Source organism: Rhizobium sp. UGM030330-04 (assembly GCF_003208455.1).
Lineage (GTDB): Bacteria > Pseudomonadota > Alphaproteobacteria > Rhizobiales > Rhizobiaceae > Agrobacterium > Agrobacterium rhizogenes_A.
Map to the genome: position 1 here is coordinate 1 of NZ_QKML01000021.1, position 55466 is coordinate 55466.

Here is a 55466-nt window from a genome sequence, read left to right on the forward strand (position 1 = left end):
ATACTTGCCGTTCAGTGCGTCAGGCGGTGCGATGCTGTTCCATCTGCTGAGCAAGCTATACGAGCGAACCAGCGTCATCATCACGACAAACCTCAGCTTCAGCGAATGGGCCAGCGTCTTCGGCGATGCTAAGATGACCACCGCGCTGCTGGACCGGCTCACGCATCATTGCCACATCCTTGAAACCGGAAACGACAGCTTCCGCTTCAAGAACAGTTCTGCGCACGACACCAAAACGACAAAGGAGAAAACGAGGAACTTGACCACGACCGCAGACCCGAAACATACCTAACAGGCGGGTCAATTCTCGGTGGAAACGCCGGGTCAGTTCTCAGTGGCAATCAACAGCCAAGTTGGTCGCTGATGCACTCACGCGGCGGTTTGGCAGTTCGGATTCTCGCAGGATTGCTGACGAGATCGCTGCACGCCCGGAGCTCGCAAAGCAGGCTGAGCAAATCCAGACAATCGCCCGCCTGGTAAATCGAATACGCCATGCCGAGCTTAGCCATGACCACGCGTTGAAACGGCAGCTTGCCCGGTCTCGGGGGCTGGGGTTGAGTCGATAGGATCGCGACGATGATGCGCTTTATCAATCCGGTCCCTTTCGTTCGCGACATTGGTTGGTCAAGGAAATTCTACGAAAAGAGGCTTGGCTTGAAGGTGCTGAACAATGGGGCGGCGCTGGAACAGACCGTTTAGGTATGTTTTCAATGCCTTGCCTACCAAATACACTTTATTTGTAAAAATATTAAATCAATGCAACCTATATAAATTTCAAGGATAAACAGAACTGTCTAGTCGATTTACATCAAAAAATTCTAAGTATCATCAATCTCTAGACCCTACCTGTCCAAGTGTATACCCACACGCCGCTCCGGCTAAACGCTTTGAAAACCCGCATTCTCTCAATCGAACGCGCCGACAAGATTGGCCACAAAACGGACAAATGCTCGCCGGTTCGAGTTTGCCTCCCCGCCAACACGCAGGAAATTAAACTCTCTACGTGTCGCGTCCGCAAATGACCACCCGGGTCTCACCAGAAGATTACGGCACGCCCCAACCTCATTCCCGGTCCTTTTGCAGGAGGGTCCATGATACGTAAATTCTTCGCCACCATTCTCCGGTTTCTTCACCTCATTGATGACAGCATTTGCCATCAATTCGTAGCCGACGGACGAGAGATGCATGTTATCAAAGCTGAACAAGCCGCCCTGTCTCAACTTGTTGCTGAAAGAAGTGCCAGTTACGTAACCGAACTGGCCAAAGGGCAGTTGCGGACGATTATCAAACATGAGGACCGGACCAGCAGGTAACCCGAACTCGCTTCTCTTTACCTCGAATGTTCTCGTCGCCTTACAGATTTCGACAGACAAACGTCGAAGGCAACCCTTGTAGTCATACCGGGCCAGTGTAGACGCCACATCTATGAAAACAAATTTCGGACCCTGACTGCGAGAACTGTATTCCTTGCCAAGGCTGCTGGCATACCTGTTGGCTGCACGTGCCAACTTATCACCCTCTTCCACCTGCATGGCAGTGAGCGACGAATTGCCAAAGAGTGCACTCCGGTATTCTCCGCTTCTGTATTCAAGATTGGCCGGTTGTGACGGGAGACCTATCCCGTTAAAAAATACATATTCCAGACCATCAACCTTGCTCAGTTCATCAAAGAGATACTTGATGTCGGCTTGATAACGGGCTCCCAGAAATTCCCGTATGGTGCGGGCCCTGCAACGTGTCCGCCCTTCTTGCCTGTCGAGCCCGCCGCTCAGACACACCTTGGTGTCGACCGATTTTGCCATAAAGGACATCAGGTAGAGACCGTTATTGGACCCGATATTGACGATGAGCCGTTTCGGCTTACGGAGTTTCACCTGATCAAGTGCGCTGAGTTGATCGATGCATTTCGATTTCGTAGGGTTGAGAACATAATATGCGTTAGAATAGAAAAAGGCATCGGCCAGCGCTGCAAATCGACCCTTTCTGAGTTGTGCAAGGCTTATTTTCGACGCCGTTTTGTAGTCTTTGGCTTTCCACGCATAAAGATCGCTTGTGTTGAACCCGGAGACGGCAAGATTATCGACAAAAGCACGTTTGTTCGGAGGCATTTTCCGGAACGCCATGTCGTATAAATGTTCACCCTGCTCCCTGGCTGCGCCAGTAAGGTCAGACCATTGCAGCGCCTCCAGATTCAAACCATAGCTGATCGTCAAACTCGGTGAGGCGTCATGCGACGGATACTGGGGACCGTAAAACATTCTTTTTCCGGTGCGATCACCGTTTTTCTCATCGATCAGGCCCATGGCGATTGCCACGTAGCTTGGCACGGACCACTCTGAAAGCCACCAGTTGATCCGAAGTGACTGCACGCCATTATAGAGGCTGTCGCCAAGCGCCATCAACTCAGGGTTCATATATTCCTGCGGAATATCGAAATTTGAAGAAACGCAAGAAGATTTGGCTTCGAATTTTTCCGCTTTTTCGCCGTCCCAGTATTTATGAACATCGGATTTATTGTAACCGGCGTTCTTTGCGTCACGATAGACTGCCGGTTTTGTTTCATACCCACTTTCCTCGGCAAACGCCGGCGAGACTATCGCTGCGGACAGGACTATTGCGACGAACTTGTTCATTTCACTCCCTTGAGCCGAAAAGAATAAATAAAATCCAAAACTTAAAAACGAGCATAAAACAACTTATGGTTGGCACAATGTCCCAATTTTTGTCAAGTCCGTTCTTTGCGGCTGGAGAATCTCCATTTGCTTTGGGAATCAGTCGTGCACACGCACGTTGAAAGAGGAAATAACGCAACGTCCACGGCGCGGCACATGACGACTTGGCACGGTTGACATTCACGGTCCGCCAAATTTTAGAGCGGACTGCAATTTGGTTGCGGATTCTTAACAAATTCAACGATACGTAGTGACAGTCTATTAGAAGTCGTTTTCGTATAGGTGAGCTTTGCCGGACGTAATTACAATTGACTTGAACGCCATTGATAACCCGTCGATGGCTTCCTCTTTAGAGGGATTCATTCAAATTGAGGCGCGAGAACAAGTGTTTCGTTGCTTGATAAAGGATATCAGCAAGCCATCACGCACCAAAACGTCTACCGAGAGACCCTCCGAACTAGACGTCCTAAACGACCGGCGCCACGATGCCCTACTCGTCACCGCGCGGCGCGGGGAGGGAAAAACTACTTTTCTCACCCAAATCCTGTCGGCAATTGTCGACCAGAGCTACAAAACCTACGTCGAGAGCGTAGCTACACCGAAATCCACCGTTCCAGAGCTTTACAGCTTGGGAATAATCGACCCGACGTTGATAGAATCCAAACAAAACATTATCGTCGTTATCATTGAAAAAATCCGAAAAGCGGTCCTACACCGCAGAAGAAACTTCGTCGATGCAAACGATGAATACCGGCAGGTTGAGGGAGCGCTCCGAAAACTAGCTCAAGGGCTCTACCTGCTGGACGGTATAGGAGAGCAGCTTTACGCGGGAAAAGATTGGGTTGACCCGGATTTCGTCCTTGACGAGGGTTTGGAGAATGCTGCCGCCGCTCACGATTTTGAATTGCGCTTTCGTCAGTTCATCTCCAATGCGGTTTCATATGTCGGTTGCGACGCGTTTGTACTTGCCATTGATGACGTTGACACTTGGTTTGAACGTGGTTGGCCGGTGCTCGAAGCTCTACGAAAATACCTAGCAACGTCGCAGTTAAGAATTATTCTTTCAGGCGACTTAGACCTGTATACCCTACTTGTGCGGCGTCAGCAGTGGGAGCAGATGAATCCTACGTTCCTAAGAGCCGAGGAAATGCGATCAAAGATCGACGGGGATGCCGCAATAATCTCCAAAATCAGCCGGATGGTAGATTCCCTTCAGGACCAATATCTCGTAAAAATAGCCCGGCCTGAGAACCGAATAGAGCTAAGAAATTTAGAATACCATGCTGATGGGGTGGGCCTAGCTTTTCGTGGTGGCAACATCAAAGGCTCAATAAGCGAGCGGTACTTCCTTACCGATGTAATGTCCGACGTGTTTGGCATCAATGCACCGAAAGACGTGACCCTCTATAGGCAGCAGATACTGCGACTTCCGACGAGAAGTGCGCTTCAGTTGCTATCTGGAGCTAGCCGTGATCAAGGTGCGGGAGAAGGTCGCTCAATTGCTCTTGATACGTTGAGGCATATCTCCTGGACAGCTGTGACGTCACTTGGGCTGGAGGTGAGCGACACCAGAAATCCGAATCCAAACGCTCTTATTCCGTCATTGACTCATTGGTTGACAAAGTCGCGCCTGTGGCTCCAACTGGCGAGGTGCTACCCAGACGGCGCGGAGGCGGAAAAGAACCTCGCCGCGATGTACATGGGCGCTGCGCTGCTCGACGTTTTCAAACGTTCACCGGGAAAGATGATCGACTATTGGATCAAAATTTCTCTGGTAAGAGAAAAACTTGACCGCGGTGACATTCACTATCGTGGTTCAGAAGCCCAAGCCACCGGCGATCTCGAAAGTTTTATCTCCCACGTCAATGCCACTGCCCTGGAGAGCTCGGTTCAATTCGCCAGCAGAGTCGCTTCGTGGGAGGCCACCGAACGCGGCCGCGAAGGCACTAAACAGCTAGTGCGAGGTATCCGGTTAAGCGGCGCATCTGTACCACTTGCACGGATAAGAGAAACAGGAGCCGCCGCACGCGAACTTTATGGTCTGGAGTACGATGGGAGCAAGAATGGCTTTGATCGAGAAGCCTTCCGAGCCTTGGCTACGGGGAGCAGCGACGATGTTGATCGGCTCCTCTCGAGTTTGCCCCCCGCCCTTCGTGGCTTCCACAAAAAACTTCGTAGCGGGAACTGGCAGTACGGATCTCGACGTGGGACAGAGGCCGCATTCCAGGTATATTTTGCAAATGGAATAGAGGACCTCGCTCAGCGTCTCAGCGGCAGCGCAAGCAGGGCAGCGATGCTTCCCCTTAGTCGGATCGTAAGTGGGCAGCAGGCAGAGTCGGGTAACTACTCCATCCTACGGCTCTTAGGCCTGATGGCAGATGTTTTGGAGATCGGTCGCGCTTCGAACAAGAACCAACTCCAAGCGCTAAATGAGCTGGTGAACCAATGCAGCCAAGCCAGGAGCTACCCAACGCCAATTGCGTTGGACGGCGCTAACTCCGAGAGCTATTTAGAATTCGATTCTGACCAAGACGATTTCGAGGAGGTCGATCATTTAGATGATCCGACGAAAGAAGCTTACCAGCTTGAGCGCTCGCTTCTAGAGTGGATGAGCTCAAATGACGTTCGTAGTGTAGATTTTGGGCTTGCGCCAGTTACCTTGGCCCGTGTGTGGACTCGGTTTACCTACACATTTTCCAACATTCGCGACGATCTCAAACACCGCGATAGCCGCTATCTCGGAATTTATATGCATCGCGCTATCATTGGTTTTTTGCATGCTCTTGGCTATGAGCTGATGCGTTCGGCGAATATCAGAGCGCCCGCGAAAGCGGCGAGCAATCCAGTGAGATCGGGGGAGGTGTTCGTTCAGCTGCTGCGCGAAATTTACCAAGGTTCTCCAGAATTCCGCGACACAAAAGAATTTAGGTTCTTCGATTTGATTTTCTCGTGCCCGTTGTGGGGCTTCTTCGTCGCAAGGGAGGAGTATGATGAGGTCGACAAACTACGCAGGTTGGAGCCAAATGATAGTATTTTTCAGTTCTATATCGACAGGCTTTCAGCCTATCTTGGTGAAGACACCGCAGGTTCCATGTTTGCAACGCGGTTTAACTCGTCCAAGCCCGATGAGCCGCCAATTGCCTTCGATGGATTATTTTTCCTTCTGAATACCGTTCAAATGCAGGGCACGTCAGAATTTGATCGGACCGCCGGAAGAGCGCTTCGGCAAACCACCGAGGCTTGGCGGAAACGCCAGCCTCCAGCTGCTCGGGCTACTCCTTCGTCGTAGGATCGCGATTTTGAGTGCACTAATCTATAGAAAGGTATTCGGTGATTTTCCATCACTCGGCGACCTAGCGCAAGGACGAGTTCCCTTAATCGACGCGGTGCTACGTCGTATTTTTGTGTTCGAGCGGCGGTCGGATCCGTACCGCCCTGACCACTTCTATAAAGGATACTTGGATCATCGTTTGAGCGAGGCCAAGGAAATCGGCGATCTTACTCCCCTCGTTCTAAAAGCTCTTGCAGAACGGTTTATAGAGAGACGCGCGGGTCGGTTGGCCATCCGATCCTCGGAATTTCTCGAATGGCAACGGCTACTGCCAAGCATCTCGCCTCTTGCAGTTATTGTCGCTTTCCTGGTGCTTGAGGGCCGAGGTCCAGAACTAGGTATAGATCCACGTCGGTTCCTCTACGCCGAGATAGGTGACACCGCCATATTGAGCCCAATCCTACCAGAGCTCGAGCGCCTCGAAGAGATCGCGGGACTGAATGAGCTTCACATGCACCTGAACGGGTCGACCGAGCTCGACATTGTTTGGCTTGACGCGGTACGATTTCCGAAACTGTATTACGCTGAGCTCTCCGCTGCGAGACGTGGATCGGGTCTGCCAGACGAACTTTATGACCAGATGGAGTTCAACCTCCGTCCATATGAGCTGTATCGTCGGCTACGCGCTGCACGCCGTGTGAGACACGCCGTTGCGAAAATTGCTCTCGGCCACAGCGAACCGGAGATCACTCCGCATCAGTTAGTGGGGCTAATGACCGCGAGCCTCCCGGATTATGATTGCCAGCTCACCCAAGGCATCACGCTTTCGAAAAACCCCGGGGTCGTTGCTTTCGGTGAGGCTGAAAATCCGCCGCTCATCGATGAGGCGGCATTTCTCTATTCAGCTATGCTAACTTGGACGAGGGGACCAAAGCACTCGCGTGATCTGATAAACCTCGGCCTGTATTTCAATTTCCTAGTTCTTAATCAGATTGCCAAAATAACTGTCCAGCAGGCGGATGAGGTGGGATTTGATCAGTTCCAAAAATATACGGTGGTTGGAACGCGAGAAAAACTCGAGCGAGTTTATTCGGAGCGCTTCCGTCAGTTAAATCGAAAATCTCCGTATACCAGTATTGCCCACCTAGAAGGCCGTTTTTCGCCTAAGAAGACGCTGAATGACATCATGGTGCTTCTTGATCGTATAGTCGGCGGATACCTTGAGTTTCGCGGTTGTAATGAGCGAGTAAGGTGGGGTAGTACCGCACGGCTTCCGCAGTGTTTCGCGGGACAATGCGACCAGACGCAATGTAAAGGTATCAAGCGGGGCCGCCGAGACACAGAATTCGCATTGGTGGCCCATTTCATCAAGCGCATCGGCAAACAAAGGGACCGATACAGCCAGTCTCGTGATGGTCAAGCAAGGAGCGATGCTCTCCTGCAGGCGCGATTGTTAAGACACATCATCAAAAAATCCCCAGCAGCTCGCCAACTTATTCGCGGTATTGATGCCGCCGCAAATGAATTGCATGCCCCACCGGAGGCCTTCGCTCCAGCATTCAGGCTACTCCGCCGAGATGCCGTCGAACATTCCACGTACCACGTTGGCGAAGACTTTTTACATATCGTGTCGGGTATCAGGGCGACCGTAGAAGCCGTGGACTTTCTAGGGCTCCGCGTAGGGGATAGAGTTGGCCATGCCACCGCGCTCGGTATTTCGCCGCAACTCTGGCTTGATCGCACGGGCGATCGGATTGTAGTGCCGCGGTCTGAATGGCTCGACAACCTTGTTTTCGCCGGAAATTTCTTGGCTGGTAGTGGCGAGCATACTGCGCTCGTTCAGCGTATCCATAACGATGTCTCCACCGTGTCAGCGCTGATCTATGGTGGTGAACAAAGTATCGCAGTTCTCTACCAAGAGTGGTGCTTGCGCCATTTGGACATTCTCACTGTACTGCGATTAGAGCGCGAATACGGGGAGCTTCGCGCCCCTCACCTCGTCGCGGCTGCAGCAAAAGACTTTGCCCAAAAGGTCACAGATGTCACCGTTCGCGCTGAGCTTGAGCTGATAGTGAAGGCGGCGGAGGAATATCCAGCGGCTTACCGGTTGTTTCGACAAAGACATCGCAAATACGACTACGTCTGCAAGCCCATCGAGATTGAAACTAGCTATTTTCCCGCTTCTGCTTTGATTGCCCTTCAAGACATGGCGCTGGAACGATTGAACCATAGAGGAGTCGCGATCGAGACCCTGCCCACCAGCAACGTGCGAATTAGCCTGTACAATGACCACAGAGAACACCACATTTTTAGGTGGTTGGGAGTTGCGGCTGAACCCACAGGATCAAAGCCTATCGTCTGCGTTGGAAGTGACGACACCGGAATATTCGCGACTAACATTCACAACGAATATGCGCTCCTGGTGCAGGCGCTTGTTGACCAACACGGAAAGACAATAGGTGAAGCGACCGAATTGATTTGGAAATTGAATGAGAATGGGGCAGCTCGCCGTTTCAAACCTCTACAGGTATTCTAACTACCCTATCAGTTCAGGTTTACTCATGATGCTCGTCTTGTCTTAAAATTATGAAAGAAGGCGTCTAAATCTGGGAGCTATTCAATATCGACTGTCCACATGAGTAAATTCTGTGAAAGGATAAGCCGGTTGGGAGGGGCGAGGTCGAAAACGCAGAGACGCCCACGACAGCCACCTCATCCGCCCCGGCGGATGAACGGATGGTCAGAATTCATTAATTGTCTAGTGACTTTTTGGACGAAGCCCAAGAACTTCCATATTTTTTGTAGACTTTGCCATTTTTTCTACTGACTAGGCAGAAATCAACGCCACCGAGCTTTGCTTGACTTATCGCACAGAGGCTTCCAATACTCGCAAAGTCGTCGACGAACCAAAATCGTACACATCTCTGCAAGTGACTGCCATCCAAATACTGAGTAGGCCACAGCGATCTCGTTTTCGATCAATCGATTTACAACTTTAACGGTTTCAAAGGTCTCAGAGATGCGCTACATCTCGGGGTAGCAGCCGTGATTCCAAGGGCGCCTTTAGTTCGCCGTTGCAACACTTCCATTAATCGGACGCCATCATGAAGGTTTCGTTGCATAGTCACTGCGCCGGTTCGGAACGCATACCCCCGCATATCTTGGACGATGTTCTCGCCGCAGCGACGGCCGTAGATGTTCGTATCGAACGTGGGGCGGCGCCACGAATTCGCGATCATTTCGTCGCAGCACTCCGCTCGAGAGGTTGGTCGAGCGAGGTAACAGTGGCACGCGGATCAGATATGAGCATCACATCGATGCGTGAGGACATCGGCCTTTGCCTGCAGACAGGCAACATGGCACGCATGTACGCAGATTTGATGAAGCTGCAGACGCTTTATCTCAATGACGCCATCCAAGGCGCGGTCTTCGTTTTGCCGTCCCATCGCGTTGCACTGGCAATCGGCGAAAATATCGCGCAAGCTACGCGGCTAGAGCGCGAGCTCGAGATTTTCCGCAAAGCCTTTTACGTTCCGACGCTAGTTGTCGCACTGGAGTGATAATGACGAATAGCGATTTGCCCGATACGCCAAAAGGGTCCCGATTCGGTTGGCCTCGCCCTGCCCGTCAGGAAGAATTCAAGGCCCGACTGGGCGTCAAGGGTCTTGCAACAGATCGAGTGGTTTTTCAGGGCCTCAACCAGGACCTGCCGATCATCCGCATTCCGATCGAGTTGCCGAAATATCGCCTCGTCAATGGAAGAACTGCCTCCCTACAAGTCGAACATCTCGCCATCAACGCAGACCTTCGTCCCGATCTTTTTACGGGTGATCCCGAGATGTGGGACGCGCAAGAGGTTCAGCATGAGCTTCTGCTCAAGTTGGGTCGATTGTCCGACCTAGACGACTTCTTCGAAGATTCGGCCCACAAGCAGGTGAATCCGCTGCTACTCGACGAGGAAGGCTTCGTCGTCAACGGCAACCGCCGCCTGTCCGTATGGCGCCAACTGGTGCATGACGAGCCAGAAAAGTATGGTCACTTCGAACATATTGAAGTGGTGGTGCTTCCCCATGCGACAGAGAAGGACATCAACCGACTGGAGGCGCAGCTCCAGATCGATAGGGATATCCGGGCGGACTATAGCTGGGACGCCCAGGCCAACATGATGATCGCTAAGATGGAACGCGACAAAATAGATGCCGAGGAGCTTTGCACGCTCTATAAGATGAAAGACACCGAGTTCGCCCAACTTCTGGACATGCGCGCCTATGCCGACGAGTATCTGCGATCGCGGGGAAAGGCGAACCTTTGGTCAGAAGTTTCCGGCCAAGAACATACCTTCCAGAGGCTTGTTCAAAGCCGATCCAAGCTCTCTGGGGTCGGACGAAAGGAAATCTTTAAAGAAGCCGCTTTCGCCCTCATCGATGATCCCAATGCCGTTGGCCGTCTCTATATCGCCATTCCGGAACTGGCGACCAACTTGGATAAAGTTGTCGAACGTCTCACCAGCGAACTTAATCTGGATACGGATGAGCCGGATGACGGCCTAGACGACCTGTTTGGAGGCGGCCAGCGCGACAAGAAAGACCTCCAGCAACCGGCACTGATCAAGGCGCTACAAGACCCCACCCAACGTGCGCAAGCGCGCGATGCAATCGGGGAGGTCCTTGAGACGGAGCGACAGGTCAAAAAGGATGTGAAGAAGGCCGGTTATCTCCTGGACCAATGCGCTAAAGCAAACAGCTACCTGACGGCGGCGGCAAAGGAAGGTCTAAGACCTGAATCTAAACTCACCGGAGTGGCCAAACAGCTCGATGAGATAGAAACACGCGTAGCTGCCATCCGCTCCTATCTGGCAGATCATGCTTAGGATTACTTACCGGGCTAAGGGTGGGCGAGCCGTTTTCACTTGGGAGCCCGATGAAAACACCGATGCCTGGGTGGCGATGCTTACACGGGTCGCCTATGACGCGAGCCAGGACACAACACTCGAAGGCGTGGCAGGCTTCTCTCTGCCTTGGTGGGCGTTCGCCGGAACCCGCGACCAATTCCTGCAGGTTTTCCGCGCCCATGGACTGACGCTCGGGGCTGGTCTCGTCATCTCCCCCGAGGCCACTAAGCTTCTGCAGCAGTCTCACCGCGCAGAGGCGAGCTATTGGGCAGCCTCCGACACCTCATCCCTGCCCCTCGACGAACTAGAGGCCTTGCTTAAAACCTCGGGGTTCGGACGGAGCCTGTCCGAGCACCAGGCTCCCAATGTAGCGCGCCTCGCTGCCCTGCCGGCGGCGGCAACTTTTTCCGTTCCAGGCGCCGGCAAGACGACCGAAGCACTGGCCTTCTTTACTGTTCGCGCTCAGGCGGGCGATCGACTTCTGGTAATCGCGCCGAAAAACGCCTTCGCCGCGTGGGACGAACAAATCGTAGAGTGCCTACCAAACGCTTCTGGCAGCTTTGTGCGTCTGCGCGGCGGCCGCGACCGCATTCGCTCCGGGCTGGCGACCGACCCACCGCTTATGCTAATAACCTATCAACAGCTGCCAAGGGTTCAGGACCTAGTCACCCAACACCTCGCCCAACACCGAACATTCGTCTTTCTTGACGAAAGCCATCGCATCAAGTCCGGCGTGAGCGGAGCCAGTGGGCGCTCTGTCATCGAGCTGTCTCATCTGCCGGTTGGCAAGCTGATCATGAGCGGAACGCCCATGCCGCAGTCGGTCAGCGATCTCATCCCGCAGTTTCAATTCCTGTACCCTGAGGTTCACGTCGAAGAGGAGACGGTCGTCGGTCTGATGCGGCCGATCCATGTCCGAACGAACAAGAAGCAACTCAATCTCCCCGAAGTCACTCGCAATCTAGTGGCTTTGCCGATGGCTCCGGTTCAGCGAGAGCTCTACGAGATGATGCGCCTCGAAGTTGCCCGCGAGGCTTCAGCGGTGCTCGATGCCCAAGGCAAGCAGACTTTCCGCGCCTTGGGTCGCTCAGTCTCCCGCCTTCTACAGTTCGTTTCCAATCCCTCACTCTTAGCCGCCCAGATCGGCTTTGCACACCACGAACTCTTGGCCGCTGTACTCGCCGAGGGCGAAGGCCCCAAGCTCGAATACGTCATCAAGCGTGTGCGCCAGCTTGCCCGCCAAGGGCACAAAGTGCTGATCTGGTCGTCCTTTGTCCGTAACGTCGAATATATAGCCTCCAGGCTGGCGGATTTGGGCGCGGTCTATATTCATGGCGGGGTAGACGCCGGCGACGAGGATGACGCCGACACCCGCGAAGGGAAAATCAAGGCATTCCATGACGATGACAACGTCCGTGTAATGGTGGCCAATCCGGCAGCCGCTAGCGAGGGCATAAGCCTGCACCGCGTCTGCCATCATGCGATCTATCTGGACCGCACTTTCAACGCCGCCCATTATCTTCAGTCTGAAGACCGGATTCACCGTTTCGGCCTGCCCAAGGATCAGGAAACGACCATTGAAATCGTCGAGTGCATCGGCACAGTCGATGAGACGGTGCGCTCGCGGCTCGGGTTCAAGATCCGCGAAATGGCCAGAGCGCTGGCGGATTCGTCCCTCGCACCCGATCCTATTCCGATCGACCCGGTCCAGGTCGGCACCGAGGATGTCGAGGACTACGTTACCGGCCTTCAAATGGATGACATCCGGGCGATCGCTGCTGATCTAGGTGGCCCGAGGTGACGCTCCTTCTATCCCCCGGTCTGGCGCAGGCGGGCATCGCGCTGCTCGAGCTCCTCCACAGACGCCCTCTGTCTGCACAGGAACTCCTTTCGGGCCTTCCAAAGGTCGGCGGAATGTCCTCAACCTCCGCGCTATCCCTAGCAGAAGACTTGGCGTGGCTGGATATCAACGAGACAGGTCAGTTGAAGGTATCAGCGGCGGGACTGAAGGTCCACAATGCCGAGGGATATGAAGCAGCCTTGCGCTTCATCTTGCTGCACTACGTCGAAACACAGAATCCCGATTGGCTTCAGAACGCTGTCTACGGTCGGTCCCGCGTCTTAAACTTCTGCCCCGTCGGCGTCCATCAGGTCTTTGTTGAAGCCGGTTTGGCAGGCGCACCGAACGATGAGGCGGTGGACTTCTGGGATTGGCTCGCCGGTATTGCTCGGGGTCTGCAAAGGGATCATCTGCTCACCATCGGTCGGGCAGGAGAGCGGTTGACCCTAATCCATGAAGAGGCTCGTACTGGAGCCAAACCGCGCTGGGTGGCGGTCGACAGCAATCAGGACGGCTACGACGTCCTTTCGGTGAGGGCAGCCGACGACCGCGCCTTTCTCTCCATCGAGGTTAAGTCCAGCCGAGGCGGGACGAGCGGCACGCTGCATCTCACCCGGCATGAATGGGAGATCGCACTCGATCGTCCTCTACACCTGTTTCATCTTTGGGATTTGTCGTGCGCCCCGCCCAGGCTGGCGACCGTCGGGATGGATGAAATGGGCGCCCATATTCCAACAGATGCCGGCGCAGGCGGTTGGGAGAGCGTCGAGGTTCCATTCAAGGCCTTCGAAAGTCTCTTCGGCCCGGCCTTGCTCTAACTAGGCCACCGCTTTCTGGAGGCGATGCCAGGGCAGGGTATTAAACCAAGCACCCACCAGTAGCCCGCTCAGAATTGGTAGCGCATGTGTGGTCAGCTTCTTGGAGCCCGGAATGCTGTCGCCTTCCTCGCCCTCGGCCGCCGCCTCCATCACGTAGCCGATAACAGCATGATGGTCGTCGGTTGCGGCAGAGAGCAACCGCTGGTGGACTCTGCCTGCCAACTCGCCCAAAAGGTCTGCGACCTGATAAGGGCCAAGGCCGCTGTCGCGGTGCGACCACGCCGTTTGGAGAGCACCCGGGCTGCTTGTCTGCAACACCTGATCGACATTGGCGAACTCAACCCCCAGCGCCATCAACATCGCACGAATTAATGGCGACTTGCGAAGTTCGCTAAGCAAGTCACCGTCAAGGATGATCTCTCGAACATCGATCGAGGGACCGAAGAAAAAGCGAACCTGCCAATCCTGCTCCCGGCCTCTGCCGTTAGCGAGCTCAAACCTCATGCCGCTCTTGAAACGTAGGCCCGGCAAAGCTGCCCGAAAACTGCGTCCCGCCGGATAGGTGCGGCCCTCCGTCGTCGGCGGTGTCACCGGTGCAGCCTTCTCTGGCCGACACAGGCTCTGACCAGCTTCCGCGAAGGGAATCAGGTCTTCGGCTGAGACGCCCTGAGCGGCCCAAGCAACCAGATAGGTGAAGGTAGGCGGGATGGCGTTACCAACCATCTTCGCCTTTTCCGGGAAGGAGCGCGCATAGAATTGGTAGGTGATGGGAAAGCCCTGAAGGCTGGCGCGTTCGCGAATGCTTAACCGGCGGAAGCCGGCGGCGCTATCGCCGATCACAATGCTCTCGCGCGAAACTCGGGTGCAGGTAGCAGTAACGGTACGGGCCGGCAAATCCATTACATCGGGGAACGCCATGTTGTTGTAGACCGGATGATAGGTCTTGGCCTCTCTGTTCATGCGGAGTTCCTCCGCATTGAGGGCGCCTTCGTTCTCCCGTTCAGTCACCTTTGCTGCGGGCAGAACGCAACCCCAGAGTGGATCGACTATATCACCCTTGGCGTTGATCGCCTCGACAACATCGCCAAGGGTCCGCCGCGGTAGGCGCGGACGGTAGGCTTTGACTAGATCGAACGGAATATTGCCCGCGATGCACCGCCGACGCGACTGAGGCGTCCCATATTCGGAAAAATCGATGATCTCGATCTGCATGCCGAGGTCGCGGAAGCGATAGAGCGGATGTGCTTCGTCTCTCATGCCTCGCTCGAGCACTTGCGCCACCCGCGGCACATTCTCGAGCACCCAGAACTTCGGCTTCAAATGTTCTACGACCTCAAGGAAACGGACAAGGTCCTTAAGACCCTCGTCAAGGTCGCCTCCACCTCCCCGATTCGAATATGAAAACTCCGTGCATGGCGGGCTACCGACAACGAGGTCGATGTTCGAGGGCAAGTCCTCGAGCTTTAGACGACGCACATCGGTGGGGTTCAGTTCACCTCCGTGATTGCCGTTATGCGTATCGACGGCAGGTTGCCACCACTCATAAGAGTCCACTACCTCCACGCCCGCCAAACGCAGCCCGAGGCTCCATCCCCCGATACCAGCATAGAGGTCTATTGCACGCACGATCACTCCTGCGCGACTCACGCGCAAATTCGAAACAATACCTGTAATTTAGCGAACTATCAGCAAAGTGCAAGATCCCACTACCATCTATGCAATCAAACATTGAAACGCTGAAGCCCGCGTCGGCGGTCTTGCCACGCCAACAATCGACACCTGGAAAGAGACGACCGGGTTACCCTGGTTTGCCTTCTGGGCGAAAGAGCTGCTGCGCTGGGGCACGCTTGATCCCTTTGTAGCATTTGCTCTTTCGGTTGGCATTGCAAAATCTCGTCCGGAATCTGAAGCAATGCGCGCCCAGTATACCGCTTGGCTCGATGTTCAACTGATAGTCTGTGACGGCGAGGATCAAATTGATCCCAGCAATCTTCTCGCATGGTCAAAGACATTAAGGACAAACGCAACCGCGGCGCCCGGACGCATGTCAATTCCTGCAACCTTGTCTGGAACAGACGGGAGAGCAGGTCGGTACGCGGTTATTCCAATTCGTTCAGGCAACCGCGTTCGATGGCTTGACGCTTCTGGATTCCGTCTCGCTGCCTCGGAAGCCCCAGAGGGGTTCCCGCAAGTACCACCACAGTCGAGCGACTACGATCTCATCATCGATGGTCGCAATGCCTCTGTCGTCCGGCAATAAACGCCATGGGTGAAGGCATTTTTTGCCTTCGTCCTTCAAACCAATCCCCACACCCGAAACTCCCCCGCTCTGTCATCTCCCCCAAGCCCAGCTCCGTCACGATGCGTATTCCGATGAAGCCGGCCACTGATTCCGAAATCAAGCCGGCCAGTCATTCCGATTTCATTCCGGCCGCCGTTCCGATTTGAAGGCGGCCACTTTTCGGACTGATCCTGGGTCAGGTAGATGTGTGGATCTGGTTTCGTTCGGCGTCAAGCTTGCGATACTTCACTGATCATTGGGGCGCGCTGTTTTCTCATGCTTTCGCCGTTCAGCTCGATGCGGCATTGTGTACAAGGCGATCGAGGGTGGCTATAGCGCGGCGATCTGGGAGAAACTTGCGCGACTGCGGGTTTCACAAAGTCGCGGACAGTGAGGGCCCTCGCCGATTGGCACTTCGACCCCGGTAAACGGATCGGCCGATTTTCCGTGCAATTCAGTTTGGGTGAACAGTCGATCTGCCTCATGTTTTCACCCGCCTTCTCAATTGTTCCGGATCATCTTCCTGAGCCACTTGTCCCAATCGTCGTTGCTCATTATTGACAGGGTCTTCGCGGCGTCCCGGTACCGATCTCATGGCAATCGTCGCAAGTAAGCATTGGAGGTGTTGCATGGCAATCTACAAGGGCGCGCTGGCATTGCTGGGAAAGTCGGAAACCGACGCAGCGGTCATGGACTACTTGAAGTCGCTGGGTGCGACACTCCCGCTCACGCGGCCGCCACGCGGCGAGAAGGAAACGAACGTCGAGGTCCCCGGTTGTTGATTGCCACTGAGAACTGACCCGGCGGGGATGCGGATAAAAACTTGGACTGATTTAGACGCTAAGGCCAAGACTTCTGCGATACTCGATGGGACTGAGTGATCCCAATGATAATTTGATGCGCTTTTCATTGTACCATCGGATGTAGGCATCAACCTCGCGGACAAACTGCTCGATCGTGATGGTTCTCCAGTCGCCAGGATAAAACAGTTCCGTTTTCAACCGACCGAAGAAGCCTTCGCACGCGGCGTTATCCTGTGAACAGCCCTTGCGAGACATCGAACGTAATAGCTTCGCATCGCTAATCCGCGTGAGCCAGCCCGGCCAGCGATAATGCGCTCCACGATCAGAGTGGACGATCGTCCTGCCTTCGCCGTCGGTAACGGTCTCGATGGCGGCGTCCAGCATCGTGTTGACCAGCCCCGCATCCGGTTGCGTTCCAATTGACCAACTGATCACCATGCCATCGAAGCAATCTATGATGGGCGACAGGTACACCTTTCCAGCTGGAATTTGGAATTCGGTGATGTCTGTGAGCCATTTCTCGTTCGGTGTTTTCGCTCTGAAGTCCCGGTTGATCAGGTTCTCCGGCGCAGGACTGATTTCTCCCATATACGAGCCAAAACGCCGTCGCCGCGGTCTGGCGACCACCAAACTCTCCTGCTTCATCAATCGCTGCACAACCTTTTCCGAGATTGTTACGCTCTGCCTGGCCAGTGACGCCTGCAGTCTGCGGTAGCCGTAGCAGCGATGGTTGCTTTCGAAGATTTCCGTCAGGCTGCGGCGGATGGCGACATACTTGTCTTCCAGATTCACTCGGGTGCGGTGGTAGAAGTACGAGCTCCGCGCAATCCCCACCTGCAAAAGCAGTTCTGGCAATCGATAGGTATCTTTGAGGGCGTCAATCAGCTGTGTCTTTTCCCGATTACTCAGGAGTTGCAGATCGACGCCCAGGCCTTTTTTTAGCAATTCATTGGCCTTCTTCAGCAGATCATGTTCAAGCTGCAATTGTCGGACATCGCGCTGGAGGGCTTCAAGCTGTCGCTCGAGTTCTTCGCGCTCCGACGCTGGCGCAGAAGTGTTGCGGCGTTTCATGGATGAGGCAGCCTCTTGACCGAGTAACTCATTCCTCCAAGCGTACAACGTCGGCCGGCATACACCTAGCCGCTCGGCTATTTGCTGGGCACTTTCCTCTCCACTGCAAAGATCAAGAACTGCGACTTGTTTCAAAGCGTCGGGATAGGCCGGGCGCCAGGATCGACCAACCATCGAAGTTCTCGCCTCCGGAAACGCCTCTCGAACCCATGCGGTCAAAGTTCCACGACCCGGATAGCCCAACGCTCTCATCGTCGCAGAGATACAGCGATCATGGGTGCGGTAGTGCTCAAGCGCCGTCTGCTTCTGGGCCTCAGTAAACTTCGGCGCGCGAGCCACACAACGAACGCGTAGGTCTTGATGCTGCTGGTACTCGCGATACCAGTTCCGCAGCGCATTCTTGGTCGGATAACCCAACTGGCGGATCGTCGCCTTAACCCGCTTGCCGAGCTTGATATACAGCTCGACCGCGCGAATTCTGTCAGCATGAGAATACATGAACTACCTCCTGGTGGTCCAAGTTTTAGTCCGCATCCCCTATCACGCCACGCCGGGTCAGTTCTCAGTGGCAATCAACAGGCCATCCTTCAAAACGTTCGTGAATGTCAATTTTCGGCCCAAAGCAGACATCACAAAGCTGGGTGGTTTGGCGGAAAGGCCCTGTCTTTTGCAAAAAAAGCGATGCCATAAGCCAGCAACAACAATGCCAGAACCGACCAAGAGAGCCAGCCGGTGCCGGCGTGTTGGAGCAACAGGCCACCGACGATGCCTCCACCCGCAATCGCCAAATTCCAGGCTGTGACGATCATGGACTGCGCTACATCAGAAGCCTGCCCCGAGGTATTGGCGGCTGCCGTCTGAAACAGGGTGGCGGCACCTCCGAACGCCAATCCCCACACGCCCGTTGCCAGCCAGAACAGCGCGGGGACCTCGCCGCCGATGCCAAGCATGAATGCGGACGCCGCGAACAGCATGATGCTTGCAAGTACCAGCGCTCGCAGCCATCGGCCGACCAGATAACCGACAATACCGATCCCTGCGATTGCCGTTAGCCCAAACATCAGAAGAACAACGTCAAGTTTCCTGTCTAACCCCGCGGGAACCACAAGTGGGGCGATATAGGTATAAAGAATATTGTGGGCGAGGACGAACAGCAGGGTAACCATCAGCACCGATTTGATTCCACCGATTGCCAAAGTGCCCCTGATGGAAGACCGCTCATTGATCGTCGTGCCCGGATAGCCGGGCACCTTTGCCCGGACCCACCCTATCAGAACCGCGGTGAGCGCGGTCATCAGCAAAAATGTACTTCGCCATCCGATGACAGTTCCTATCATGGTTCCTGCCGGAATACCCAGAGACAAGGCCAGTGGCGTACCCACCATCGCAACCGCGATGGCACGCCCTTTTTGCTGGTCTGAAACCATGCGCGCTGCGTATCCGGCGATCATCGCCCACAGCAGCCCCGCGCAAACCCCTGCAAAGAAACGTGCCAGGAGCATGATAGCGAAGCTTCCGGTGATCGCCGTCATGGTGTTGACCACCGCGAAACCCGCGATGGCGCAAAGGAGAAGCGGCTTGCGCGGGAAATGCTGGGTAGCCGCGGTCAGCGGAATGGCCGCCACCAGCGAACCGATGGCGTATACCGTAATGAGTTGGCCAGCAACGGAGGGGCTGACGCCCAGCTCCGCGCTCATTTGCGGGAGAAGCCCCGCTGGCAGGGCCTCTGTCAGGATGGTGATGAAACCAGCCATGGCAAGGGCAAGCAGGGCCGACATCGGCAAGCGAGCATCGTCCGCCCTTTCGCTGCATTGCGGCCGTCCGGGGTCGAATGGGCCATGGTGCTCAACCCGTCTGTCCGAGTTTGGGCAAAACCAGATCGCCGACGCTATATGTATGGAATTCGCTGGTTGAGACGGTGTCCAACTTACGGAATTTTTCAACGAAAACCGGATCGGAAAAGAACTCGTCTACGTTGCCTGCACCCTGAATGGCTTCAATGTTGACCACGGTCAGCCCGTCAGTGCTCTTGGCGAGATTGCTCCAGAGAAACCCCGGCTTTCTCTCCGCCACGTAATGGACCACGTCCTGAATGATTTGAAACGCGTCATCCTGCTTGCCCGGATGGGCATGAATGACGTTGACGATAAAAGTGGTTGGCTCCGGAGAGGCGGCAAATCCGGCGGCGAACTTCGTATCCATGTGTCTTCCTCTGATGAAAATCGGCATTGGCTGCCGTGACAGGCTGGATATCGGCTGCGCGATACGCGATAAATGGTCTGGTATTCCGATGAGAGCGGAAAATTATTCCTTAATAGGGATGGACATGGACAAGCTTGGTACGCTGGGTATTTTCGTTCAGGCGGCAGAAGGCGGCAGCTTTGTCGCGGCCTCTCAGCGACTGGGTCTCTCCAGTTCTGCGGTTGGCAAGGCAATCGCGCGTCTTGAGCAGGAGATGGGGGTGCGTCTTTTCCATCGCTCGACGCGCAGCATGACGCTGACGGAGGAAGGCAGCTTTTTTCTCGATACCTGCCGACGTATTCTGTCTGAACTGGATGTGGCACAGGCGCAGCTTTCACGGTCCCGCAGCAAGCCTCATGGCCTCTTGCGCGTGAGTTTTCCGCTGACAGGAATGCTGCTGATGCCGGCGATATCGGCGTTCATGAAGGCTTACCCCGAAATCACCCTGGACCTCGATTTCACCGACCGCCTGGTTGACGTGATCGAAGAAGGTTTCGATGCCGTTGTCCGCACCGGTGACGTACGTGACACACGACTGATGAGCCGCAAACTTGGCTCCTTCAGGCATCGGATAGTCGCCTCGCCCGGATATCTGGAAAAAGAAGGCGTGCCGCTGGCGCCGGAAGACCTGCGACATCACCGCTGCATGCATCACCGCTATGCCAATTCGGGCAAACTGGAGCCATGGCCGCTGGCCAGAGACGGCAAGGACCTGCGTATCACGCTGCCAACAACGACGGTGGCCAGCACACTTGAACCGCTCATCCACCTTGCCGAGAACGGTTTTGGCATAACCTGCTTGCCCCATTTCGCGGTGGCTCAACAGATACAAGAGGGCAAGCTGGTATCGATACTCGACGGCTTCACGGCAGAGGCGGGTATCTTCCGTGTTCTTTGGCCGACGAGCCGATATCTGTCACCGAAGATTCGTGTCTTCGTGGACTTCATGGCTGATAATTTGTTCACGGTGGAGGGGGGAATTTGATTCATAGAGAATGGAGTTTTTTGCGTCAGTCGCAATCTCGACAATTGGTACAATCCGGCCCTCGACCCAAATCGCCGAGCAGTAAGGGAAACAGTTCCCTTGGGGCCATGGCTCTCCTCGACGACTGCCTTTCGCATTCTGTTGTCTGGCGTCGCGCGCCCTCTCCGCCCGGATTCCGGCTTGAACAGTTTGCCCCACAGCCGACTTTCGCATTGCGTTGCGCACGCCAAGCTCAGCACACAAAGGCGGCTTTGTCCTCGGTTGCCACTACGATGTGCGGCGGGAGGCACAACCGCCTTGATTCATCAGGACGGGTCTGGCAGGAATCGATGAGCAGAACGGGGCCTGAGGTAGACATGCGAAGCACACCGATCGAGCGCTGCAAAAGTGAAACCGCAGGCAGGAAGTCTTTCTCCCATCCTTCGTGCTCTTCCCGATCCTTCGCGCTCTTCCCCATCTTTCGTGCTCTTCAATGAGGAATAACACCATGCCACGTCTGTCGTTTGCCGGTTTTGCGATGCTGGCGCTCATGGTTGCCATTTCGATGCCGTCGTCTAGATGGGCGCAAGCCACGGCGACGGCGATTGAAAATCCTTCGCCGACCTCATTGCCGGCAATCGCCGCCAGCCGCGAAGGTTTCGATAAGAAAATGCTCGACCCCATCAACGGCCTGGATTTCCGGACCTATGGCCATATCGTTTACGCCATGTTTCTCGATCCCGATGGAGATCACGGGGCGATCTTCAGCAAATTCGGGACGGACAAAGGCAGTTTCGAAGCCGCGGGCACAGCCTTTGGCGAGCGGATGAAGCAGGACCCCACCTTCACGATGATAGAGATGTACGGCGCCTACTTCGCCGAGACAGCACAGGGCACCTATGCGGCATTCGGCCGGGATGTCGCAGCGTCCGTGCTCAATCAGGCGGCGCTCCGGGAAACCGAACCGATGCCGGAGGAAAAATTCAGGGAAATCCAGGTCTATTACGGCCGCAAAGCTTCCGTCGCGGGCACGGCCTTGGCGCAGCAGGATGAGGTGCTCAAGCCCTATCACCTCACACTCAACGACTTCAACATATTGGGGGCGTGGTTCTCCCGCCGGTTGGCGCTGGAGACGGCGGATCTTTCCTCACCGCGAAACGATGGCGGCTCGCGTGCCGAGGCGGCGCCGGTGGAGCGGCCGGAATGGGGCGGTCTCTGGCGCTTCACCTGGAAAACGCTGCAACGCACCGATACCGAGATGAAGGTCGTGGAAACCTCGCGCGACATCTGCGTCACGGGCGAGATGACCGCCGAAACGCTGCCGCTCATGCCCAAGCCTTCGGGTGTCAAATGCGTCTTGATCGACAAAGTTCGCTTTTACGAGAGCGGTGTGCAGATGAACGCGCAATGCGACCACGGCGGCATCGGGACATCCTGGGGCCTGTATCTTCAGCCGGAGAACGGCGGCGAAAGCTTCAGCGGTCAGATCTCCTACAACGAAGTCTACGAGGGCGACAACGACATGCCGCAACCGACGACGGATGTCGTCGTCAAGCGGATTGGAGAATGCCAATGAGACGAGCCACAATCATGATGCGATCCTGCCTCGCGACCGCAATCCTCCTGATCTCGGCACCCGCTTTCGCCGAGGATGGCGGCCTTCCCCCCGGCCTGTGGCAGGTCAGGATATTCACCCCGGTGCCGACACCGGAACTGAAGAACGATGAGCAGGTGTTTCAGGTCTGTTACGACGCGGCTGCCGTAAAGAGCCACATGAACCCGGTTTTACCGAAAGCGCAGGCTGCCCAATGCGATCTGGATTTCACCGACATGGGCGACCTTGCCTATGACGCCACATGCAAGGACGGCGATCATCGCCTGCGGATCTCGCAAGTGGCGGAGGGCCTGTGGCGCGGCAGCTACCGCTTCCTCGGCAAGGAGGACGGTACGATGCTGGAGCCCGCGGTCGAACTCAAGCAGATCGCCAAAACCTGCGGCTAGCTTTGCCGCGAAACGGCGGCATATCCTCGTCCCATGACTGATATCGGGCTCGTGGCAACGGGCAAGGCATCTTCAACATTGCATCGCAGGTTTTGGGAATTTCAATGAATGACTATATGATCCTGACTGCCGGTTTAGTGGGCGGTGTCGCTGGAGGCGGGCCTGGCGCGCACCTGTCAAAAACGCCGTTCCGGAAGGGCGCGCTCCTTGCGGCAGCTGCCTCGATCATACAGTTCGTTATCGGAGAGTTGACAAACCTCCGGCAGCCTCTTGTCTACTCCCTGATCTATCTGGTCGCCATAGGTCTCATCGGCGGTCGCTGGGGTATGCGGTTGACAGCCCGTCAATTGTCGCTGATCGTCATCGGCAGTTTCCTTCTGGTCTTGGTGGCAGCAGCAGCCGTTAGCTATTTCGTTTCGTCAGTCGGCAACTTGTAAGGTGGAGCGCGGGCGTCCGTTAAACAGGATCGTCGAGACGCGCGCCGCCCCAGCAGATCGCCTGCCTCCAATCCGGGTGTGCGAAGGATTTTGGAACGGTTTCATAAGCTGGCACAACGATCAGGTTTCGCCGTGCCGCTGTTCCTGGATATTGTACCCGGCGACAGAATGGATCATCGCACACTTCGCCAGGAACGTCTGGATTCGCCTGATATTTCCGGGGCCGCGGCAGATATCGTTACGTCATACCCCTTGATCAGCCAAGCCCTGTAAGCGGCATTGAGATCGCCAATGACCGGAGGGAATGTCGGGCGCCTCGAGAGCCTCCGTCAATCTCCTCGTAGCGGTTTCCGGAAGCCGCTAGTAGCGAGTTGCTGCCATTTGCAATTACGCCTCCACGGGTACCCGGGAGCCTCGGCAGACACAGCCTCGGATACGATCTGGCTCCTCCCATCTTAACCCGTGCCGTGAATCAGACTTTCTTTGGTCCCTTCATGGTCTCAAACACGAAACGTTGTCTTACAATGTGGATTTCTGCCTGAGCGGTCACTTCACCGTATCCATAATCCAGGACATGAAGGATGGCATGGTGATGGTGTGTATCTGGCACGGATAAATCCCTGCCGGTACCGGATTCCGGCCCCCAGCACGCGGTTTCAGGCGGCTGGCCGATCCGTCACGCTGCTGGCCCGCCCTCATCGGACGGGCCAGCAGTTTCACCGTTACAGCGCACCGGATTGCCAGAACCGATACAGCTCAGGGACATTGCTGCCGGTCATGAGCGGCATTGCGGCCTTGAGCCTTTCCGCCGGCCATTCCCACCATTTCATCTCCAGCAGGCGTGCGATGTCATCGTCATCAAACCGCTTGCGGATGGTTCTGGCGGGGTTGCCGCCGACGATGGCGTAGGGTTCGACATCCTTCGTCACCAGCGCCCGGGTCCCGATGACGGCGCCATCGCCGATCTTGATGCCGGGCATGATGATCGCTTCCGAACCTATCCAGACATCATTGCCGATGACGGTGTCGCCCGCCGGCAGATAGCCATTCTCCGCTTTCTCGAATTCCGGCACTTCCGGCATGAAGAAGAACGGAAAGGTGCTGATCCACTCGTTCCGATGGCCCTGATTGCCCGCCATGATGAAGGCGGCGCCCGAGCCAATGGAGCAGAAGCTTCCGATCACCAGCTTGTCCGCGCCTTCATCCGGCAGCAGGTAACGGGCGCAATCTTCAAAGCTGTGGCCGTGATAATAGCCGGAATAATAGCTGTATTTACCGACGACGAGGTTCGGGTTCTTTACCTGCCTGTCGAGCGTGATGCCCCGAAAGGGGCTTTCGAAATAATTTTCCATTGAGATAGTCTCACTGCATGTGTTCGCATTCGCCTGCCTTCAGGCAAGCCGACTCCAAGCGTGAAGCCGGCCGGCTTCTCGCTCGATGCTCCTCGCGCTGCGGCGGGAGCTAGATGCAGGTGATACTCGAGGCTTTTATCATCAGGTCTGATTACCGCAAAAAGCTTCGAAGGCCAAGCCGCTGCCGCTTCAAATCATAAACGCGGGTACGCCAGAGGATGCCTCAAAAGACAAATATGTTTGGCGGCCGGTAAAAAACAGCGACGGATTTTCGCATATGCCTGCGTTAAAATAGAAAGAAACCGGACACGACCGTTGAACCGTTTGTCACGTTACCTCAAGATCGCCCCTGCCAGACAGGATGTTACGAAGGCAAAGCCTGATAAATGGTAGACGATCCGGACGCAGATTTGCTTATGGAGGTCGCGGCGGGTGGCAGCCGCGCGATGCAGGCGCTGGTAACGGCCAAACTGCCACGGATTATGGCACTTGCAACCCGTATGCTGGGCGACCAGGCGGAAGCGGAAGATATCGCGCAGGAGACATTCCTGCGAATATGGAAGCAGGCCGGGAGCTGGCAGAGGGACCGCGCGAAGTTCGATACGTGGATCCACCGCGTCGCACTCAATCTTTGCTATGACAGGCTGCGAAAACGCAGGGAAATACCGGTTTCGGAACCGCCCGAACAGATCGATACGGGTCCATTGCCGGATGGCTCGGCCGCCCTTGCCGGCAGCGACGGCAATATCGTCGCGCATGCCCTGCAAGCCATATCGGCCCGGCAGCGGGAGGCGATTATTCTGGTCTATTACCAGGAGATGTCGAACCGTGAGGCCGCCGAAGTCATGCATATCAGCGTGGATGCGCTTGAGAGCCTTCTCGCACGCGGACGCCGGGCGCTCCACACGATATTGAAGAGGCACGAAGAATGAGCGGAACGAGTGGAACGCCCATGGACAGGCAGCTTTTTTTCAACCTTGTGTCGGCCTATGGCGCCGATCCCAAACACTGGCCGCTGGAACATCGGGAGCAAGCAACGGGGTTTGCACAGACGGAAGAAGGCCGGCGCATGATCCTGGAGGCGACGGGGCTCGATGCCGCATTATCCTCCTACCGCTTGCCGGACCCTTCCGCCCGTCTTCATGCACGTATCCTGGCGCAGGCAAGCTCCCGGACCACACGACGTAAACGTCTCGTCAGATACGGACTGGGCGCCGGTATGATCGGCATCAGTCTCGCAGGCGCGCTGACCGGCGCACTCGCTGTCGTCAATCTTTCTCCACCACCGGCGCTGACGCTGGGCGATACGTTAACAGCTTTCGGAAATTTGCAGAGTGAAAGCGAAATAGCCGAGGATGGGAAATGAGCGAACAGAACTTCCGCTGGCTGGCGATCATTCTTCTGAGCGTAAACACGTTTCTTGTCTGTGCTTTCGCCGGAGCGGGTTACGTGTACCTGAAAAACGACACCGCTGCCGCAATATCACGCATGCCGCTCGCAGGCGAGCAACTGCCGAAAGCCGAGAAGGAAGCGTTTCAGCGCAGCCTCAGCGATGCACGCAAGACCATGCGGGAAACCTCGCTTGAGGCACGCCAGGCCCGCATCGAGGCCGCATCGCTGATGGGTGCCGAGAACTTCGATGCCGCCGCGCTTTCGACCGCGCTGGAACGCGCCCGCAAGGCCGAATATGCCGTGCGCACGGCAACGGAACTGCAGGCGGTGGAGTTCTCACGCACGCTTTCCCTTGATGCACGCCGCAAGCTGGCTGAGGGACTGCTTGCCCGCGAGGCGCCGAAGCCTGCCACGAAATAATCACATTTGAAAACCGACAGAATTCCGGCCAGCCCGCCGTTCAAGGGTCGATAACGAAACGGAGTTCGTATCGGCCATGTCAAATTCCAGAGAAGTATCAAACTCCCGGAATGCGGATGCAGCGCTGGCGCTCTGGCGTTTTGGCCTTGGAGCACGGGAAGGCGATATTGCCGCGATCAGCGACGCCCCGCGCGATCTCCTGCGTCTGGAAATCACCGAACGCGCCACGCCCGTGCCGGTGAATGCCCGATTGCACTCCAGCGCCGACCTGCTTGCGGCACTTGCCGATTATAACCGGCAGGTGAAGGCGGAAAGGGAAAGACCGGCTGTGGTTACAGCCTCCGCCAATGGCGGTGAAGCCGGGCAGACTGAAAAATCCATGGGGCAGTCATCGCAGGCAATGGCGACGGCCGCAAATACGATGGACAAGGCGGGTATGCCGCCCAACCCGGGCATGCAGGCCGGGGCGAAACCGGAGACCCTCGCTTCGAAAAGACCGTATCTTCCCCAGCAAATCCTGCTTGCGGAGACGGATGCCCGCTTCAACGGCACGATACATCAGCCGCTGATCGGTTTTAGCGAACGGTTGGCAATGTTCTGGGCCAATCATTTCGCGGTGGCGATCAGCAAGGGAGGCGATGTCCACATGCTGGCCGGCGCCTTCGAGCGGGAGGCAATTCGCCCGCATCTCTTCGGAAATTTCGAAGAGATGCTCATCGCGGTCGAGACCCACCCGGCAATGCTGTTCTTTCTCGACAACCAGCAATCGGTCGGACCGAACTCGAGGGCCAACAGGAACGGCAAGCGCGGCCTCAACGAAAATCTGGCGCGCGAAATCATGGAGCTTCATACGCTTGGCGTGGATGGCGGCTACACTCAGGCGGACGTGACTTCGCTGGCCCGGATCATTACCGGCTGGGGTGTCTATCGCGATGAAAAACATCCCGGTCCGATGGGTCGCTTCTATTTCAACGACAACAATCACGAGCCGGGCGACCAGACGCTGCTGGGCATCACCTATGGCGACAACGGCGAACAGCAGGGACGCGCTGCATTGCGTGATCTGGCCCGGCATCCGGCAACAGCGCGTCACCTTGCCTACAAGCTGGTGCGATATTTCGTGAGCGACCAGCCGCCTCCGGAACTGGTGGCGAAGGTGGCCGCCGCCTATACCAAAAGCCATGGCGATCTTTCCGCCACCTATCTGGCGATGATCGATGACGAACAGTCCTGGAGCCCGGCCCTTACCAAGCTCAGGCCGCCGCTGGACTTTGTGGTGGCCATGATCCGCTCCAGCGGGATCACGCCGAAACCCGAGCAAATCCTGTCGGTGCTCAAGGCTCTGGGGCAGCCGCTGTGGAATCCATCCGGGCCGAACGGCTTTCCCGATGTGACCGCCGGCTGGGGATCGTCCGAAGGGCTTGCGACCCGCATCGATGCCGCCAGTCTTTTTGCCCATCAGATATCCGATGCGGTCGACCCCCGCGGTTTCATGGCAGACCGGATGGGGCCACTTTTGTCCGAAGAAACCAGGCAGGCCGTCCAGCGTGCGCAGACCAAGGCGCAGGGACTGACGATCGCATTCCTTTCACCCGAATTTCAGAGGCGTTGACCATGCTGTGTGAACATCTTTCCCCAACTCGCCGTGCCGTTCTCGGCGCGAGCGGCGCCCTGTTCGCCTGGGCTTTCATGCCACGCTTTGCCTATGCGGCCGGCGGGCGCGACCCGCGTTTCGTCACCATTATCCTGCGTGGCGCACTTGACGGACTGACAGCGGCGCCACCCGTCGGCGACCCCGATTATGAAGCGCTGCGCCAGCAGATTGCCCTTCGGACGGAAGGCGACAATCCGGCGCTCGAACTGGACGGCTTTTTTGCCCTGCACCCGTCTCTTCGCAACTTCCAGAGGCTTTACAGAAAAGGCGAGGCAGCGATCGTGCATGCCAGCGCGACGGGATATCGCGACCGTTCGCATTTCGACGGGCAGGACGTCCTCGAATCCGGATTTCCAACGCCCGGTCATGTGGAGACCGGCTGGCTGAACCGGCTACTCGAGCAAATGCCGGCCGGCGAAACCATCAACCCTGCTTCCGGCGGCGGCCTGCGCGGCCTTGCCGTCGGCGCCAGCGCGCCGCTGGTCATTCGCGGCAAGGCGCCGATCCTCGGCTGGTCACCCGCCATTCTCAAACCCGCGGATGGCGATCTCGCGCCGCGCCTCGCCGATCTCTACGGACAGACGGACCCCATGCTGGCGGGCCTGCTCGCGGAAGGAATTCAGACCGGCAAGATCGCTTCCGGCGTTAACATCAAGGCCACCGGAGGACCGGGTGACCCTGCCGGCATGGAACAGATGGCGCGTGGCGCGGCGCGGTTGATCGCTCACCCGGAAGGGCCGCGTGTCGCAGCCCTCGCCTTCGAAGGGTGGGATACGCACGCGCAGGAAGTCGATCGGCTGTCGAAGCTTCTTCTCGGGCTCGACAATGCGCTCGCCGCCTTTGAACAGGAGCTGGGGCCGGTATGGAAGGACACGGCGATCCTCGTCGCCACCGAATTCGGCCGGACAGCGCGCATCAACGGCACGGAGGGCACCGACCACGGAACGGCGACGACCGCCTTTCTCGCGGGCGGCAGCATACGCGGCGGCAGAGTGATCGCCGACTGGCCGGGCCTGAAGGTGCCGCAACTGCGTGACGGGCGCGACCTTGCGCCCACAACCGATCTGAGGGCGATCATCAAGGGACTGGCGATCGATCATCTCGGCGCGAGCAGCGCAATGCTTGACAGGGCGGTGTTCCCGGGCTCGGAGGCCATCAAGCCCTTGAGAGGGCTGATCGTCTGAAGCCTGCGCCGTCTCTTCAGCGACCCGCTCCGCCATCCGAGGTAATATTGATGATGGCGGACGCGCCCACCTGAACAAATGAATATTCGACCGGGCTTCGCGTCCACCGGGCCATCGTGCTTTCTATCGCGTCATTCTTGTCGAGATTATCCGGTGCACCAAGCCGCTTCGACAAGGCATCCAGAAAACCGGCGGGCCTCGCCGTGGAATATGCGCATGCCTTGTGTCCGTTCGGACCAGTGGCAATCCAGAAAGACAACGACTCGGCTTCGTCGCGCCAGCCCACGACCTCAACCGAACCGCCATTATAGGCGACGAAATGACGGCGCCAATCCTCGGTTTCCGCGTCGGTCATACGCGGCCAGCCAAGTTCCTCACCCTTGACCAGCACCGCCTGCACCGTGGGCGCTTCGCAGATATCGAGAAGGCGGTCAGCCGTCATGTCCACCGGCATGGCCACAGCGACTGCGAAATCCACGAATGCGGCGCAAATGCCGCCAACAGTCATCACCCCCAGGTAACGAAGGGGATTTACACGCTCTGCTTTCATTTCTTCCGCCCCGGTTCACCATCCTTGATGATTTTTTCGTGGTCCGAACAGCCCCATAAATAAATGCGGCGACAAGGATCAAACGACGCAAAACGGCCCCGGACGCGCATTGCCGCTGAAACGCCCGGCACCATTGCGTCAATAGATTAGCCTGCAAGGCTGTTCGATGAAACCTGCGGCTGTTACATCATGAGAATTGAAATGGCCTTTCGCCTCATGCGCCGCACCCGTTGCGGTCCGGACACGCATATATCTCGACCGGCGCTCAGGACCTCGCCGGACAGATGCTGATATAAATGCAGGGAGACCGTCATGCGCAAACTGATCCACGCCATTGCATCGCTGTTGTTCGTCGCGCCGCCCGCCACGGCGGCCGATCGCACGGTCGAGATCGGCACCGATGTCGCCGGTTTCCTCATCTTCCATCCGGACGATCTTGCCCACCGGGCGGCGGATCCTATCGCTTGGTACGCCTATAGTTTCGCATACAGGAAAGAGTCCGCCGCCGGACGTCTCGTCGGTTTTGGAACGGGGTCGGATGGTGGTTTCCTGATCAGGCTGACCATGGGCCAGCCGACCGCCACCGAGGTCAAGTTTGCCGGCGCGCACTGGAGCTATCCGCTGATTGTCAGGCACGGCCAGGTTTATCTCGACAATACCGACGGGTTGCCCGGCGAGGAAAAGATGGACGATCCCGCCGATTTTCCCGACCGGTGGTTTTCCCTGCCGAACGGCTCCTATCGCGTCGATGTGCGGGCAATCGCCAGATCGCGCCCCGGCGCTCCAAAGAACCTTCCCGACTATGTGGTCAGCTTCAGTCCTGTCGCCGATATTGCCGGGATCGCGATTGCTGAAAACCTGCCGGATCTGCGGCAGGCGCCTGACTGGCAGGCAAAGCCCGGCGGATCGCAGGATGCCGGTTTCGGACTGTGGCAGAGTGCCGAACCGGGCACCCGCTCGCTGCCCGGGCTGGCAGCGGCCGGCGACGACGTGGTTCCCGGCCAAACCTACCGGCTGGAAACCACCGAGGCCGATTACGAGAGCTATCGCGAAGCGATGGGAGCGTTTCGGGTCCTGACGTTCGCGCATCAACCGGTTGGCGTGCTGGCCCGGATCAATGGCGCATCGTTCATGCCGAAGCGAGGCGGGTGGATCGAATTTTCGCCCGAAACGCCGGTGATGGTGAAAGCCACATCCGCCGATGGACAGGTGGCCTTCGATTTGATCGTCAGGCCCGACATGCAAGCCGACACCGCCGAGGTTGAAACATTCAGGGCATTGATCGTGAAGGCGATCCGGACAGCGCAGGAAAAAACGTCGGCATTCGAAGAAGAACGCTTCGTCGCACTCGATGAGCCGGAGGCGGTGACCAGCTGGGCCCTGATGCATCTCTCCCTACCGGCGAGCATGAAGATCGACATATACCGCCATGGCGCTCGCGAGCGAATTCGACTGATCACGGAGGCGATCAAGAATCCGCGATGACGCGGTATCCGACACTAAAGGAGCCCGCGAGGCAAAGGAACGCCTCCTCACCAGACGGGCGAGGAGACCGCAAAGTCCCTGGTGATCCCGCATCACCGAAACACGTGCTGTTTGATCTGGCGCACAGACGGGGGACGCGCGCTCCCGCACATTGTTCCCACGCCGTCTCACGATCCGCGCTGCGGTAAACTGTCCATCGCGGGTGAATTGGCAGGGTGGCGATGCAAGGCAAGTTTCAGAGGCTGTTCGGGCGGGGATTCCGGCAATGATCGCAAAGGCGACGACATGGCAGAAGGGGATGCGCATTCTGTGCGCGCTTGCCCTGTTCGCCATCGGTTTCGCCCATCGCGTGCCGATAGCCGAAGCCGGTTTCGCCGGGACTGAAATCTCCGCCTATATGCTGCCGGACGGCAGCCTGCCGGATCTTTGCCACACTTTCGATCACGACGATGGCCAGTCCCACCCCGACCGGCACGCAATTGTTCCCGTCTGCGAGGTTTGCCGGATCGTGGCCGGCATCCTGCTGCCGCAGCCGGCCGATATGACCGGCAGGCCGCTCCTCATCGAGACCGGTGAAGGTTTCGTGGCGGATACGGCCGCATTCAGGCCATCGGTTCTTCTGATGAGCGCCGCGCCGCGCGCACCACCCATTTCCGTCTGACCGCATGAAAGGCGTGTCCCTGCGACAGCCCTGAGGCTTGCGGGCCGGCAGACGGGTTTCTCTCCTTCCCTCCCCGATGCCGCCCCAGGCCGGCCATGGCCACCGTTTTTCCGGAACGGCGCCGGATTTCCAGCTCTTCCGCCGCGTTGATCGGCGGGGTGCCGGGATCGGACGGGCTGGCAGGCGACACGCAGTTCATCCACCCGGTCTCCGCCGGCATCGGAGACCACGCCCCCAATCTTGCCCCGCCCCGCCATGCGCCGAACCTGCTTCCGCTTCAAGGCGGCTGGCTGGTGGCCTGCGGTAGCCATAAGGCGGTGTCGAGCCGCGACGATATCTGCGTGGCACCTATCGTCCATTCCGACGGTTTCGCTGTCACCGTGCCGGTTGCGGCGCGATGAGGAGCGGCGGTCTGCTACGCTCAGGCGCGCAGGTGGACCTCCACATTGCCAAGCGAGGCGCGCAGCGTCTCGATCCGCCGCTCATCCATCAGGCTGAAGGCGGTCGACAGGGCGTCGGCGGTGGCGGCATCGTCGGCCACGACGGAAATACGGGCATAACGGCTTGCCGTCAGGCCGGTGCGCGGATCGAGGATATGGCCGAAACGGCCGGCACTGTCGAAATGGAAGCCCGCGCCCGCCGAAGTGGCCACCGCCCGGTCGATGATATCAAGAACCATATCGGGGCGGGTGGCATCTTCCGATTGCGCAAGGCCGATACGCCATGGCGCACCCTGCGCATTGGCGCCGATAGCGCGGTTTTCCCCCATGTCCACCAGGCTGCTGGTCACACCCGCATCGCGCAGCAGGGCGACAATCCGGTCGGTCACATATCCCTGGGCGACACCATTCAACGTCAAAGCCATGCCGCGCTGCGGCAGCGAGATACGGTTCCGGTCGAAATGCACCCTGTCGAAACCCACCAGCGCCAGCGCCTTGCGCATATCCCTGGCCGAAGGGCCGGCGGGATCGGCACCATCGCGTGAAAAATGCCGGGCATGCAGCAGCCAGAGCGGCTGTATCGTCGGATCGAACGCGCCCTCCGCGAGCCCGTAGAAGCTGCGGCACAGGTCCAGCAGCTCCACCATCTCGGAAGGTGGCGCGGCCAGCACGCCGGTGCGGTTGAGCTCGGCCAGCGCCGACCCTTCGCGGAACAGGCTGAAAATATCTTCGAGACGCGAAACCTCGGCCACAACCCGGCGCAGCAGCCGTTCGGCTTCGGCGCGGTTCTCATGGTTCAGCACCAGCGTTGCCGGCGCGCCAAGCGCCTGCCCCCGCCAGATGACCGGCGATGCCCCGGCAAACCCCTTGCCGGGCAGAAGCGGCAGACCGGCGAAGGCGGCCATGAGCGTGATGAAGCGGCGGCGGCCCGGCCTGCCATTCCCGTATCCGTCACGATGTCTGTCATCCATGGTCATGCGCTCCCCCGGCCAGCGCATCATCCGCCGCCTCGACGCCCGCACCGAGAATGTAGCTCTCCGGCAGATCGTCAAATTTCACCACTTCGCCACCATTGCTACCGGCAAAGTCCCTGGCGGCGGCCTCTTCGGAAAAGGGCACGGCTTCCTCCGCGCCCATGCCGCCGCGACGCGCGCTACCGATCACAAAGAAGGCCTTGCGGGCATCGACCCAGTTCTCCGCACCGGGCTTGTCCCAGCTTGGAGCCCGCCCCATGTCCGAGACATAGATTGCCGCGATCTCCTTCGGTTCGTCCGGCAGCATGGTGAAGGCCACCGTGTCGCGCGCTGAGGAGAACCATATGGCTTCCGGTATCTGGCGCAGGATGATCTGCCCTTTCGGCCCGGCATGTTCCAGCACGTTCATGCCGCAATATCGACCCATGGCCTCGGCGGTGAGCGAAAAGGGCGGCGGCGTTTCCGCCTGCTGCTCATTTTCGCAGGCGGCAAGCAGCAGCGAAGCCACAAGAACAAGGGCAAAACGGACCGTTTTCATACGTCCCTCCTTGAGAAAAACAGCGAAGCGAGGCCGAGCGGAACAACCGTCCAGGCGCAAAGGGCGGCGAGCAGCACGCCACCGGTGAGGATGGAGTTTTTGGCAAGCCCGCCCATGCCGGAAAGGGCCGCCGCCCCGCCGCTGCCGAGATTGAGGAGCCGATAGGCATCCGTCGGATTGGCGAGCAGCAGGAAATCCAGCAATCCGCCGGGCAACGAACGGCCCTGTGCCGCCACCAGTCCGCCAAGCAGGGCCATGTCGTAGATCAGCACGAAGAACAGCCAGATGCCGATCGTCACGCCGCCGGCCGTGCTGCGCTCCGAAGATAGCGCACTGACGAGATAACCGATGGCGACGAAGACCGCACCGAGCAGCACGGACGATGCCGTCATGGAAATAAACGACAGCCAGCCCTCAAGACCGGTGGCGCCGCCCATCAGCGCCAGCGCAAGCGCCGCCATGCCATATCCGCAGGTGGTGGCGAAGCAGAGGATGGCGATGTGGCCGAGAAACTTGCCCAGAACGATCTGGCTGCGCCCCACCGGATAGGCGAGCAGCAGCAGCATGGTGCCACGCTCCACCTCACCCACGATGGCGTCGTGGGAAATCAGCAGCGCGATCAACGGCACAAGAAAGATCGTCAGGCTGGAGAGACTGACGATGACCACATCCATGCGGCTGGCGCCGACATTGCCGGTCGGCGCGCTGCCGAGAAACGTCAGCGTCAGGGCGAGCATTGCCAGCAGCAATGTCGTGGCCAGCACCCAGCGATTGCGCATGCCTTCGCGAATTTCCTTCCCCGCAATGATCAGGATGTTGCTCACGACGCGGCTCCCTGGCTGTTCAGGAAATGGGCATAGAGATCATCGAGCGTCGGCTCGATGAGGCTCAGGGCTTCGATGCCGGTGGCAACCGCGGTGAGGCGGTGCAGCAGCGGCAGCCTTGCGGCGTGCGCCACCTCCGTTTCCCAGCCGCCGTCGCCGGTCGGTGTCCACCGGGCGGTGTGATCGGCGGGTGCTGCGGCTTCAGCCCCGCCGGCCGTGCGGATACGGATACGCGACGGCAGGCTGGCGAGCCGTCTCAGATCATCCAGCGTACCATCGGCAATGCGCACACCACGATTGACGATGATGACGCGTCCAGCCCGGTCTTCCAGTTCCCCCAGCGCATGCGACGACAGGAGGACCGTCGCACCGCCTGCCCGCAATTCATCGACAAGGTTGTAGAAATTGCGCCGCAGGGCCGGGTCGAGGCCACTGGTCGGTTCATCGAGCAGCAGAACCCTTGGTGCACCGAGCAATGCCTGGGCAAGGCCAAGCCTCTGCCGCATACCCTTGGAATAGGTGCGAATGGGCCTGTCGGCGGCCGTGGCGTCAAGGCCGACACGCTCGAACAGGCTGTCGGCGGATTGCATGGGCACGCGTTTGAGGCGGGCGTAGAAGGCAAGCGTTTCCCGCCCCGTCAGCGCCAGATGGAAAGACACGCTTTCCGGCAGGTAACCAAGCGCCTGACGCACGGCGAAATCGCCATTCGCCGGGTTCTCGCCCAGCACCTCCACATGCCCCGACGTCGGGCGAATAAGCCCGAGCAGCAATTTGATCAGCGTGGTTTTTCCCGCGCCATTGTGGCCGACCAGAGCTACGGTCTCCCCTTCATGGAGATCGAAGCTCAGCTCGCGCAGCGCATTGACCTTGCCGCCATAGGTCTTGGTCACATCGTGAACGCTTACGGTCGGGCTCATGAGCGTGGCTCCCTGGGGGGCTGGGGCGGCGACATCAAGGGATGACTGTCGGTGACCCCGCCCGGCAAAAGGGCTGGAAACCGCGCCTGCGCCCAGCGCACCACCTGCACGGCGGGGCTGCTGGTCAGCACCCGCGCCTGCGGCGCGGTCCACAGCACGCGGTCAATCAGATCATTCGGGCGATAGGGATTGTCGGCTATGCCGTCACCATCCAGATCGAAAGCGGGGTTGTCGCTCCAGTAATTGCCGCGCCCCTTTTCCGACCAGTCGACATAACGCGTGCCGACATATTTGACCTGGTTGCGATTGGCGATGAAGGCATTGCCGCTCATCATGTTGCCTTCCGAACCGGCGGTGAAATGAATGCCGATATCGCAACCTTCGAAACGATTGTCGCGCAGGCGGTTGCGGTTGGCATTGTAGATGAAGACGCATTTTTCCGGCCCGGGTCGCATTCCCGAGGTATCCGCGGCAGTCTCGCCATCGGCGGCCGGCACACCATGTTCCTGCGAGCGGATGCCGCGTTCGCTCCAGCGCGATGCGGGCTGCATATGGCCGCGCACCGTATTGCCGGTGACGGTGGAACTGTTGGCGTAATTCAAAAGCAGGCCGTGGTCCCGGTCACCGTCGGAGACGTTTCCGGTGATCTTCAGACGGCTGGAAAACATGATGGCGTATCCCACCGAATTGCCGGTGGAGACATTGTCGCTGATCTCGCTGTCGTCGGTATACATGTAATGGATGGCAAATCGCAGATTGCTGAACCTGTTGCCGCTGAACACGTTGCGTTTGCTGGCATTGGTGGCGATGCCGTCGCGGCCGAAGCTGATGTCGTTGCCGGTGACGCGCGCGCCGGGCGCATTCCAGACCGTCACGCCATTGCCGGTTTCGCTGAGCCGGCCTTCGCCGGTGCCAATGATGACGTTGTCGCGCGCCATGGAATCGTCGGCGCCATGCAGATAAATCCCGTAGAGATTGCCTTCAATGCGGTTCTTCTCGACGACTGCCCGTTTTGCGGTGCGGGCAACGAACACGCCGGAATTCATGTCCTCAAGCGACCCGCCGGAGCCGGTGACGGTCATGCCACTGAAGATCACATCCTCGGCCGTAATCGTGACGACGCTGCCCTGACCATTGCCACGGATCGCCGCTCCCGGCTCGCCGCGCATGGTGATGGAGGTGGCGACGGTGATCGGGCCTGAAAATTCGCCGCTTTCCAGAACCAGTTCGTCACCCGGCCGGGCATGGTCGATGGCGTGTTGAAGCGAGGGGGTCGCGGCAGCGGAAAGGCGGATGGTTTCGGCATCCGCCAGGCTGGGGATGGCGGCGACAACCGCCACCATCCCCCATCTCGCCGCATCTTTTGGATGCCTCATGCCTTTTTCGGCTCCACCAGCATACGGCCCTTCATTTCCATGTGCATGGCATGGCAGAACCACGAGCAATAATACCACCACACACCGGGCTTATCGGCCCTGAAGGTGACGGATGCCGTGGCCTGCGGCGCCACTTCCATGTTGATGCCGTAATTGATGATCGAGAAGCCGTGAGTCAGGTCTTCCACCTCGTCGATGTTGGTGACGTAAACCGTTACCTCGTCGCCCTGCTTGACGGTGAAGCTCTCCAGACCGAAGGCAGGCGCCGCCGAGGTCATGTAGACACGGACCTTGTCGCCGTCACGGATGACCTCCGAGTCGATCAGCAGGTCGATGTTGTCGGCTTTCGCCTGCGCCACCGCATCGGCGAAAAAGCTGTCGTCGCGGCTCCAGATGCTGACCGGGTTGATCTTCGAATTATGGACGATGGTTGCATCATGCGGCTCGGCAAAGGTGGGGTTGTCATGCACCAGCACCATCTCGTCGCCGGAAATATCGATCAGCTGATCGTTTTCGGGCTTCAGCGGACCGACATTGAGATAGCGGTCCTTCGAGAACTTGTTGAGCGAGATGAGCCACTTGCCATCGGCGTCCTTGGTCTGGCCCATGGATGTGTGGTTATGGCCGGGCTGATACTGGACATCGAGCTTCTGGCGGATGGGATTGACCTTCTCGCCCTTGTAGGCGCGCTTGGCATCCTCAAGGTTCCACTTGCAGATCTGGCTGTCGATGAACAGGGTGGTATAGCAATTGCCACGACCGTCATAGGCGGTGTGAAGCGGGCCAAGACCGAGTTCGGGTTCGGCAACGACGGCATCGCGCGGCTTGATCTTGTCGTCGAAGAGATCGTCGAACAGGCGCACGTCGAAGACCGTGACGGTCGGCGACAGCTTGCCGTTGGCGACGATGTGGATGCCGTCGGGCGCAGTGTTCATGCCGTGCGGGCCGTTTGACACCGGAATGTAGCGGGTGAACTTCGAGCCGTGGCGACCGTCAAGCACCGGCACGCCGCCCATTTCCTTGAATTCACCCTTGGCGACCGCTTCCTCGATGCGCTTCAGATTGAAGACGACGATCCAGTCCTGATCCTTCGCCATCATCTCCTGAAGGTTCACGCCTTCCTCGGAATTGTAGCAGGTGGCGAAGGCATATTTGCCCTGATAGTCGGCATCGACATTGTCGAGATTGCCGTCAACCATCACCTGCCAGGCAACCTTCATCGTGTCGCCGTCAATGGCCGAGAAGATGGCATGATACTGCTTGTGATCGTCGAGAACCGAACCGTCATTGGGGATCGGCACCCGGTCCTCGCCATTGGCGAAGACATAACCGGTGCGCGGGTATTTCTGCACACGCAGGCCATGAACCGTGTGCTGGTTGGGCAGCTGGATAATCTTGTCGCATTTCATCACGTCGAGGCGAATGCGGCAGACACGGGTATTGGCCTTGTCGTTGGCGAAGAGATAACGGCCGTCATAGGTGCCTTCCGTGAAGGAAGGATGCGGGTGGTGCAGGTCACCGTTGAGATAGATCCCGCCCTTGTCCTTCAGATATTCCTTCGTTTCGGGCAACAGCCCTTCCGTCAGGATCTTGCGGCTTTCATTGGTCTGGCCCCAGCCGGTGGCGCTGTCACGGTTGAACACCGGAATGCGCATCAGCTCGCGCATCGACGGCAGGCCAAGGATGCGGACTTCGCCGCTGTGGCCGCCCGAGAAAAAGACGTAATATTCGTCCAGCTCGCCGGGCTTGACCTCGAAGGCCTGCCCGCCTGCGGCAAGCGCCGGCGCCGCCGTGATGCTGGAAACCGCCAGCGCGCCGCCGACCGTCGCCGCGCCCGCCACCGCGGCAACCGCCGTGGAGCCGAGAAGCTGGCGCCTGCTGAGGCCAGTTTCGATATTTCGATCCGACATGTCTTCTCTCCTTTGATGGTGGCTCAGGCCTGTTCGCCCGCCACCCCTTCATCTGTGCCGATCGGTTTGCCCTTGTGGGTAACCACGGTTTTCGGACGCTCTTTTCCCTTTTCCGGAGGGGTGGAAAGCGCCACGAATTTCTCCCGCTTCAGCCGCACCTGAATCATGTGCGGACAGCGGTGGTCGTCCTGGTAAAGTTCCTGGCAATGCATGCAGTAGATGCACTCGTTGACGTTGATCTGCCCTTCCGGGTGGATCGACTGCACGGGACATTCCTTGGCGCAGCGCTGGCAGGGCGAACCGCATTCCGGCCAGCGCTTCAGCCATTCGAACATTCTGATATGGCCGGGAATGGCGAGTGCGGCGCCGAGCGGGCAGAGATACCGGCAATAGAAGCGCTCGACGAAAAGGCCGGCGGCGAGCAGCGTCAGCGCGAAGATCACGAAGGGCCATTCGCGGGCGAATTTCAGGATGATCGCCGTCTTGAAGGGCTCGATTTCGGCAAAGGTCTCCGCCAGCGCCAGCGAATAGAGCGACAGGCCGAAGAGGCCGAGGAAGATGATGTATTTGACGGGCCAGAGGCGCTCATGCAGGCCCCAGGGCAACTTGACCTGCGGCACCTTCAGCCATTTGGCGATACCGTTGGTGAGTTCCTGCAGCGCGCCGAAGGGGCAGAGCCAACCGCAGAAGGGCCCGCGCCCCCAGAACAGCAACCCGGCGGCAACCGACGCCCAGAGAATGAAGATCAGCGGCGCGGACAGGAAGAAATCCCAGTGGAAACCGGAGATAAGCGCATTGATGAAAGTCAGGACATTGACCACCGAAAGCTGCGCATTGGCATACCAGCCGAGCCAGACCAGCGCAAAGAGCAGATAGCCGCGCCGGACCCAGCCGAACAGTTTCGGGCGTTTGACCAGCCAGTCCTGAAAAAAGAAGATGGCAGTGAGAACCAGAAGCCCGGTAAAGGTGATGGCGACGGAGACGCGGTTCATCTCCCAGATACTGATCCAGAGCGGCGCGCTTTCTTCCCCGAAAACAACGGCGTCCGGCGTCGTTGCGGCCGCCGGCACGGGCGCAGCCGGCACTGGCGCGGCGGGCGTCTCGACGCTCACATAGGCGTCCGGCAGCGTATAACCGAGATCATAGGGCATCGTCGCCTTGTCGCGAACGCCGGTGGTGCGCTGCACCAGAAGCTGCAGGTCCCACGGTTCGGTCATGTCGAAGGCGAAGCTGTCGGGGACGACGTAAAGCGCGATTTCCCGCAGATGCGGCGCACCGGCCGCGGCGATCTGCGTCAGCCGTGTATGGTCCCGGTCGCGAAAACGGATGCCCTGCCCGTCCTGGAGAAGCTCGATACGGTCGAAAATGCCGCCACGCACATAACCCGATCCCTTGAAGGAATAGGCGCCGTCGCCCGCCACCAGAATGGCCGACTGGCCGGGCTTCAGGCGTTTTGCCAGCCGCGCATAGCCCTCTTCGCCCAGAAGGCTGCGGCCAATGGCCGGCACGCTGACGGGCGCGACGTAGAGATCGATGAACGTATCCTGCGGATCGGGCGTTTCCGGTGTCCGGGCCGCATCCGGCTGTCCGGCTTTGACGAAAGCGCCCGATACCTCGCCCACCGTCAGGCGCAGGCTGCGGATGGAACCATCGCCAAGCAGCGTCTGCCAGTCGGATATGTCCTGTTTCGAAAGATCGAGTTTTCTCACCACCTGCGGTGCTGCGGCCACGCCCGCCGCCGCCGTACCGTCTCCGAGCCTGCCGCTGCGAATGAGCTTGACCGCCGAGCGGACCACGCTGTCGCCCATCACCAGCACCGTCACCGTCGCGCCGCTGACGATATCGACCTGTGGCGGGCGCTCAGCACCGGCGGCAACCTTCGCCAGATCGCGGCCGATCACCGAATTCAGCGCCGCCACCACCCGGGCTTCGGGTATGCCGATCAGCACGATCGGCTCCTTGTGATCGACAAGTTTCAGACCGCGTACAACGCCGGCCTTGTCGATACCGACGACGATGTGGATCGGCTTGCCGGAATAGCCGGTCGAATTGGTGAAATCGGAATTGAGATAGGCGTAACCGGCAATATCCTTGCCCTTGTAGACGGACACGATGGCCGGCTCACCCACCGGCTCGCCAAAACGGTCGGCCGCCGCAAACAGCTCCGCCGGCTGAACCTTGGCGAGATAATCGGCAAGACTGCTGGCTGCGAATGCCTGGCCCGCCAGGGTGAAAAGCGCGATCAGAAAAGCAAGAAAGACCGCCGGACCATGTCTCCCGATATCAGTATTTTTCGGCATTGGGCATTCCATCGGGGTGCGACATGACATTCGTTTCCGCCCCCGGCCCTGTCGCATCGGTCCGGTTCAGGGGATCAAGGGCAAAATAATCGCGCCTCCCAAAGCCTCATTGATCCAGAACAAATACGCCGTCGTTTGATGTGGCAGGTTATGGCTGGAAACCGAAGAGAGCCCCATGCCGAAACTGAATGCCGAACCGCCCGTTCTGACAACGATGCAAGCCGTGCTGGAAACCGCAGCCCGCATGGAGCAGGAAGCAATCGACGGCTATCGCGCGCTCAGACAGCGGATGCTGGATGAAAACCAGCCGGCGCTCGCAACCGTTTTCGACCGGCTGATCGCCGAGGAGGAATCGCATCTGCGTCAGGTCGACATCTGGGCGGCAGAAACAGCGCCGGCCGACAGGACGGGCACCATCGCCGCACCGGATCTGTCACCCATGTTCGATGCCGAAGGCGCCGATATGGTGCCGCCGGAAACGCTGGACGCCTACCGCGCCTTTTCGGCCGCCGTCCGTAACGAGGAAAGAGCCTTTGTTTTCTGGAGCTACGTTGCCGCCCAGGCCCCCAATGCCGACGTGCGGCAGGCGGCGGAAAAAATGGCGCGCGAGGAACTCGGCCACGTCGCGACGATGCGCCGGGAAAGGCGTCTGGCGTTTCATGTAGCAAGGGCCGAAGCACCACCGGGGGACGCACCGGATATTATCGGGCTCGAGGACCATTTCCTGAAATTGCTTGCGAGCTTGCCCGAATGGCGGGACGATAGGACGTTACAGGGATTTGCCGAAGAGACGCGGGAGCGCATCGCGGCAATTCCCGGAATGGCGTTCCGCCGCAAGCCACGACTGTCCGGCCAGCTCGATCTGGCGCTCGGAAGACCGGTCACGCTCTGCGGCATTCTGCTGGACTATTATCTCGACCTGATGAATTGCGAGAAAAACGAGCCGGCGGTCGATTTTGCCGGAACCGCCGCCTCGCAGCTGGTCCGCTGCTTCGCCTTTCTCAGAAATCTCGGCTCCTCCGCCTGATCGCTTTCCGCTATCGCGATCACAGGCGGCGATGGCCCCATCCGCTTCAAATCACGCGCCACCGTCAGACAGGCGGCCGATATCGAAACATCCGCATATGGAAAGACAGGCCCTGCACATTTACAGCGCCCTGGCGAAACGTTCCAGTTTACCCAGCGTTTGCTGCCCCAGTTCCACGGCACCGAAGCCCTTCGCCTGCTGGAACTCGGCTTCCGTGCTGAACACCATGCCCAGCACAACTTTCGTCCCGCCGTCCTGATCTTCGAAGGACGCCCAGGCATCGGCATGTTTCGGCCCGTTTTCGCCCCACAACAACGTATAGCCGATCCTCTCTTCGGGCCGCACCTCGATATAACGATGATGGTTCGGAAAGATGGTTCCGTCAGGGCCGATCATGTCGAATATCCATTCCCCGCCGGTGCGCAGATCAATCCTCTTCGTGCGGCAGGAAAATCCGTCAGGACCCCACCATTGCGGCAGCGTCTCCTCGTTCATCCAGGCTTTCCAGACAATGTTTCGCGGCACTTTCATCGTCCGCTCCAGCACCATGGTCCGCGCCGCCACATTGGCCAGATTGTTCAGACCCGCGCTGAATCCCGCTTGGTAGCCATCCCGCATATCCTCCGCCAGTGACGAAAGCTGCACCGTTACGGTCAACCGGCTGCGCTCTTCCCCGGCTAGAAAATCGGCCGTCACCAACGCTGCCGACTGCGTCACGCCACCAGAGGAAACCACCTCGTAATTCACGCTGCGGCGGGCCGGCTGCAGCTCCAGCCAGCCGCATTCACACTGGATATCCGGCTGCCCGGCGACCTTGCAGAGCGAGACTTCGCGACCGCCCGGCCTGCTGTCCGCCTCCAGAAATTCGACTGTCACCGAGGGCGCGGGAGAAGCCCATACCGCCCGGGCGGCGGGTGACAGCCAGACCTGCCAGAGGACCGGCAATGGAACGGCAACCTCCCGTTCGAAGCTCAGCGTCGCAAAACGGTCCTGTGCCTGATGCGGTTCAGTGCGTCCGCCGTCCTGACCGGGTTTCATTGTCATTCTGAATCCTCCTTCATGACCTGCATTGCAAATGCCTCCAGCCGGTCAAGCCGGCTCTCCCACATGGCCCGCTGTTCATCGAGCCAAGTTCTCACCGGCTCCAGCGCTTCGGGCACGATCGCGCAGGTGCGCACCCGTCCGTCCTTGGACGTGGTGATCAACCCCGCCTCCTCCAGCACGGAAAGATGGCGCATCACCGTGGGTAAACGTAGCCCCGTGGGAGCGGACAATTCCGTAACCGGCGCCGGCCCGCCTCCAAGCCGGGCGAGGATCGCCCGCCGTGTCGGATCGGCAAGCGCCTGGAAGATCGTTGAAAGTTCCTGATAATGCTTAGTCATATTGCTAACTATCATCTTCCATCGCGACGACGCAAGGGAAAACTTAGCAGATCAACTAAGTTTTCTTGGATGAAGGGGCCACGATCGAAGGGTCACGGGTTCCGTTCAGATGCCAGCGCCTTTTGCCGGCCACAGCTACCGGCGCTCGTCAACCGGCGGCGGATATCACTATTGAGCCGGAAATCGGCCATTAAAAGTTGTAAAAAACGATTGACTCTCGTGGCCATGTGAGTGAGCTTCGCCGGCAAATGACGGGGAAAAGAACAAATCATCATGTCGCCAGAACGTTTTAATCAATGCCTGCGGGTGATCCGCTGGACGCCGATCAACATCGCGTCCGCCCTGCAATGCGAACTTTCATGGATCGAGGCGCTGGAAGCGGGCAACGAGGAGGTTCCAGCCGGCCTCGCCACCTGGCTGGAAACGCTTGCGCAAGCCCATGAAGCGCTTCCGCCGCCGTCGACATACAGAGGAAAACGGTCGACATTCTGATGCGGCCGATCGCTGTCAGCCTTCACCAACAACCGGATTACTCGAAATGAAATATGTCATTGCAGCTCTTGGCGTCATCACCTTCTCAAGCCCCGTCCTCGCGGCATCCTGCGAGAAGAACTTCACCGTATCAGGCGTGCCGATGGTAACGGCCGTCTCTTACAAATCGTGGCAGGAACTACCGAAGGCGAAAGCGCCCGCCGTGCTTCAAAAGCTCGCTCAGGCCGTGGCGGCGGAAGGTTTTTCAGGCATCCAGATCAACAAGGCACTGTCTTCGATCGACGCCCATCAGGAGACCAGCGGCAGCGGCAGAATTCAGACGCTGCGGGTTGTCGCCCGGCAGAAGGGCGCCAGCGTCCGGATCGATGCCGTTTTCAGCATTCAGGCAGGGCAGATCGCCGACAAGAACGTCATCCGTGAGGGCATCTGCAACATCATAAACGGTGCGTGAAATCAGGTAGATAAAACTACCCGCTCGCAGTCTCGATGACGGCGCGCACCAACATCAAAAATGGAACAACTGAACCGGTGCGGCGCGTCTGTGGCAAAACGTCCGCGCCGGCTGGCCGGGCACGAATGGCGAGCCATGCATGCTCCCACGCCGTTGATGACGATGCTTCCGGTATGGCGGACAAACCCGGAATCTGCGATGGGTGCAGGCAGGGATAGTGTCCGTGGCCGGAAGCGCCACGAAGCGACGGGGAAAAAATGCCGATTTATGAACTGGCCGCCGTGGGCGCCGCGACGTGCTGGGCGCTGACCGGGCTTTTGTCCGCAGGCCCGGCGGGACGTCTTGGAGCGCTCGCCTTCAACAGGACACGGCAGCTTTTCGTCGCCTCCCTGCTGGGGATCTATGTCCTTGCCTCTGGCGCCTGGCGGGAACTTCAGCCCGAGGCGCTGTCATCGCTTCTCCTGTCCGGCTTCATCGGTATTTTCGTTGGCGACACGCTTCTCTTCACCTGCCTCAATCGGCTGGGACCGCGCCGCTCGGGAATCCTGTTCGCCCTTAATGCCCCAATCGCCGCGCTGCTCGGATGGGCCGTGCTTGACGAGCAGCTTCCCGTCACCGCCATTGCCGGTATAGGCCTGACCCTCGGCGGCGTGCTGCTTGCAATTCTCTTCGGCAAGCGAAAGGCGCAGCTGCATGAATGGGAGAGCGTCAAGGGGCCGCTTTGGCTCGGCGTGCTCTTCGGCCTTCTCGCCGCACTCAGCCAAGCTGTCGGTTCCCTGATCGCACGGCCTGTCATGGCGACCGGGATCGATCCTGTTGCCGCTTCGATGCTGCGCGTCGGGGTGGCCGCTCTCTGCCTGACGGCGCTTACCACGCTGCCCATCGCGGCTGTCAGGCCGAAAGGCCCGCTGACCAAAAGCCTGTTCCTCCAGACGGCACTCACCGGCATCATCGCCCTGGCTTTTGGCATGACGCTCCTTCTCTTCGCCCTTTCCGGCGGCAAGGTCGGCATCGTCTCGACACTGTCGGCGACGACACCGGTGATTATCCTGCCACTGCTCTGGCTGAGAACAAGGGAGCTGCCGGCGCCCGGCGCATGGGCCGGCGCCGCACTTGTCGTGGCCGGCATGGCGCTCATGTTCTGGAGGTAGCTCCCTCCTTCAAAACTGCCGGCTAACCCAGTTTTTGCGCTAGCCCCGCAGCAAGCCAGGCAAGGTCGCAGAGATATCTCCTGCGCAGCGAGGTCTTCCAGGCGGGGAAACACCCGGCGATGACCACTTGCTAAGCAACTTTTGCGTGCTTAAAAGGCGCCCAATATAAGTTCGTGAGAGAGGACAAACTTCGTGGAACAGGAAAATACCCAGACCGGCAAGGGTCGGCGCAAGGCGCTTTGGGCAACGGTTGCGATTATTGCCGTCGCTGCCGCAGGCGTTATCGGCGGCAAGGCCTTCTACGAAGCAAAGGTCAACGAGCTGGTTGCCCGCAGCGGCGCAACTGCCGGTTCCGTGGAAGCCGACTTTCTCGGAAAAATTCATATTCGCGATCTGACATTGCCGCTTGAAGACGGCAAGAACATCAAGATCGCCGCTATCGATGGACGTCCGAAACTTCCTTTTCTGGACGGCGCACTGGACATGAACGGCATCGATATCGATGTGCCAACCGGTAAAATCTCGATGGCGCATGCCCGCGTCGAGAATGCCGCTTTCAAGAAGCCGGCCCCGGCGGCATCCGGCGACGGGAATGCCAACTCCCTGCCAAGGCGCATAGAGCGCTTCGCGGCAACGCGCATTTCCACGCCTGAGGTGACATTCACGCAGTCCGTCGCCGATACCGAGCAGAAGACCGTTTACAGAAACGCGTCTCTTACCGACATCGCCGATGGCCGGATCAGCCGCTATTTGATCGACAATGGCAGCTACGACATCAAGATGGCGCTGCCGGACAGCGACGGCGCCATGAAGGAAAAGCATTTGGTCGTATCGACCGGCACCATCGCCGGGCAGGATATCGATGTCGCTTATCTTGCCAGGCTCTACACGGAAAAGGCAGGCCCCGACGACAAGGAGGCAAAGCCTCTCTATGGCCCGCTCTCCGTTGCCAAGATTTCGTTCACGGATGGCGACGGTCATTTCAGCTACGACGAGATCCGCAGCGACGGTTTCAGTGCCCGGCTGCCAGCCGAGCCGCTTCTGGAGACGCTGAAGGCACTGAGCGCAACCAAGAATGTTGACGAACTTTCACCGCAGGAGCGTCAGGCCTATTTCACCAAAGGCCTGTCCATTCTCGACATGATTGGCAAGAGCAACATGCAGCTGCTCGGGTTCAAGGCCGATGCCCCGGACGAAAGCGAGGGATCGGAGGGCAAAAGGGTCAAGGCCGCCATCGATCGTATCGACATGCAGATGGATAGCCGCAGGCTCGACTTCGGCCTGAACGGCATGTCGGTCGGCAACGGCACCGATACGATCGAAGTCGCCGAGGCGAGCCTCAAGGGTTTTGACTGGAGCTCGACAGTCGAAGGCCTCTCTCAGATCGCAGGGCTCGACGACACGCAGATTGAGACCTTTCCGTTTAACCGTCTTATCCCGGAACTGGGAACGATCCGTGTCGGCGGCATCAACGTCGACGTCGCCGCGCCGGAAAAGCCGGAGGAAGAGACGGAAGGCACGCCTGAACGCATCAAGTTCACGCTCCGGAATTTCGAGATGGGACTGACAAAGCCCTTCAACGGCATCCCGACCGATATCGAGTTCAGGCAGGACGGCCTGTCTCTTCCCATCCCGGCCGATTCATCGGAGGAAGTATTTGTTGAAGCACGCAAGCTGGGTCTGGAGTCACTCGAACTTTCCTATGCCCTCGCCGCAGGCTGGGACGAACCGAACAACAACCTGATGATCCGGGAAATCTCCTTCAGCGGCAAGGATATCGGCAGCGTCAATTTTTCCGGCCTTGCAAGCGGGTTTACGGAAGAGTTCTTCGCCTTCGACATCAATCGCGCTCAGGCCGCACTTTTCGGGCTGGCGGGTCGCGAGTTGAAACTCACGGTCAAGGACGAGGGTTTGATGGCCAAGGCCATCAAGCTTTATGCCCTGCAAAACGATATGACCGAAGATCAGGTGCGCGGCACCCTGACGTTGGTGGCCAATGTGCTGTTGCAGCAGGTCGCGGCTGAACAGCCAAAGCTTCAGGGCGCCGTGGACGCCCTCGCCCGCTTCATCAGCGCGCCGGGAACCCTGACAGTGATGGTCAAATCGACGGGCGCCAATGGCCTTGGCCTTTTTGATCTGGCTGCAGCCTCCGACAATCCCATGCTTCTTCTCGACAAGGTCGATATTCAGGCGACGGCCGATTAAGCCGTCCTCTCCGCCGCCAATCGTCTCAAGCTCGGTTTTCCGGGCTTGAGACCACCTAACGACATGCCTTTCTGACGCTTTTCCATGGCAGCAGGCAAATTGAATGAACAAAATTTTATTGATTTTTATCATATATTTATACAAATTAATGAAAGTAAGAAATTAGAAAAATCGCGCATCGCTGCCAATAGCGCTAATGCGGACGAGGCCCCATCAATGGCTGGAATTATGGCAAGCCATATCGGTGCAATCAGTCATCGGGAAAAACGAACTTTACTCTCCGCCGCAGGGCACTGAAGACGGGATTGTGGAAAAAGCAGGCCGAAGAACCGGATTTTTCAGCGGATTTGCGCTAGACAAGCCATTACGGTTCAATCGGAGAGAGAGGCCATATGCTGATATTCGAGATCATCATTGTTTCAGCGGCGCTGCTCGCCGTCAGCCTTCTGGCAGCCCAGCAGATTGTCGCTCAGATCAGGGAATATCGGTTTTACAGGGAAAATGGCGGTGATTTTTCCGTCGACAGCGGCGTGGATTACCTCCGGCTGGATAAATCCCTTTATTACAACAGCCTCCGCCTTACGAACTGGCAGCGTTTTTATCTCTTCCGCCCGGCCTGCATCGTCATGCTCATCGCATTTCTGGGCATGATGATCGTGGCCCTGTTCTAAGGGCAAGCACCTCGTCCCTGGAACGCGTCACGATATCGGATCGGCAGAGTGATCTGTGCCTGCGAAAGACGCAGTCCTGGGCGGCACAGGCAGGCCAGTCAGACAATCCTGAAATTCAGATCGGCCCAATGGTCATACGGCGCCTTGACCCGCTTCTTCGGCTCGACAGCGCCGCTGCCCACCCGGGAGGAATATGCCCGGCCTCCGCGAAGCGCATTACCCGATCGTATAGTTCGATGCCATGCCACGAAGATGCGCGACTGTTGCTTGCGACAACGCACCGCTGCCCAGATAATCGGCAAAGCTGTAGGAGAATATGTCGCTTCGTTCTATCGCCTGAACCAGATTGGCATTACCGAAGACAACGAAGTATTCATGATCCTCAGGCGTCCATATCCACAGATCATGGCCTGAAAATCCGATCAAAAGGCTATAAGGTGCGTTTTCGAAAAGCGCGTCGAGCATCGGCCCGACCGGTTGTGATCCAAAATGACGTAGCGGCTGCCCGCATTCGCAAGCATAAAAATCGATCTCGGCAGCACTGATCCGCTTAGCAACGAGAGCGATCTCTTCTTCACTCGGAAACTCGGGGAAAACTCGCGCAGCGAAATTGCGGCTCCGAATAAGCCTGCTATCCAGCGTACAATCTTCTATAATGAAGTCCACCATCCAAACCCCGACGCCATCTACCGGCAGAGAAGTCGCTTGATGTTAAACTGACGGCCCGTCAGGCGTTCTCAAAATTCAGATCGGCCCAATAATCGAATAATGCTTTGACCTGCTTCTTCGGCTCAACAGCGCCGCTGCGCACCAGAGAGGAATATGTTCTTCCTCCGCGGGCTGATATTTCGTCAACCAGCATCGCAATCCTCTCTTTCGATGCGGCAACGAGAAAGACATCCCGGTCGTCGCTCACATAAATCAGCGCATCATTGGGTGAGAAAATATATTTATCAGCATCGACAAATTCGCTTTCCCGCTTAACCGCGTCGGAAAACGAGGAAACGAACGAATGCTCGAGCTGTTCATCCGCGCTTGAAACGAACAGTTGACGCGAGCCGAAAAACGCCTCGAAGGCCTCGTATTCGGCGTCATCCAACCAGTCCGTACCGAAAAAAATGCTGCAGCCGTTCCTGCGGCAAAATTCCTTGTCTATTCCATATCGATCGGATTTCATCTTGGCCTCATGTGGATGGACTGCCGGGATATCTGTATTTTCGGAAGGGCCGCCCGTTCGGCTTTATGATATCGAGTGTCGGTCCGTTGCTTTTACTTTCGGGTCGCACTGTCACGGTTCGGCCGTCGGAAAGCTTGCCAATCCTTATACCATTTCCTTTGTCGACCGAATTGTCTCCCACAAGATCATCGAAGTCCTTGTTCGCATCGTCAACGGTGCCCGGCCTGTCCCTGTTGAAATCCTTGTCACCGGGTTTCTGGGTGGAATCGGCATCCATCTCGCCGATCTTTTCTTTTTCTTTTTGCTCTTTCGCCTCGGCGCAATCACCCGTGCAATCAGACGCATCATTGTTCTGCAACGTGCTGTCGGCGTCATCATCCGCCTTCGACATCTGCTGGCTGACGATATAGGCTCCGCCAATGATCGTTACTGCTGCAAGAATGCCATAAGCCACCCAGCCGGGTGGTCCGCCCGCCAGAAGGGGCGCGCCGGCAACAAGTGTGGTCATGCCTTCCCCCCATGCCGCGCCGCAGCCGTGACAGATGTCAGCAACAGCCGCACTTTCTCATCCGCGGTAACCTCTCCCCGGCTCATCATATAGTCAGTCACGCCCGGCTGTTGTGTCAGACGACCGCCGGTGATGGCCTGCAGATAACACCAGCGTCCCAAATCCGCTTCCGAACGCACGCCGAGCGATCTTGCCTCGCGCATGTGAGACGTTATCCAGACGTCGCGCTGCTTCTCATCCAGATGTTTCAGTTGATCTTCGGCATTACGTTCAAGATAGGCAGATATTTTCCGCCGGGACGCCTGATCCCGCACCTTGGAAATTGACGCCATCATATCCTTTGACAGGACAAGCGACCTGCCGAGCCGACGATCCGGCGAAAACGCCAGTCTCGCCCGCTTCACCCCACCACCCCATTCAGCATCGGGCGCGAACAAGATCTGCATGGCGGGGCCGAAAAGATTATCGAGCTGAATCTTATCCAGAACTGGAATGATCTGCACCATGACATTCGCATCCGCATGCCGGAAAATCAGCGGATCATGATCAGCGGGCGCTGCGTCTTCAGCGACTGGACGGGCGGATGCGTCGGCATCTGAGGTCTTCCTGTCACTACCCAGCACCTCATACACAACCTCACTACCATTCCATGCCTTCGGCACGAATATCCGGTTGAGGCCACGCAAATGACGGTAAAGCCCCTCAGCATCGAAATTGCTTTCACCGGACCAGAAAACCACCGCCGGTTTACCCTGACTCAGCATCATGATCTTCCGAAGACGATCCGTGATCGTTATCTTGTCGCCTTCCAATGTCGGCAGCATTCCGCCGCCGGTCGGATCACCCGCCTGCAGGGATGATACCATTCTGGCGGAGAGCGCGGCCGAACTGGCCTGCAGCGCCTCGTCGGACAGATCGTCTTCAGCGTCGACCGCGGATGACGATGTATCCGGAAAATCTTGTGTGGCAGCCTGGTAAGGGTCTATCAGCCAGGGTCCGCCAAGGATGACGGCGTAGTCATCGCCCGCATAACGGTAGAGCGGCCGGTGGGCAATATCAGCCTCTTTCAACAATTGCGGCAGATCGCTGTATTGCGCGCCATCCATGACGGCGTAAACACGCTTTGCCGGATCAACTGCAAGTTCGCAAACTGCATTCAGCAAGGCCTGCGAGGCGGCATCCTCTCGCCTGTCGTCACGGGAGCCTGCGAGCATGAAACTATCCCCGCACCATCGGCATCGATCTCGACGCCATGTTCTTCTGGCAATCAGTACCGCCGGCACCTCCAGCCTGGCCAGAACCGGAGCCCGAACCATCGCCGATAAAGACATTGGAGGAGCCCGTCTGCGCCTGTCCTCCGCAATCGATCGCATCCCCAATCCGGCCAGCCGGCTTGCCATTGATGAAAACCGTCGATGATCCGGCGGCGAGCTTGCGCCCATGCGAGGGTTCCGGGCAAACCAGGCAGCCATGGGGAACATAAGCATCTCCCACACGCATTAACCGCTTGTGGTTCACGAACACATCCGGACTACCGCCCGTCGCAAGCGTCGGCGGGAAATGGCACGAGTGGCCGGAACCTATATCGGAACGTCGATGTGCTTCAGGCATAGGCCATGTCTCCCGTTTACCGCGTCTGAAGCATAGCGCGGGTCAACTGCCCCGGCCGGGCATCCTGCGGCAGAACAAAGGATGGAGATAGCCGTTCAGGTCTCGACGCAAGGGCAAGCGCGACGGCGAAATCATCATGCTCGCTGCGCAGAAGCGCGCCCAGATCGGCGGGAACGATTGCGGGATTGAGCATCAGGGCAGCGAAATCGCTACCGATTTCAGGGTCGATCCGCCATTCCGAGTTTTTTCCGCGATCAGCGACCTCTACAAAGGTGACATCCCCCTGGCACCAGGAAAGAGCGGAGCAGCCGACCGGCGTCCAGCCTTGTCCGTCGCACAGCATTCGCCATCTCTCTGCGGGAAACCGCGAAAGGTTTCGCAACAGGTCATGCTGGGTTTTTATTGCCTTCAAGGCAATATCACGACTGGAACCACCCGCGTTCAGCAAGCTCACATAGGTGTTTCTCCACTGGCGTTCGGTGGAATGCAGTTCCAGCCAAATGCCCACCGGTGTCGATCCATCTTCAAATTTCACTGGCTTCGATAACATCGGTCTCAACGCCCTTCATAAAAGATATGCTGCTTGTCCATCGGCACCCAGGGCATGAACGGGTTGCTGTCTGGAGAACGCGCGCCAGAATAGAATTTCTCGGTCATTTCCACGGACCGCTGCAGCGCATAATCGGAATCCGGGAAGCCGTATTTCGTCGGGTTGACCTGCATATCCTTGGTGATCGAGTTAATGATACGATCCTGCTCGGCGATGCGATCAAGCTGCTTCTGGTAGGTATATTCCTGCGACTTCCATTCGCGGAAGAACGGATGGACATTATAGGCCTGGAAGGGATATTCCTCGCGTTTGGAGCGGGAGAGTTCGGTCCACAGGGAATACCATTTCTTCACCCGCCAGAAACCGATCATGGAGCCGAGCGAAGCACCGATCAGCGTCGCCTCGGTCTTGACATTGAGAGCCGTCGCGCCCTTGAAAAGGTTGCGGGCATCGGCGAGATAATAGGTCCCGGCCCCGATCGCGGCATCGACGGAAGCACCCGAGACCCAGCCCATCGTATAATCGAGATCGTTGATGCTGAACGGCTTGAGGGCGCTCATTCCGTTCTGCTGCGCCGCGAGGAAACGGTAGATCTTCTCGGCGGAATCATACTGGTCGCCGGCAGTCGGGATGTCGGATATGTCCTTTGCGGTTTTCATATCCTCGATCCTCTTGAGCTGCTCGGACGCGCCGCCGCCCTGACCGATCCTGGTCGACTGGCCGCCGCTGCGCTCGACGCGCTTGGCGGCATTGGACATGCCGTAACCCGCTGTCAGTCCGGCGCCGTAAAACGAGGCAACGCAGGCGCAGAGATTCTCCCGGCCGAACATCAGAAAGGTGTGAGCGCCGAGAATGAGCGAAGCACCGCTGTCATAACCGATCAGCCATGACTGCGATTTGGTATAGGCAAAACCGACCCAGGAATCGGGATTATTCAGGTCGTTGCCATAGGGGAATTCGCTATCGCTCATTGCCCGTCCTGACTGTTCTTGAATGGCACGTAGGGTACGAAGGGTTTTGAGGGATCAAAATCCGGCTGTCCCGGATAGAGAAGGCAATAGAGCTTCTGCTGATAGACCACCGCCAGCGGATAACAGGCGTCCTTCTTGCTCATGCCGCCCGCCCCGCATTGCTGAAGCCCTTCGAGAACCTCCATCGCCCGGCATTTTTCGTCCTTGCAATCATAGTCCCTGACGCCCTCATAACCTTTCGAATAGAAAATCCGCGTTTTCGGGTAGCTGTCGAGCGGACCGAGAGCGCCCGCAAGCGCGGCATATGCCCGGTCAACATCCCGCTTCTCGCCCATATTGAAGGTGGATGGCGTGTCCGACGTGAAGGCGAATTTCGCCGGGTCTGTTTCGCACTCAAGTGCATGAGAAAGAGATCCGGAACCCATCAGGATCACACAGGCCGAAGCCAGTATTCTGATCATGTCGCTTCTCAATTCAAATCTATCCTTCCGCCGTTGACGACGACACGCTGTTCACCGTTGATCTCGATTTCCGCGAAATCGAGGAACAGCTTGGTGCCGCTCAGCGTGACGGTTCCATCCTCGTGCATCAGCACATTGGCTTTTCCGCAGGTCAGGTGCAGTTCGCCACCGCTGTGCACGGTCGCGCTGTTCTGCGCTGACAGCGACATCGTATCGTTGCTCATCAGATTGACGCGCGTTCCGGCATTGACGCTGTAGGACATGCCGACATTGGTCGCCATTCCGGCCCCGACATTGACCGCGTTGAACACCCCCACGCTTTCGGTTTTGTTCTTCTCGACAATCACCGACATATTGCCCTCGCCGGGATTGAGAAGTCCGGGGAAACCGAGATTTTTCGCCACATCGCCAATGCCGCTGACGAGGGAGTTCAACAGGGAATTGACAACCCGGCCGATACCGCTCGGACCGACCGTGATCATCATGTTGCCGCCGACAACCTCGTGGTGGTTGTTGCGGACCTCGATGGACTTGTTGTGGCCAACAGACTGAACCCAGTTATTGTCGATCCGTTCGCTGTGGTTGTTGCGTATCTTCTCGTTGCGATCCTTCTGGGCGTGGACATAGATTTCCTCCCGCCCGTTCTCGTCTTCGAAGGTCAGTTCGTTGAAGCCGGTTCCCTTGTGGGTATTGGTGCGGAATGTGCTCTTCGTCTTGTTGGCCGGCAGGTCATAAGGCACGGTCTGGCGCGCATTCGGCACCACCCCCGTCACCAGCGGCCGGTCCGGGTCGCCGTCGACAAAGGCAACCATCACCTCCATGCCGATGCGCGGGATAACCTGCGCACCCCATGTTCCGCCGCCCCATGCCTGGCTGACCCGCACCCAGCACGTATCGGTTCCATCCTTCTTCGCCTTGCGGTCCCACGGGAACCACAGCTTGATGCGGCCATACTGATCCGGATGGATCTCCTCGCCCGCAGGACCCGCCACGATCGCAACCTGCGTCCCCTCGATGCGCGGCCGCTTCGTCGCGCGATGCGGCGTCAGCGGCACCCGCGCCGGGATCGCCTCGAAACTGTTGCGATATTCCGGCTCGTTGCCATTCGTCTCATAAGAACGGTCGACAATACTGTGGCTCGCACGGATGATCACATGCTCTTCATAGGCGTGATCGGGATGGGCAACCTCGTAAGGCGTGAACCGCCGGCCCGCCTCCAGAATGCGCGAGGTGGACGAGCCGAACACCCGGTCATGATCCGCCTCGATCGACTGGGTTCTGAGTTTCTGCGCCCGCTCGGCCTCTTCAACCGTGCTGATCCGGGCCGGATATTCATAAAGCTCGCGCTTCGTCGCATCCGGCATCTGCACCAGCGACGGCGTCATCGTGCCCGGCACCATGCCCGGCGTCTCGAAGTTCCAGTCCGCGCCCGCCCGCTGGCCCGATACATAGGAGAACCGCCGTGCCCAGTCATTGATGTGGTTGCGGTCCGAAGACCCCTGCGCCAGACGCACCCTGCCCTCGCCCTGCGCCGAAGCCGAC

The 55466-nt window shown here is 58.2% G+C and carries 52 protein-coding genes and 1 pseudogene; 28 read left to right on the forward strand and 25 right to left on the reverse strand.

All coding sequences use genetic code 11. The features are described 5' to 3' along the window. Together N434_RS23685 and N434_RS26150 are read left to right on the forward strand one after the other, a co-directional pair. The coding region (locus N434_RS23685; protein ID WP_181424057.1) for an ATP-binding protein at positions 1–292 on the forward strand (292 nt) is incomplete at its 5' end. Positions 293–579: 287 nt separating this feature from the next. Continuing rightward, positions 580–696 (forward strand): annotated as a pseudogene (locus N434_RS26150) (glyoxalase/bleomycin resistance/extradiol dioxygenase family protein); the annotation flags it as partial. Between the two features lie 209 nt (positions 697–905). Here N434_RS26150 and N434_RS23700 read toward each other — a convergent pair. After that, positions 906–2633, reverse strand: coding sequence for a hypothetical protein (locus tag N434_RS23700; protein WP_110760554.1), 1728 nt, complete (start codon positions 2631–2633; stop codon positions 906–908). A gap of 352 nt (positions 2634–2985) precedes the next feature. On the opposite strand from N434_RS23700, the gene N434_RS23705 reads away from it, so the two are divergent. The 6 genes from N434_RS23705 (at position 2986) to N434_RS23730 (ending at position 13492) form a co-directional block, all read left to right on the forward strand. Then, complete coding sequence (locus N434_RS23705; RefSeq protein WP_146227707.1) at positions 2986–5961, forward strand: hypothetical protein; 2976 nt, start codon at positions 2986–2988, stop codon at positions 5959–5961. A gap of 10 nt (positions 5962–5971) precedes the next feature. Further along, complete coding sequence (locus N434_RS23710; RefSeq protein ID WP_146227708.1) at positions 5972–8479, forward strand: amidohydrolase family protein; 2508 nt, start codon at positions 5972–5974, stop codon at positions 8477–8479. 568 nt (positions 8480–9047) lie between these two features. Beyond that, positions 9048–9503: a BglII/BstYI family type II restriction endonuclease gene (locus N434_RS23715; protein WP_110760557.1), complete on the forward strand. Its 456-nt coding sequence runs from the start codon at positions 9048–9050 to the stop codon at positions 9501–9503. A gap of 2 nt (positions 9504–9505) precedes the next feature. Then, positions 9506–10813 (forward strand): hypothetical protein, encoded by a 1308-nt coding sequence (locus N434_RS23720; protein ID WP_110760558.1) that lies wholly within the window; start codon positions 9506–9508, stop codon positions 10811–10813. A 76-nt stretch (positions 10814–10889) separates the two neighbouring features. After that, on the forward strand, positions 10890–12635 hold the full coding sequence (locus tag N434_RS23725; RefSeq protein WP_110760596.1) for a DEAD/DEAH box helicase: 1746 nt from the start codon (positions 10890–10892) through the stop codon (positions 12633–12635). Then, on the forward strand, positions 12632–13492 hold the full coding sequence (locus N434_RS23730) for a protein NO VEIN domain-containing protein (protein ID WP_110760559.1): 861 nt from the start codon (positions 12632–12634) through the stop codon (positions 13490–13492). Before N434_RS23725 ends, N434_RS23730 begins: the two co-directional genes overlap by 4 nt. On the opposite strand, the gene N434_RS23735 is transcribed toward N434_RS23730, so the two are convergent. Continuing rightward, positions 13493–15118: a DNA cytosine methyltransferase gene (locus N434_RS23735; RefSeq protein WP_181424059.1), complete on the reverse strand. Its 1626-nt coding sequence runs from the start codon at positions 15116–15118 to the stop codon at positions 13493–13495. 1284 nt (positions 15119–16402) lie between these two features. On the opposite strand from N434_RS23735, the gene N434_RS25860 reads away from it, so the two are divergent. Continuing rightward, positions 16403–16555, forward strand: a complete 153-nt coding sequence (locus tag N434_RS25860) for a hypothetical protein (protein ID WP_181424060.1) — start codon at positions 16403–16405, stop codon at positions 16553–16555. A gap of 51 nt (positions 16556–16606) precedes the next feature. On the opposite strand, the gene N434_RS23740 is transcribed toward N434_RS25860, so the two are convergent. The 3 genes from N434_RS23740 to N434_RS23750 all read right to left on the reverse strand — a co-directional run bounded on the left by N434_RS23740 (position 16607) and on the right by N434_RS23750 (position 19849). Then, the gene (locus N434_RS23740; RefSeq protein WP_110760561.1) at positions 16607–18145 is read right to left on the reverse strand and encodes an IS3 family transposase; all 1539 of its coding nucleotides are present in this window, start codon (positions 18143–18145) and stop codon (positions 16607–16609) included. Positions 18146–18276: 131 nt separating this feature from the next. Then, positions 18277–19425 carry an MFS transporter gene (locus tag N434_RS23745; protein ID WP_110760562.1) on the reverse strand — a complete coding sequence of 383 codons (1149 nt, stop codon included), beginning with the start codon at positions 19423–19425 and terminating at the stop codon, positions 18277–18279. 67 nt (positions 19426–19492) lie between these two features. Further along, positions 19493–19849, reverse strand: coding sequence for an antibiotic biosynthesis monooxygenase (locus N434_RS23750; RefSeq protein ID WP_110760563.1), 357 nt, complete (start codon positions 19847–19849; stop codon positions 19493–19495). Between the two features lie 124 nt (positions 19850–19973). On the opposite strand from N434_RS23750, the gene N434_RS23755 reads away from it, so the two are divergent. From N434_RS23755 to N434_RS23775, 4 genes are all read left to right on the forward strand, one after another. Continuing rightward, the gene (locus N434_RS23755; RefSeq protein WP_110760597.1) at positions 19974–20873 is read left to right on the forward strand and encodes a LysR family transcriptional regulator; all 900 of its coding nucleotides are present in this window, start codon (positions 19974–19976) and stop codon (positions 20871–20873) included. A 487-nt stretch (positions 20874–21360) separates the two neighbouring features. Further along, on the forward strand, positions 21361–22428 hold the full coding sequence (locus N434_RS26155; RefSeq protein ID WP_286172390.1) for a hypothetical protein: 1068 nt from the start codon (positions 21361–21363) through the stop codon (positions 22426–22428). Next, positions 22425–22853 carry a hypothetical protein gene (locus N434_RS23770; protein WP_146227709.1) on the forward strand — a complete coding sequence of 143 codons (429 nt, stop codon included), beginning with the start codon at positions 22425–22427 and terminating at the stop codon, positions 22851–22853. Before N434_RS26155 ends, N434_RS23770 begins: the two co-directional genes overlap by 4 nt. A 104-nt stretch (positions 22854–22957) precedes the next feature. Next, positions 22958–23290 (forward strand): hypothetical protein, encoded by a 333-nt coding sequence (locus N434_RS23775; RefSeq protein WP_110760566.1) that lies wholly within the window; start codon positions 22958–22960, stop codon positions 23288–23290. A 722-nt stretch (positions 23291–24012) separates the two neighbouring features. On the opposite strand, the gene catB is transcribed toward N434_RS23775, so the two are convergent. Next, a complete protein-coding gene (gene catB, locus N434_RS23780; protein WP_110760567.1) occupies positions 24013–24642 on the reverse strand; it encodes a type B chloramphenicol O-acetyltransferase in 630 nt (209 codons plus the stop codon). A 386-nt stretch (positions 24643–25028) separates the two neighbouring features. Between catB and N434_RS23785 the strand changes: the two genes are divergently transcribed. The 5 genes from N434_RS23785 (at position 25029) to N434_RS23805 (ending at position 29292) form a co-directional block, all read left to right on the forward strand. Continuing rightward, positions 25029–25574 carry an RNA polymerase sigma factor gene (locus N434_RS23785; RefSeq protein WP_110760568.1) on the forward strand — a complete coding sequence of 182 codons (546 nt, stop codon included), beginning with the start codon at positions 25029–25031 and terminating at the stop codon, positions 25572–25574. 20 nt (positions 25575–25594) lie between these two features. After that, on the forward strand, positions 25595–26008 hold the full coding sequence (locus N434_RS23790) for a hypothetical protein (protein WP_286172391.1): 414 nt from the start codon (positions 25595–25597) through the stop codon (positions 26006–26008). Then, positions 26005–26454, forward strand: a complete 450-nt coding sequence (locus N434_RS23795) for a periplasmic heavy metal sensor (protein ID WP_110760570.1) — start codon at positions 26005–26007, stop codon at positions 26452–26454. The genes N434_RS23790 and N434_RS23795 overlap by 4 nt, the downstream gene beginning before the upstream one ends. Positions 26455–26530: 76 nt before the next feature. Next, positions 26531–28066 (forward strand): DUF1800 domain-containing protein, encoded by a 1536-nt coding sequence (locus tag N434_RS23800; protein WP_110760571.1) that lies wholly within the window; start codon positions 26531–26533, stop codon positions 28064–28066. A gap of 2 nt (positions 28067–28068) precedes the next feature. After that, positions 28069–29292 carry a DUF1501 domain-containing protein gene (locus N434_RS23805; RefSeq protein ID WP_110760572.1) on the forward strand — a complete coding sequence of 408 codons (1224 nt, stop codon included), beginning with the start codon at positions 28069–28071 and terminating at the stop codon, positions 29290–29292. Positions 29293–29308: 16 nt separating this feature from the next. Here the strand turns inward: N434_RS23805 and N434_RS23810 are convergent, their stop codons facing one another. After that, complete coding sequence (locus N434_RS23810) at positions 29309–29842, reverse strand: hypothetical protein (protein WP_110760573.1); 534 nt, start codon at positions 29840–29842, stop codon at positions 29309–29311. A gap of 312 nt (positions 29843–30154) precedes the next feature. Between N434_RS23810 and N434_RS23815 the strand changes: the two genes are divergently transcribed. The 3 genes from N434_RS23815 (at position 30155) to N434_RS23825 (ending at position 32389) form a co-directional block, all read left to right on the forward strand. Next, positions 30155–31327, forward strand: coding sequence for a DUF6386 family protein (locus N434_RS23815; RefSeq protein WP_110760574.1), 1173 nt, complete (start codon positions 30155–30157; stop codon positions 31325–31327). 265 nt (positions 31328–31592) lie between these two features. Beyond that, the gene (locus N434_RS23820; protein ID WP_110760575.1) at positions 31593–31988 is read left to right on the forward strand and encodes a hypothetical protein; all 396 of its coding nucleotides are present in this window, start codon (positions 31593–31595) and stop codon (positions 31986–31988) included. A gap of 95 nt (positions 31989–32083) precedes the next feature. Beyond that, the gene (locus tag N434_RS23825; RefSeq protein WP_110760576.1) at positions 32084–32389 is read left to right on the forward strand and encodes a hypothetical protein; all 306 of its coding nucleotides are present in this window, start codon (positions 32084–32086) and stop codon (positions 32387–32389) included. A gap of 20 nt (positions 32390–32409) precedes the next feature. Here N434_RS23825 and N434_RS23830 read toward each other — a convergent pair whose 3' ends face one another. Genes N434_RS23830 through N434_RS23860 form a run of 7 tightly spaced genes read right to left on the reverse strand, consistent with a single transcriptional unit; the run spans position 32410 to position 41267 of the window. Continuing rightward, positions 32410–33399: an FAD:protein FMN transferase gene (locus N434_RS23830; protein WP_110760599.1), complete on the reverse strand. Its 990-nt coding sequence runs from the start codon at positions 33397–33399 to the stop codon at positions 32410–32412. Next, the gene (locus tag N434_RS23835) at positions 33392–33940 is read right to left on the reverse strand and encodes a nitrous oxide reductase accessory protein NosL (protein WP_110760577.1); all 549 of its coding nucleotides are present in this window, start codon (positions 33938–33940) and stop codon (positions 33392–33394) included. The genes N434_RS23830 and N434_RS23835 overlap by 8 nt, the downstream gene beginning before the upstream one ends. After that, positions 33937–34764: an ABC transporter permease gene (locus tag N434_RS23840; protein WP_110760578.1), complete on the reverse strand. Its 828-nt coding sequence runs from the start codon at positions 34762–34764 to the stop codon at positions 33937–33939. The genes N434_RS23835 and N434_RS23840 overlap by 4 nt, the downstream gene beginning before the upstream one ends. Beyond that, positions 34761–35681 carry an ABC transporter ATP-binding protein gene (locus tag N434_RS23845; protein ID WP_110760579.1) on the reverse strand — a complete coding sequence of 307 codons (921 nt, stop codon included), beginning with the start codon at positions 35679–35681 and terminating at the stop codon, positions 34761–34763. Before N434_RS23845 ends, N434_RS23840 begins: the two co-directional genes overlap by 4 nt. Further along, a complete protein-coding gene (locus N434_RS23850; RefSeq protein ID WP_110760580.1) occupies positions 35678–37057 on the reverse strand; it encodes a nitrous oxide reductase family maturation protein NosD in 1380 nt (459 codons plus the stop codon). The genes N434_RS23845 and N434_RS23850 overlap by 4 nt, the downstream gene beginning before the upstream one ends. Next, positions 37054–38967, reverse strand: coding sequence for a TAT-dependent nitrous-oxide reductase (nosZ, locus tag N434_RS23855; RefSeq protein WP_110760581.1), 1914 nt, complete (start codon positions 38965–38967; stop codon positions 37054–37056). Before nosZ ends, N434_RS23850 begins: the two co-directional genes overlap by 4 nt. A gap of 23 nt (positions 38968–38990) precedes the next feature. After that, positions 38991–41267, reverse strand: a complete 2277-nt coding sequence (locus N434_RS23860; RefSeq protein WP_110760582.1) for a NosR/NirI family protein — start codon at positions 41265–41267, stop codon at positions 38991–38993. Positions 41268–41442: 175 nt separating this feature from the next. Here N434_RS23860 and N434_RS23865 point away from each other — a divergent pair, with 175 nt between their 5' ends. Beyond that, a complete protein-coding gene (locus N434_RS23865) occupies positions 41443–42294 on the forward strand; it encodes a ferritin-like domain-containing protein (RefSeq protein WP_110760583.1) in 852 nt (283 codons plus the stop codon). 120 nt (positions 42295–42414) lie between these two features. Here the strand turns inward: N434_RS23865 and N434_RS23870 are convergent, their stop codons facing one another. Further along, positions 42415–43338 (reverse strand): SRPBCC family protein, encoded by a 924-nt coding sequence (locus tag N434_RS23870; RefSeq protein WP_110760584.1) that lies wholly within the window; start codon positions 43336–43338, stop codon positions 42415–42417. Next, positions 43335–43676, reverse strand: a complete 342-nt coding sequence (locus N434_RS23875) for an ArsR/SmtB family transcription factor (RefSeq protein ID WP_181424061.1) — start codon at positions 43674–43676, stop codon at positions 43335–43337. The genes N434_RS23870 and N434_RS23875 overlap by 4 nt, the downstream gene beginning before the upstream one ends. A gap of 273 nt (positions 43677–43949) precedes the next feature. On the opposite strand from N434_RS23875, the gene N434_RS23880 reads away from it, so the two are divergent. The 6 genes from N434_RS23880 (at position 43950) to N434_RS23900 (ending at position 48646) form a co-directional block, all read left to right on the forward strand. After that, positions 43950–44168: a hypothetical protein gene (locus N434_RS23880; protein WP_003505772.1), complete on the forward strand. Its 219-nt coding sequence runs from the start codon at positions 43950–43952 to the stop codon at positions 44166–44168. A 46-nt stretch (positions 44169–44214) separates the two neighbouring features. Further along, the gene (locus tag N434_RS23885; RefSeq protein WP_110760586.1) at positions 44215–44619 is read left to right on the forward strand and encodes a hypothetical protein; all 405 of its coding nucleotides are present in this window, start codon (positions 44215–44217) and stop codon (positions 44617–44619) included. A gap of 257 nt (positions 44620–44876) precedes the next feature. Further along, on the forward strand, positions 44877–45770 hold the full coding sequence (locus N434_RS23890; RefSeq protein WP_110760587.1) for a DMT family transporter: 894 nt from the start codon (positions 44877–44879) through the stop codon (positions 45768–45770). 192 nt (positions 45771–45962) lie between these two features. Next, entirely contained in the window at positions 45963–47975 is a 2013-nt protein-coding gene (locus N434_RS23895; RefSeq protein WP_110760588.1) for an aq_1923 C-terminal domain, read from the forward strand. A gap of 84 nt (positions 47976–48059) precedes the next feature. Next, positions 48060–48272: a hypothetical protein gene (locus N434_RS25520; RefSeq protein ID WP_146227710.1), complete on the forward strand. Its 213-nt coding sequence runs from the start codon at positions 48060–48062 to the stop codon at positions 48270–48272. A 95-nt stretch (positions 48273–48367) separates the two neighbouring features. Next, the gene (locus N434_RS23900; RefSeq protein WP_110760589.1) at positions 48368–48646 is read left to right on the forward strand and encodes a hypothetical protein; all 279 of its coding nucleotides are present in this window, start codon (positions 48368–48370) and stop codon (positions 48644–48646) included. 216 nt (positions 48647–48862) lie between these two features. Here the strand turns inward: N434_RS23900 and N434_RS23905 are convergent, their stop codons facing one another. The 9 genes from N434_RS23905 to tssI form a co-directional block, all read right to left on the reverse strand. Continuing rightward, the gene (locus tag N434_RS23905) at positions 48863–49315 is read right to left on the reverse strand and encodes a hypothetical protein (RefSeq protein ID WP_286172392.1); all 453 of its coding nucleotides are present in this window, start codon (positions 49313–49315) and stop codon (positions 48863–48865) included. 58 nt (positions 49316–49373) lie between these two features. Continuing rightward, a complete protein-coding gene (locus N434_RS23910; protein WP_110760590.1) occupies positions 49374–49823 on the reverse strand; it encodes a hypothetical protein in 450 nt (149 codons plus the stop codon). 7 nt (positions 49824–49830) lie between these two features. Then, entirely contained in the window at positions 49831–50331 is a 501-nt protein-coding gene (locus tag N434_RS23915; RefSeq protein ID WP_110760591.1) for a hypothetical protein, read from the reverse strand. Continuing rightward, positions 50328–51545, reverse strand: a complete 1218-nt coding sequence (locus N434_RS23920; protein ID WP_110760592.1) for a hypothetical protein — start codon at positions 51543–51545, stop codon at positions 50328–50330. The genes N434_RS23915 and N434_RS23920 overlap by 4 nt, the downstream gene beginning before the upstream one ends. Before the next feature lie 4 nt (positions 51546–51549). Further along, on the reverse strand, positions 51550–51942 hold the full coding sequence (locus N434_RS23925) for a PAAR domain-containing protein (protein ID WP_110760593.1): 393 nt from the start codon (positions 51940–51942) through the stop codon (positions 51550–51552). Between the two features lie 16 nt (positions 51943–51958). Then, a complete protein-coding gene (locus tag N434_RS23930) occupies positions 51959–52492 on the reverse strand; it encodes a hypothetical protein (protein WP_110760594.1) in 534 nt (177 codons plus the stop codon). 5 nt (positions 52493–52497) lie between these two features. Next, positions 52498–53463 (reverse strand): hypothetical protein, encoded by a 966-nt coding sequence (locus N434_RS23935; RefSeq protein WP_065116447.1) that lies wholly within the window; start codon positions 53461–53463, stop codon positions 52498–52500. Continuing rightward, the gene (locus N434_RS23940) at positions 53460–53924 is read right to left on the reverse strand and encodes a hypothetical protein (protein ID WP_110760595.1); all 465 of its coding nucleotides are present in this window, start codon (positions 53922–53924) and stop codon (positions 53460–53462) included. Before N434_RS23940 ends, N434_RS23935 begins: the two co-directional genes overlap by 4 nt. Positions 53925–53932: 8 nt before the next feature. Further along, on the reverse strand, positions 53933–55466 hold a 1534-nt coding region (tssI, locus tag N434_RS23945), incomplete at its 5' end, for a type VI secretion system tip protein TssI/VgrG (protein ID WP_110760601.1).

What these genes read in the sequence shown, in the direction of transcription:
- N434_RS23860 (WP_110760582.1), bottom strand. Translation starts at nt 41,267, where the DNA reads ATGCCGAAAAATACTGATATCGGGAGACATGGTCCGGCGGTCTTTCTT.
- N434_RS23880 (WP_003505772.1), top strand. Translation starts at nt 43,950, where the DNA reads ATGTCGCCAGAACGTTTTAATCAATGCCTGCGGGTGATCCGCTGGACG.
- N434_RS23910 (WP_110760590.1), bottom strand. Translation starts at nt 49,823, where the DNA reads ATGAAATCCGATCGATATGGAATAGACAAGGAATTTTGCCGCAGGAAC.
- N434_RS23755 (WP_110760597.1), top strand. Translation starts at nt 19,974, where the DNA reads ATGGACAAGCTTGGTACGCTGGGTATTTTCGTTCAGGCGGCAGAAGGC.
- N434_RS23850 (WP_110760580.1), bottom strand. Translation starts at nt 37,057, where the DNA reads ATGAGGCATCCAAAAGATGCGGCGAGATGGGGGATGGTGGCGGTTGTC.
- N434_RS23835 (WP_110760577.1), bottom strand. Translation starts at nt 33,940, where the DNA reads ATGAAAACGGTCCGTTTTGCCCTTGTTCTTGTGGCTTCGCTGCTGCTT.
- N434_RS23810 (WP_110760573.1), bottom strand. Translation starts at nt 29,842, where the DNA reads ATGAAAGCAGAGCGTGTAAATCCCCTTCGTTACCTGGGGGTGATGACT.
- N434_RS23795 (WP_110760570.1), top strand. Translation starts at nt 26,005, where the DNA reads ATGAGCGAACAGAACTTCCGCTGGCTGGCGATCATTCTTCTGAGCGTA.
- N434_RS23940 (WP_110760595.1), bottom strand. Translation starts at nt 53,924, where the DNA reads ATGATCAGAATACTGGCTTCGGCCTGTGTGATCCTGATGGGTTCCGGA.
- N434_RS23815 (WP_110760574.1), top strand. Translation starts at nt 30,155, where the DNA reads ATGCGCAAACTGATCCACGCCATTGCATCGCTGTTGTTCGTCGCGCCG.
- N434_RS23825 (WP_110760576.1), top strand. Translation starts at nt 32,084, where the DNA reads ATGGCCACCGTTTTTCCGGAACGGCGCCGGATTTCCAGCTCTTCCGCC.
- N434_RS23720 (WP_110760558.1), top strand. Translation starts at nt 9,506, where the DNA reads ATGACGAATAGCGATTTGCCCGATACGCCAAAAGGGTCCCGATTCGGT.
- N434_RS23775 (WP_110760566.1), top strand. Translation starts at nt 22,958, where the DNA reads ATGAATGACTATATGATCCTGACTGCCGGTTTAGTGGGCGGTGTCGCT.
- N434_RS23740 (WP_110760561.1), bottom strand. Translation starts at nt 18,145, where the DNA reads ATGTATTCTCATGCTGACAGAATTCGCGCGGTCGAGCTGTATATCAAG.
- N434_RS23870 (WP_110760584.1), bottom strand. Translation starts at nt 43,338, where the DNA reads ATGACAATGAAACCCGGTCAGGACGGCGGACGCACTGAACCGCATCAG.
- N434_RS23805 (WP_110760572.1), top strand. Translation starts at nt 28,069, where the DNA reads ATGCTGTGTGAACATCTTTCCCCAACTCGCCGTGCCGTTCTCGGCGCG.
- N434_RS23925 (WP_110760593.1), bottom strand. Translation starts at nt 51,942, where the DNA reads ATGCCTGAAGCACATCGACGTTCCGATATAGGTTCCGGCCACTCGTGC.
- N434_RS23770 (WP_146227709.1), top strand. Translation starts at nt 22,425, where the DNA reads ATGAGACGAGCCACAATCATGATGCGATCCTGCCTCGCGACCGCAATC.
- N434_RS23920 (WP_110760592.1), bottom strand. Translation starts at nt 51,545, where the DNA reads ATGCTCGCAGGCTCCCGTGACGACAGGCGAGAGGATGCCGCCTCGCAG.
- N434_RS23800 (WP_110760571.1), top strand. Translation starts at nt 26,531, where the DNA reads ATGTCAAATTCCAGAGAAGTATCAAACTCCCGGAATGCGGATGCAGCG.
- N434_RS23905 (WP_286172392.1), bottom strand. Translation starts at nt 49,315, where the DNA reads ATGGTGGACTTCATTATAGAAGATTGTACGCTGGATAGCAGGCTTATT.
- nosZ (WP_110760581.1), bottom strand. Translation starts at nt 38,967, where the DNA reads ATGTCGGATCGAAATATCGAAACTGGCCTCAGCAGGCGCCAGCTTCTC.
- N434_RS23790 (WP_286172391.1), top strand. Translation starts at nt 25,595, where the DNA reads ATGGACAGGCAGCTTTTTTTCAACCTTGTGTCGGCCTATGGCGCCGAT.
- N434_RS23715 (WP_110760557.1), top strand. Translation starts at nt 9,048, where the DNA reads ATGAAGGTTTCGTTGCATAGTCACTGCGCCGGTTCGGAACGCATACCC.
- N434_RS23750 (WP_110760563.1), bottom strand. Translation starts at nt 19,849, where the DNA reads ATGGATACGAAGTTCGCCGCCGGATTTGCCGCCTCTCCGGAGCCAACC.
- N434_RS23900 (WP_110760589.1), top strand. Translation starts at nt 48,368, where the DNA reads ATGCTGATATTCGAGATCATCATTGTTTCAGCGGCGCTGCTCGCCGTC.
- N434_RS23915 (WP_110760591.1), bottom strand. Translation starts at nt 50,331, where the DNA reads ATGACCACACTTGTTGCCGGCGCGCCCCTTCTGGCGGGCGGACCACCC.
- N434_RS23875 (WP_181424061.1), bottom strand. Translation starts at nt 43,676, where the DNA reads ATGACTAAGCATTATCAGGAACTTTCAACGATCTTCCAGGCGCTTGCC.
- N434_RS25520 (WP_146227710.1), top strand. Translation starts at nt 48,060, where the DNA reads ATGGCAGCAGGCAAATTGAATGAACAAAATTTTATTGATTTTTATCAT.
- N434_RS23725 (WP_110760596.1), top strand. Translation starts at nt 10,890, where the DNA reads ATGCTTACACGGGTCGCCTATGACGCGAGCCAGGACACAACACTCGAA.
- N434_RS23700 (WP_110760554.1), bottom strand. Translation starts at nt 2,633, where the DNA reads ATGAACAAGTTCGTCGCAATAGTCCTGTCCGCAGCGATAGTCTCGCCG.
- N434_RS23845 (WP_110760579.1), bottom strand. Translation starts at nt 35,681, where the DNA reads ATGAGCCCGACCGTAAGCGTTCACGATGTGACCAAGACCTATGGCGGC.
- N434_RS23830 (WP_110760599.1), bottom strand. Translation starts at nt 33,399, where the DNA reads ATGGATGACAGACATCGTGACGGATACGGGAATGGCAGGCCGGGCCGC.
- N434_RS23820 (WP_110760575.1), top strand. Translation starts at nt 31,593, where the DNA reads ATGATCGCAAAGGCGACGACATGGCAGAAGGGGATGCGCATTCTGTGC.
- N434_RS23935 (WP_065116447.1), bottom strand. Translation starts at nt 53,463, where the DNA reads ATGAGCGATAGCGAATTCCCCTATGGCAACGACCTGAATAATCCCGAT.
- N434_RS23930 (WP_110760594.1), bottom strand. Translation starts at nt 52,492, where the DNA reads ATGTTATCGAAGCCAGTGAAATTTGAAGATGGATCGACACCGGTGGGC.
- N434_RS23865 (WP_110760583.1), top strand. Translation starts at nt 41,443, where the DNA reads ATGCCGAAACTGAATGCCGAACCGCCCGTTCTGACAACGATGCAAGCC.
- catB (WP_110760567.1), bottom strand. Translation starts at nt 24,642, where the DNA reads ATGGAAAATTATTTCGAAAGCCCCTTTCGGGGCATCACGCTCGACAGG.
- N434_RS23885 (WP_110760586.1), top strand. Translation starts at nt 44,215, where the DNA reads ATGAAATATGTCATTGCAGCTCTTGGCGTCATCACCTTCTCAAGCCCC.
- N434_RS23745 (WP_110760562.1), bottom strand. Translation starts at nt 19,425, where the DNA reads ATGTCGGCCCTGCTTGCCCTTGCCATGGCTGGTTTCATCACCATCCTG.
- N434_RS26155 (WP_286172390.1), top strand. Translation starts at nt 21,361, where the DNA reads ATGCCACGTCTGTCGTTTGCCGGTTTTGCGATGCTGGCGCTCATGGTT.
- N434_RS25860 (WP_181424060.1), top strand. Translation starts at nt 16,403, where the DNA reads ATGGCAATCTACAAGGGCGCGCTGGCATTGCTGGGAAAGTCGGAAACC.
- N434_RS23785 (WP_110760568.1), top strand. Translation starts at nt 25,029, where the DNA reads ATGGTAGACGATCCGGACGCAGATTTGCTTATGGAGGTCGCGGCGGGT.
- N434_RS23890 (WP_110760587.1), top strand. Translation starts at nt 44,877, where the DNA reads ATGCCGATTTATGAACTGGCCGCCGTGGGCGCCGCGACGTGCTGGGCG.